The 57,671-nt window shown below is 43.1% G+C and carries 50 protein-coding genes and 2 pseudogenes (2 of these 52 running past the window's edge); 38 read left to right on the top strand and 14 right to left on the bottom strand.

Going from position 1 to position 57,671, the window contains the following annotated elements; genetic code table 11:
* Positions 1 to 1,182, top strand: partial view of an S-layer homology domain-containing protein gene (locus MKY19_RS17215; protein WP_339265229.1) — the 3' portion only. 2,928 nt of this gene lie to the left of the window's left edge; the window shows 1,182 of its 4,110 coding nt (coding positions 2,929-4,110); its start codon lies beyond the left edge, outside the window; it ends in the stop codon at positions 1,180 to 1,182.
* A 112-nt stretch (positions 1,183 to 1,294) separates the two neighbouring features.
* Here the strand turns inward: MKY19_RS17215 and MKY19_RS17210 are convergent, their stop codons facing one another.
* Positions 1,295 to 1,780, bottom strand: coding sequence for a DUF2975 domain-containing protein (locus tag MKY19_RS17210; protein ID WP_339265228.1), 486 nt, complete (start codon positions 1,778 to 1,780; stop codon positions 1,295 to 1,297).
* 221 nt (positions 1,781 to 2,001) lie between these two features.
* On the opposite strand from MKY19_RS17210, the gene MKY19_RS17205 reads away from it, so the two are divergent.
* The 3 genes from MKY19_RS17205 to MKY19_RS17195 are packed head-to-tail and all read left to right on the top strand — an operon-like array spanning position 2,002 to position 3,293.
* Positions 2,002 to 2,520, top strand: a complete 519-nt coding sequence (locus MKY19_RS17205; protein WP_339265227.1) for an ankyrin repeat domain-containing protein — start codon at positions 2,002 to 2,004, stop codon at positions 2,518 to 2,520.
* 1 nt (position 2,521) lies between these two features.
* Positions 2,522 to 2,884, top strand: a complete 363-nt coding sequence (locus tag MKY19_RS17200) for a DUF4180 domain-containing protein (RefSeq protein WP_076283444.1) — start codon at positions 2,522 to 2,524, stop codon at positions 2,882 to 2,884.
* A gap of 31 nt (positions 2,885 to 2,915) precedes the next feature.
* Positions 2,916 to 3,293 carry a DUF1801 domain-containing protein gene (locus MKY19_RS17195; protein WP_339796307.1) on the top strand — a complete coding sequence of 126 codons (378 nt, stop codon included), beginning with the start codon at positions 2,916 to 2,918 and terminating at the stop codon, positions 3,291 to 3,293.
* 84 nt (positions 3,294 to 3,377) lie between these two features.
* On the opposite strand, the gene MKY19_RS17190 is transcribed toward MKY19_RS17195, so the two are convergent.
* Positions 3,378 to 4,316, bottom strand: a complete 939-nt coding sequence (locus MKY19_RS17190) for a helix-turn-helix domain-containing protein (RefSeq protein ID WP_339796304.1) — start codon at positions 4,314 to 4,316, stop codon at positions 3,378 to 3,380.
* Positions 4,317 to 4,461: 145 nt separating this feature from the next.
* Between MKY19_RS17190 and MKY19_RS17185 the strand changes: the two genes are divergently transcribed.
* Complete coding sequence (locus MKY19_RS17185) at positions 4,462 to 7,215, top strand: sugar-binding domain-containing protein (protein ID WP_339796300.1); 2,754 nt, start codon at positions 4,462 to 4,464, stop codon at positions 7,213 to 7,215.
* A 96-nt stretch (positions 7,216 to 7,311) separates the two neighbouring features.
* Here the strand turns inward: MKY19_RS17185 and MKY19_RS17180 are convergent, their stop codons facing one another.
* Entirely contained in the window at positions 7,312 to 9,006 is a 1,695-nt protein-coding gene (locus MKY19_RS17180; protein ID WP_339265217.1) for a M3 family oligoendopeptidase, read from the bottom strand.
* Positions 9,007 to 9,225: 219 nt separating this feature from the next.
* On the opposite strand from MKY19_RS17180, the pseudogene MKY19_RS17175 reads away from it, so the two are divergent.
* From MKY19_RS17175 to MKY19_RS17140, 8 genes and pseudogenes are all read left to right on the top strand, one after another.
* Positions 9,226 to 9,438 (top strand): annotated as a pseudogene (locus tag MKY19_RS17175) (VOC family protein); the annotation flags it as partial.
* A 226-nt stretch (positions 9,439 to 9,664) separates the two neighbouring features.
* A complete protein-coding gene (locus tag MKY19_RS17170; RefSeq protein WP_339796296.1) occupies positions 9,665 to 10,849 on the top strand; it encodes a GntR family transcriptional regulator in 1,185 nt (394 codons plus the stop codon).
* A gap of 234 nt (positions 10,850 to 11,083) precedes the next feature.
* Complete coding sequence (locus MKY19_RS17165) at positions 11,084 to 12,349, top strand: glycoside hydrolase family 125 protein (RefSeq protein WP_339796293.1); 1,266 nt, start codon at positions 11,084 to 11,086, stop codon at positions 12,347 to 12,349.
* Between the two features lie 42 nt (positions 12,350 to 12,391).
* Entirely contained in the window at positions 12,392 to 13,696 is a 1,305-nt protein-coding gene (locus tag MKY19_RS17160) for an ABC transporter substrate-binding protein (RefSeq protein ID WP_339796291.1), read from the top strand.
* Between the two features lie 65 nt (positions 13,697 to 13,761).
* Positions 13,762 to 14,649, top strand: a complete 888-nt coding sequence (locus tag MKY19_RS17155) for a sugar ABC transporter permease (protein WP_042188999.1) — start codon at positions 13,762 to 13,764, stop codon at positions 14,647 to 14,649.
* 33 nt (positions 14,650 to 14,682) lie between these two features.
* Positions 14,683 to 15,570, top strand: a complete 888-nt coding sequence (locus tag MKY19_RS17150; RefSeq protein ID WP_076118832.1) for a carbohydrate ABC transporter permease — start codon at positions 14,683 to 14,685, stop codon at positions 15,568 to 15,570.
* 33 nt (positions 15,571 to 15,603) lie between these two features.
* Positions 15,604 to 16,659 (top strand): glycoside hydrolase family 76 protein, encoded by a 1,056-nt coding sequence (locus MKY19_RS17145; protein ID WP_339265205.1) that lies wholly within the window; start codon positions 15,604 to 15,606, stop codon positions 16,657 to 16,659.
* 12 nt (positions 16,660 to 16,671) lie between these two features.
* Positions 16,672 to 17,733, top strand: coding sequence for a glycoside hydrolase family 76 protein (locus MKY19_RS17140; RefSeq protein WP_339265203.1), 1,062 nt, complete (start codon positions 16,672 to 16,674; stop codon positions 17,731 to 17,733).
* A gap of 102 nt (positions 17,734 to 17,835) precedes the next feature.
* On the opposite strand, the gene MKY19_RS17135 is transcribed toward MKY19_RS17140, so the two are convergent.
* The 5 genes and pseudogenes from MKY19_RS17135 to MKY19_RS17115 all read right to left on the bottom strand — a co-directional run bounded on the left by MKY19_RS17135 (position 17,836) and on the right by MKY19_RS17115 (position 20,225).
* Positions 17,836 to 18,216, bottom strand: coding sequence for a hypothetical protein (locus tag MKY19_RS17135; RefSeq protein ID WP_339265201.1), 381 nt, complete (start codon positions 18,214 to 18,216; stop codon positions 17,836 to 17,838).
* On the bottom strand, positions 18,213 to 18,491 hold the full coding sequence (locus MKY19_RS17130) for a hypothetical protein (RefSeq protein ID WP_339265199.1): 279 nt from the start codon (positions 18,489 to 18,491) through the stop codon (positions 18,213 to 18,215). The genes MKY19_RS17135 and MKY19_RS17130 overlap by 4 nt, the downstream gene beginning before the upstream one ends.
* Positions 18,492 to 18,547: 56 nt before the next feature.
* Entirely contained in the window at positions 18,548 to 19,072 is a 525-nt protein-coding gene (locus MKY19_RS17125) for an AraC family ligand binding domain-containing protein (protein WP_339265197.1), read from the bottom strand.
* 484 nt (positions 19,073 to 19,556) lie between these two features.
* Positions 19,557 to 20,021: pseudogene (locus tag MKY19_RS17120) on the bottom strand (hypothetical protein); the annotation flags it as partial.
* Positions 20,022 to 20,042: 21 nt separating this feature from the next.
* Positions 20,043 to 20,225 (bottom strand): hypothetical protein, encoded by a 183-nt coding sequence (locus MKY19_RS17115; protein ID WP_339265195.1) that lies wholly within the window; start codon positions 20,223 to 20,225, stop codon positions 20,043 to 20,045.
* A 296-nt stretch (positions 20,226 to 20,521) separates the two neighbouring features.
* Here MKY19_RS17115 and MKY19_RS17110 point away from each other — a divergent pair, with 296 nt between their 5' ends.
* On the top strand, positions 20,522 to 20,884 hold the full coding sequence (locus tag MKY19_RS17110) for a DUF1304 domain-containing protein (RefSeq protein ID WP_339796284.1): 363 nt from the start codon (positions 20,522 to 20,524) through the stop codon (positions 20,882 to 20,884).
* A gap of 272 nt (positions 20,885 to 21,156) precedes the next feature.
* Here the strand turns inward: MKY19_RS17110 and MKY19_RS17105 are convergent, their stop codons facing one another.
* Positions 21,157 to 22,044: a fructose bisphosphate aldolase gene (locus tag MKY19_RS17105; RefSeq protein ID WP_339265193.1), complete on the bottom strand. Its 888-nt coding sequence runs from the start codon at positions 22,042 to 22,044 to the stop codon at positions 21,157 to 21,159.
* A 772-nt stretch (positions 22,045 to 22,816) separates the two neighbouring features.
* Between MKY19_RS17105 and zwf the strand changes: the two genes are divergently transcribed.
* The 3 genes from zwf (at position 22,817) to MKY19_RS17090 (ending at position 26,129) form a co-directional block, all read left to right on the top strand.
* Positions 22,817 to 24,352, top strand: a complete 1,536-nt coding sequence (gene zwf / locus MKY19_RS17100; protein WP_339796281.1) for a glucose-6-phosphate dehydrogenase — start codon at positions 22,817 to 22,819, stop codon at positions 24,350 to 24,352.
* A 72-nt stretch (positions 24,353 to 24,424) separates the two neighbouring features.
* Positions 24,425 to 25,318, top strand: coding sequence for a phosphogluconate dehydrogenase (NAD(+)-dependent, decarboxylating) (gene gnd, locus MKY19_RS17095; protein ID WP_042188983.1), 894 nt, complete (start codon positions 24,425 to 24,427; stop codon positions 25,316 to 25,318).
* A 166-nt stretch (positions 25,319 to 25,484) separates the two neighbouring features.
* Positions 25,485 to 26,129, top strand: a complete 645-nt coding sequence (locus MKY19_RS17090) for a phospholipid methyltransferase (protein WP_231573286.1) — start codon at positions 25,485 to 25,487, stop codon at positions 26,127 to 26,129.
* An 86-nt stretch (positions 26,130 to 26,215) separates the two neighbouring features.
* On the opposite strand, the gene MKY19_RS17085 is transcribed toward MKY19_RS17090, so the two are convergent.
* Entirely contained in the window at positions 26,216 to 26,971 is a 756-nt protein-coding gene (locus MKY19_RS17085) for a DeoR/GlpR family DNA-binding transcription regulator (RefSeq protein WP_042194054.1), read from the bottom strand.
* 318 nt (positions 26,972 to 27,289) lie between these two features.
* Here MKY19_RS17085 and MKY19_RS17080 point away from each other — a divergent pair, with 318 nt between their 5' ends.
* The 16 genes from MKY19_RS17080 to MKY19_RS17005 all read left to right on the top strand — a co-directional run bounded on the left by MKY19_RS17080 (position 27,290) and on the right by MKY19_RS17005 (position 47,790).
* Complete coding sequence (locus tag MKY19_RS17080) at positions 27,290 to 28,441, top strand: iron-containing alcohol dehydrogenase (protein WP_339265185.1); 1,152 nt, start codon at positions 27,290 to 27,292, stop codon at positions 28,439 to 28,441.
* A gap of 27 nt (positions 28,442 to 28,468) precedes the next feature.
* Positions 28,469 to 29,935, top strand: a complete 1,467-nt coding sequence (rhaB, locus tag MKY19_RS17075; protein WP_339796276.1) for a rhamnulokinase — start codon at positions 28,469 to 28,471, stop codon at positions 29,933 to 29,935.
* A 38-nt stretch (positions 29,936 to 29,973) separates the two neighbouring features.
* A complete protein-coding gene (gene rhaA, locus MKY19_RS17070) occupies positions 29,974 to 31,230 on the top strand; it encodes an L-rhamnose isomerase (protein ID WP_339265181.1) in 1,257 nt (418 codons plus the stop codon).
* A gap of 49 nt (positions 31,231 to 31,279) precedes the next feature.
* Positions 31,280 to 32,125 carry a rhamnulose-1-phosphate aldolase gene (gene rhaD, locus MKY19_RS17065; protein WP_339265179.1) on the top strand — a complete coding sequence of 282 codons (846 nt, stop codon included), beginning with the start codon at positions 31,280 to 31,282 and terminating at the stop codon, positions 32,123 to 32,125.
* Positions 32,126 to 32,291: 166 nt separating this feature from the next.
* Complete coding sequence (locus tag MKY19_RS17060) at positions 32,292 to 33,386, top strand: NADH:flavin oxidoreductase (protein WP_042188971.1); 1,095 nt, start codon at positions 32,292 to 32,294, stop codon at positions 33,384 to 33,386.
* A 107-nt stretch (positions 33,387 to 33,493) separates the two neighbouring features.
* Complete coding sequence (locus MKY19_RS17055) at positions 33,494 to 34,933, top strand: SWIM zinc finger family protein (protein WP_339265177.1); 1,440 nt, start codon at positions 33,494 to 33,496, stop codon at positions 34,931 to 34,933.
* A 48-nt stretch (positions 34,934 to 34,981) separates the two neighbouring features.
* Entirely contained in the window at positions 34,982 to 36,859 is a 1,878-nt protein-coding gene (locus MKY19_RS17050) for a HEAT repeat domain-containing protein (RefSeq protein WP_339265175.1), read from the top strand.
* Between the two features lie 6 nt (positions 36,860 to 36,865).
* Complete coding sequence (locus MKY19_RS17045) at positions 36,866 to 37,960, top strand: AAA family ATPase (protein ID WP_339265173.1); 1,095 nt, start codon at positions 36,866 to 36,868, stop codon at positions 37,958 to 37,960.
* Positions 37,960 to 40,299: a DUF5682 family protein gene (locus tag MKY19_RS17040; protein WP_339265171.1), complete on the top strand. Its 2,340-nt coding sequence runs from the start codon at positions 37,960 to 37,962 to the stop codon at positions 40,297 to 40,299. The genes MKY19_RS17045 and MKY19_RS17040 overlap by 1 nt, the downstream gene beginning before the upstream one ends.
* Before the next feature lie 2 nt (positions 40,300 to 40,301).
* Positions 40,302 to 41,522: a VWA domain-containing protein gene (locus MKY19_RS17035; protein WP_076283474.1), complete on the top strand. Its 1,221-nt coding sequence runs from the start codon at positions 40,302 to 40,304 to the stop codon at positions 41,520 to 41,522.
* 403 nt (positions 41,523 to 41,925) lie between these two features.
* Positions 41,926 to 43,512 carry a tRNA (N6-isopentenyl adenosine(37)-C2)-methylthiotransferase MiaB gene (miaB, locus tag MKY19_RS17030; protein WP_042188958.1) on the top strand — a complete coding sequence of 529 codons (1,587 nt, stop codon included), beginning with the start codon at positions 41,926 to 41,928 and terminating at the stop codon, positions 43,510 to 43,512.
* Positions 43,513 to 43,540: 28 nt separating this feature from the next.
* Positions 43,541 to 43,990 carry a YlbF family regulator gene (locus tag MKY19_RS17025; RefSeq protein ID WP_042188957.1) on the top strand — a complete coding sequence of 150 codons (450 nt, stop codon included), beginning with the start codon at positions 43,541 to 43,543 and terminating at the stop codon, positions 43,988 to 43,990.
* A gap of 165 nt (positions 43,991 to 44,155) precedes the next feature.
* Positions 44,156 to 44,926, top strand: coding sequence for an NUDIX domain-containing protein (locus MKY19_RS17020; RefSeq protein ID WP_042128449.1), 771 nt, complete (start codon positions 44,156 to 44,158; stop codon positions 44,924 to 44,926).
* 30 nt (positions 44,927 to 44,956) lie between these two features.
* Positions 44,957 to 45,496, top strand: coding sequence for an isochorismatase family cysteine hydrolase (locus MKY19_RS17015; protein ID WP_339796268.1), 540 nt, complete (start codon positions 44,957 to 44,959; stop codon positions 45,494 to 45,496).
* 52 nt (positions 45,497 to 45,548) lie between these two features.
* Positions 45,549 to 47,000 (top strand): nicotinate phosphoribosyltransferase, encoded by a 1,452-nt coding sequence (locus tag MKY19_RS17010; protein ID WP_076283476.1) that lies wholly within the window; start codon positions 45,549 to 45,551, stop codon positions 46,998 to 47,000.
* Positions 47,001 to 47,100: 100 nt separating this feature from the next.
* A complete protein-coding gene (locus tag MKY19_RS17005) occupies positions 47,101 to 47,790 on the top strand; it encodes a DUF6273 domain-containing protein (protein ID WP_339796265.1) in 690 nt (229 codons plus the stop codon).
* A gap of 226 nt (positions 47,791 to 48,016) precedes the next feature.
* Here the strand turns inward: MKY19_RS17005 and MKY19_RS17000 are convergent, their stop codons facing one another.
* Positions 48,017 to 48,472 carry a hypothetical protein gene (locus tag MKY19_RS17000; RefSeq protein WP_339796263.1) on the bottom strand — a complete coding sequence of 152 codons (456 nt, stop codon included), beginning with the start codon at positions 48,470 to 48,472 and terminating at the stop codon, positions 48,017 to 48,019.
* 317 nt (positions 48,473 to 48,789) lie between these two features.
* Positions 48,790 to 50,133, bottom strand: a complete 1,344-nt coding sequence (locus MKY19_RS16995; protein WP_076283478.1) for an amino acid permease — start codon at positions 50,131 to 50,133, stop codon at positions 48,790 to 48,792.
* A 322-nt stretch (positions 50,134 to 50,455) separates the two neighbouring features.
* Here MKY19_RS16995 and MKY19_RS16990 point away from each other — a divergent pair, with 322 nt between their 5' ends.
* The 3 genes from MKY19_RS16990 (at position 50,456) to MKY19_RS16980 (ending at position 54,874) form a co-directional block, all read left to right on the top strand.
* Entirely contained in the window at positions 50,456 to 51,466 is a 1,011-nt protein-coding gene (locus MKY19_RS16990; protein WP_076283479.1) for a 2-oxoacid:acceptor oxidoreductase family protein, read from the top strand.
* A 25-nt stretch (positions 51,467 to 51,491) separates the two neighbouring features.
* Complete coding sequence (locus MKY19_RS16985) at positions 51,492 to 53,798, top strand: thiamine pyrophosphate-dependent enzyme (RefSeq protein ID WP_339796259.1); 2,307 nt, start codon at positions 51,492 to 51,494, stop codon at positions 53,796 to 53,798.
* A 371-nt stretch (positions 53,799 to 54,169) separates the two neighbouring features.
* Positions 54,170 to 54,874: a hypothetical protein gene (locus tag MKY19_RS16980; RefSeq protein ID WP_339796256.1), complete on the top strand. Its 705-nt coding sequence runs from the start codon at positions 54,170 to 54,172 to the stop codon at positions 54,872 to 54,874.
* 415 nt (positions 54,875 to 55,289) lie between these two features.
* On the opposite strand, the gene MKY19_RS16975 is transcribed toward MKY19_RS16980, so the two are convergent.
* Complete coding sequence (locus tag MKY19_RS16975) at positions 55,290 to 55,502, bottom strand: hypothetical protein (RefSeq protein WP_076283489.1); 213 nt, start codon at positions 55,500 to 55,502, stop codon at positions 55,290 to 55,292.
* Between the two features lie 99 nt (positions 55,503 to 55,601).
* Complete coding sequence (locus MKY19_RS16970; RefSeq protein ID WP_081393012.1) at positions 55,602 to 56,114, bottom strand: MogA/MoaB family molybdenum cofactor biosynthesis protein; 513 nt, start codon at positions 56,112 to 56,114, stop codon at positions 55,602 to 55,604.
* A gap of 172 nt (positions 56,115 to 56,286) precedes the next feature.
* Here MKY19_RS16970 and MKY19_RS16965 point away from each other — a divergent pair, with 172 nt between their 5' ends.
* Entirely contained in the window at positions 56,287 to 57,312 is a 1,026-nt protein-coding gene (locus tag MKY19_RS16965; protein WP_339796252.1) for a GTP-binding protein, read from the top strand.
* 94 nt (positions 57,313 to 57,406) lie between these two features.
* Positions 57,407 to 57,671, top strand: partial view of a four-helix bundle copper-binding protein gene (locus tag MKY19_RS16960; protein ID WP_042128424.1) — the 5' portion only. Its footprint extends 83 nt past the window's final position; 265 of the gene's 348 nt are visible here — the first part of the coding sequence; the start codon lies at positions 57,407 to 57,409; the stop codon falls past the right edge of the window.

Below are 57,671 nucleotides of genomic sequence, written 5' to 3'. Positions count from 1 at the left end.
GATCAAACGCTAACCACCATTGCTTTAGACCAGAAGAAGCTGGAAGACAAGCTCGCCGCTGAAGGTAAAGGTGCGGTGGTTTCTATCACTGCCACTAGTAAATCTGATGTTATCGTTGGCGAACTAAACGGACAAATGGTTAAAAATATGCAGGGAAATCAAGCTGTACTTGAAATCAGAACGGGAAATGCGACATTTACACTGCCTGCTGGGCAGATTGATATTGAGGCCTTATCCGCGCAGATTGGTAAGTCTGTAGCTTTACAAGATATTAAAATTCAGATTGAAATCAGCGCACCAACTGCCGATCAAGTTAAGGCATTAGGAGCTGCTGCACAAAACGGATCATTTTCATTAGTCGGCGCACCAGTAAACTTTACTGCTAGAGGCATGTACGGAGATAAGAGTATTGAACTTTCTCAATTCAATACGTATGTGAAACGTACTATTGCTATTCCGGAGGGGATGGACCCGAAGAAGATTACAACCGGTGTGTATATTGATGCTGATGGCTCAGTGCATCATGTACCTACTAAAGTGATAGTCATTGAAGGCAAATATTTTGCTACAATCAACAGCCTTAGTGGCGGCACTTACTCTGTAATCTGGCATCCACTTGAATTCAGTGATGTTGCTAATCACTGGGCAAAAGATGCAGTGAATGATATGGGTTCCCGTTTAGTTATCGAAGGGACTGGCAATGGTCAATTTACACCTGATCAAGCGATTACCCGCGCAGAGTTTGCGGCGATTGTCGTTCGCGGTCTCGGACTAGGATTGAGTCAAACAGCAACAACATTTTCGGATGTTAAAACTACGGATTGGTATAACAGTGCGATCAATACTGCATATGCATATCAATTAATCAATGGTTTTGAAGATGGCATGTTCCGCCCTGATGACCAAGTTACCCGTGAACAAGCGATGTTGATTATCGCCAAAGCGATGAAAATTACAGCGCTAAAGGCTAACCTTCCTAATCAATCCGCTGAAGGATTCTTGAACCCATATACCGATGCCGGCAAAGCATCTGACTGGGCGATTAGCGCAATTGCTGACTGCTTGCAGGCAGGCGTAATCATGGGACGAAGCAGCAATGTACTTGCTCCCAAGGATGATATGACCAGAGCTGAGGTTGCAGCGATCGTTAAGCGGCTTCTTCAAAAGTCTGATTTAATTTAAAAATTGGCTCACAATATACATTGAAAAGAAAGAGTATTCATTCGATAACCTTCGAATGAATACTCTTTTCTTTTGGCTATATTAAATTCTAATGTTGATATTTGACTGTTAATCATACATTTTTTGGCTTTATATCTGGGGCATTTTTTAATGGCTTCTGAAGTGCGTCCACAATGGCTGCGATGATACTTGTTGCTAAAAGAGCCATTAGACATAATGATGTAGGACCCGCTGGATCATCACTATCTGTAACTTTAGCAAGCACCCTTAAGCTTACTAGTCCTAACAAAATGAGGAAAATGACTGCAAAAGCACATTTCTTTATAATCTTCAAAGAGTTAAGGGATAATTCAGAGAAAGCATTGTTCTTTTCGATGTTGTTTAATAGTTTATATGCTTGGTAAAGCGCAACAGAAAACGCAATACAGAATCCGTAAGCACATACTAAAAAGGGAATCAGGAAGTAAGCCGTATCTGGATGTACTCGTGCATCTCTTACCGCTATCTCAGGCAACCAGATACACAAAGCAAGCACTGCAATTCCAACCAGAAAAATAATTACTTTTAAGAAAGTGGTTGAACCTCGTTTAACATTCATTTAAAACACCTCACTTATTTAATGACTTCATGATTTTAGCATTTAATTTATTGATTTACAATAAATTTGTATTGTTTTTTGTGTTTGTTATTTTACGAGAAATGGTTATCGTCTTTAAAAGACGACAACATCATTTCTTCTTGTTAGCAGGAGAAAGGCTTCACTATCCAGAAAAAATAAGCTAAATCATTTCTTCATCAATTGAAAAGAGGCGAAATCTAATGGAACTACGGCAAAGTATTAATGAAGTTTTTCAGTCGGCACAACATGGCGATGCTGCACGGCTAACAGAAATTTTAGAATTCCATCCGGCTCTTGCAAATACGGAAAATAACGAGGGCCTTACACCTTTGGGATATGCAGCACATTTCGGTAAAGAAGCAGCGGTGCAGGTATTGATAGACCATGGTGCTGAGGTTGATGCAGTATCCCATTCCAAGATTAATTTCATTCCTTCTAATACTGCACTTCATGCTGCAATTGCTGGGGAGCGGAATATGGGTGTTATCCAACTGCTATTGAACAAGGGTGCTCAGACACATATTTTTGATAGCGATGGGCACACTGCCTTGCATTCTGCAGCTTTTCATTCGGATAATGTGGAGCTGATACGCTTGTTAATCGAACACGGAGCTGACATCCATGCTAAAATTGAAGGTGGTGAATCAGTATTTGCTATAGCTATCCAACAAGGAAACCACAACGTAAAAGAATTTCTTATTGAAAAAGGAGCAATTTAGAATGCAAATCACATTAAACCGTAAAGACAATTCAACAGTAGCTTTGATTTCCAGCGAAGGTATTGTAATTAATAATGTAAATGATGCACTCGATCTAATGGCAAACGTGAGATATCAAGAATGCGATAAAATGATTCTAAGAAAAGAGCAAATCACAGATGATTTTTTTGAGTTAAAGACGGGGCTTGCCGGAGAGATTCTTCAAAAGTATACAAACTATCAGATGCGAGTTGCTATTGTGGGAGAATTTACTGGCTATAATAGTAAAAGTCTGAATGATTTTATTTACGAATGTAATCAGGGGAATAAAATATTGTTCAAGAGTACAGAAGACGAAGCATTGGCAGCACTTCATCAAAGTTAAATATGAACTTAAAACAGAGAGGGGACTTACCATGGAGGCTAAAATCACGTATGAATCGATCGATGACTATATTTCAAAGTTTCCATCTGAGATTCAGGAAATCCTTAGTACAATAAGAAAAGTAATAAAAGAAGCGGCACCTGAAGCGATTGAAAAGATTAGCTATCAGATGCCTACTTTTACACTGCACGGAAATCTAGTGCATTTTGCGGCTTTCAAAAACCATATTGGATTTTATCCAACGCCTAATGGTATTGACGCTTTCAAAGAAGAATTATCAGTCTATAAAGGAGCAAAAGGATCCATTCAATTCCCTCTTAATCAGCCGATGCCCTATGAATTAATTAGTAAGATCGTGAAATTTAGAGTGGCTGAGAATATCAAAAAAGCTGAAGATAAGCGTAAGTAATTGGTGTGTAAGAAAACATTGTCCACTGGCACATCTGAAGCTTTCGATCTACTCTGGTTTCAGGTGTGCGATTCTTACGTGTTATCATGTACCCGATACTGAACGACGCACAAACGACAGGATAATATCCTGTGAGTAGTCTCCGAAACCACTTCCGAATAGATTAAGTCCTCGTCTATTGAGGGCATCCTCGCGAATCTCAAATCGTACTCGAATGGGCTCATTAAATGCCAGCTTCAGTGAGCTAATTGTAGTAGGGGAAGAAGCAGTTCCATTTATTTTGCTACCCTGTTCTGAGATACTCCACTCTGTCAGCATTCCATATTCTGTACCACCCTTCCATCGGTCGGGTGTTAACTTTCCTTTCCGGTTACCGAAATCTGATGGACAAGTCCAAGTGCCGACATGCAGGTCATTTATAGTTAATGTGATGTCACTTGCCCAATCTTCTCGAAATGCAGGTGCTTCAGAACAAACCTCAGCCGAAATCCGAATCTCATCAAGCTCGACACCAGGGGGTAGTGGATTGGCAAAATAGTATTCGACATAGCCAGAGTCAGCGAACCATAAGAGAGATGCATCAACTCGTTCCGGCATGTAGAATACCCTTGGATCATCCTGAGAACCGATGACTCCGCCGTCTTTACCAGTCATACCACAAGAGGGTTGAATAGAACAGTGGGAGAACATCCCAATGGGCATATGTATTTCTTCCGTTTGATGCAGACCATCGCCTAGCTTCGAAGGAAGATCGAGATGGATGGATCGGCAGGTGACCGCACATATTTTCTCGCGATTTGCACCCTGTGTAGATGAGATTAAGTTAACTTGCTCAAGGGTCTGTACATTGATTGAAATTGTTGGTTGAGCTACGCCAAGTGTCTCGGCCAATTGACTGACACTCATGGGCTTGTCACCAAGGGCTTCAAGAATGCGGACTCTGACATCTCCAGAAAGTGCTTTAGCAACATCTAAGATGCGTGATGCGGGGTATCGTATCGTTTCTTGCGAAATATCATTCATTGGTTGTATTCCTTTTCGTTAGGATAGGTTGAGGATATTGTACACTGAAGATTATATATTGTAAAATTATAATATACATTGCGAATTTTATATACTGGTGCTAAAATGAGCTCAACTTCTTATTTTGAAAGGCTGTGCTCATATCATGACAACTTCCGTACTGAATGTTGAGAGTCTTCCGATTCCTCGTCCCGAACATCCGCATCCACATTGGCAGCGCAACGAATGGATGAATTTGAATGGGGAATGGTCATTTAGCTTTGATCCGAGCAATGAAGGAATTAGCGAACATTGGTATTCCAATTCCGAAATCGCTTACAGTTCGAGGATTACTGTTCCTTTTTCTTGGGTAAGTCCATTATCAGGTATTGGCAGTGATCATAAAGGGATAGGATGGTATCGGCGGACTTTGAAATGGCAGACTACCGACTCACAGACACGACTATTTTTGCGATTCGGGGCAGTAGATTATTCATGTGACGTTTGGATTAACGGAGTGCATGTTGGTTCACACCAAGGTGGATATGATTCATTTGAGTTCGAAGTTACTCAGTACTGGGTTGAAGATTTAGACAATACAATTGTCGTTAGAGTAGAGGACTTCGATCATGATTACCAAGCACGTGGCAAACAAGGTTATGGAGAAATTCGCGGAATCTGGCAGCCCGTATGGCTAGAATCTCGGCCTCAGACTTATATGAAAGATGCTAAGTTTGTGACCACTATTGATGGGCAAGTGAAAGTGACCACAAGAATCTTTGCACAAGAAAATGGATCGGCAGATTTCACGCTGAAATTCGCAGAGAATTCTATATTGCATACTGAGAAAATAGATCTTATCGCAGGGCAGAATGAATTTAAGCTCTCTATTCATATAACAGATCCAAAATTGTGGAGTCCAGATACACCTTATTTGTACGAAGGCGAACTACAACTTAGCGGATCTTTTGGCACAGACACAGTCAGTACCTATTTCGGAGTTCGAGAAATCGAAACTGTGCGTTTTGATGAGCGTGGTTATCGCTGGATTACCCTCAATGGTAAGCCGATTTATTTAAACGGTACCCTTGACCAGTCTTATCACAAAACGGGCTATTTCACTTATCCGTCTGATGAAGATATGCGGGATGAAATCTATCTAATGAAACGTCTGGGACTGAACTTTGTGCGTATTCATATCAAGCCAGAAGAACCACGCAAACTATATTGGGCGGATAAACTGGGTATTTTGGTGATGGAAGACATGCCTTGCTTTTGGGGGAATCCCGATGAAAAAGCACGTAACGCGTATGAACGTGAAGCACTTGGGATTATTGAACGAGACTATAATCATCCATCGATTTTCTCTTGGGTAATGTTTAACGAGACATGGGGTTTGAAGACGAACGCTCAGGACACTAGTCTGACGAGTGATTTACAGCAGCAGACTAGTTATCTCAAAGAAACACAGGAATGGGTTCGGGAACAATATCGCTGGGCAAAACGACTAGATCCATCTAGAATCGTTGAAGATAACTCACCTTGTAACTATGATCATGTGGAATCTGATATCAATACTTGGCATTTCTACATTAATGGTTATGATCAGCTTAGATCTCATTTGAATGAGGTTGTAGACAAAACTTTTCCTGGTTCAGACTTTAACTGTATCGGAGGTAATGTACAATCTGATGCCCCGCTGATGAACAGTGAATGTGGAAACGTATGGGGTATCGAAGGCGGGGCAGGGGATAGTGATTTAGCATGGCATTACCGCTATATGATGAATGAATTCCGGCGGCATGATAAGCTATGTGGTTTCGTATTTACCGAATTTCGCGATGTTACGAACGAGTTCAATGGTTATTATCGGTTAGACGGCAGCGATAAAGATTTTGGTTATGATGCCTTTGTTCCCGGGATGACGATTTCTGATCTGCATTCTCCGGACTTCATCGTGATCGATGCACCGCCATGCCAGACAGTAAACGCAAAGGATGAAGTTAAAGTTCCGCTTCTTCGTTCCAGCTTCTCAGATAAATATCATGGACAGCATGTGCAGATGAAGTGGGAACTTTGGTACGACAATTTGGGAACACGAGTTGTTACAAAAAGTGAGCATATGTCAGTGAAGTGGGACGGATATGGAGTGTCAGATTTATCTCCTCTTTATGTCCTTATGCCTGATCAGGACGCAGTTGCAGTGCTGGCAGTTTCCTTGATAAATAATAGGGAAGAGGTAATCACACGCAACTTCATTACGTTTGATGTTAGAAGCGGTAATCAGAGTGTAAGGTTTGAAGGGGATGGAGATTGTATTAGTATCCCTGTTGCTGCGTATAAAGAACACAACTTTGAACAACAATGGGAAGCTATTCAATGCGCAAAAATCAATGGGGCTGGGCAAGGCCGTTATGCATATGATGTAACTCTTCCAGATGGTATGGAGAAAAAGATGATTGGCGAGATCGAAATCATGTTCGAAGCCAGCGCAAAGCGAGTATTGGCTCGAAATGTTGAAGGCGCAAAGCAAAATGAAATGGGACTTGATCTCATGCATGGTGCAGATGCTAGGGTGGAGTATAATCCGAATACGTATTATATGACCGACGAAGAACGTCATCCTTCACGTGTGAATGTTCTGATAGAAGGTCAACGGATTGGCTCCTTCTATTTGCCAGATGATCCGGCCGACAGCCGAGGTGTATTATCTTGGCATTATCAGCCATTAGCGAATAAGTTGGATGAGGCGGGCTCTTACGGCTATCTGTGTAAAGTAAGTGTACCGGGGCAGTTAGCAGCTAAACTAGATCGCAATCGTACTTTCCGTTTGGAGCTTCAAGCACAGGGTGGAGGCTTAGCCTTATATGGTCGCAATGCGGGTCGATACCCAATAGATTTATTGATTCGTTATCGATAACATACATGGGTAAAGTTGGATCATTCAATTTTAAAAAGCAATCCAAGCCATAAGGCAAGGATTGCTTTTTTTGTGTTGAGCTTACCAGAGAATGGATTAAAGCTCTTTGTCATTAATGCTGTTCAGCCAACCTTCAATATCCCCAATAACGGAGCTAATGCAGCCATCTTCAAATGGTGAAGTCAGACCCGCTAGTTCAACCAGTTTAATAAAGGACTTGCTTCCACCAGCTTGGCATAGCTCCAAATAATCGCTCCAAGCAGATTTGAAATCTTCGTTCGAACGTTTCCAGAATTGGAAGGCACATAGCTGTGCTAGTGTGTAGTCAATGTAGTAGAACGGTGAGGCAAAGATGTGGCCTTGTTTATGCCAGAAGCCCCCTTGTTCCAGATAAGTGTTACCTTCATAATTACGATGTGGTAAGTATTTCTTCTCGATGTCTCTCCAAGCTTGCTTGCGTTCAGTAGGAGTTGCTTCAGGGTTGCTATAAACAAAGTGTTGGAATTCATCGACAGATACCCCGTAAGGAATAAACTGAAGGCTGTCAGATAAGTGATTAAAGCGGTATTTATCTGCATCTTCTTCAAAGAACAAATTCATCCAAGGCCAAGCGAAAAATTCCATACTCATGGAATGAATCTCACATGCTTCATAGGTTGGAAAAGCATATTCTGGCACATTAATATTGCGGCTTTCATAAACCTGGAACGCATGACCCACTTCGTGAGTTAAGACATCAATATCCCCAGAGGTTCCGTTGAAATTTGAGAAAATAAAAGGGGCTTGGTATTGGCTGAAATAGGTGCAATATCCGCCGCCTTGTTTTCCTTTTTTGCTTACTAAATCCACCAGATTATTGTCCAGCATGAAGGTGAAAAATTCATCCGTTTCAGGGGAGAGTTCTTTGTACATCTTCTTACCGTTAGCTACAATCCAGTTTGGATCTCCTTTAGGGGTAGCGTTCCCGGTCTTAAAGCTAAAGTTCTCGTCGTAATATTTCAATTCATCTAGACCCAGTCGTTCAGTTTGACGCTTCTTTAATTGCTGGGAGACAGGTACGATATATTCAAAAACTTGTTTGCGGAAATTAGCAACCATATCAGCATTATAGTCGGTACGCATCATACGGTCATAACCTAGCTGAACAAAGTTGCTGTACCCAAGCTTTTTAGCTATGCGGTCACGGACCTTGACGAGCTCGTCATAGATGCGGTCAAATTCAGCCTCATGTTCGGACATAAAACCAAATCGAGCTTCAGAAGCGCTTTTACGCATATCACGGTCTGTAGACAATTCGAAAGGTGCGAGTTGAGGCAGTGTACGCTCTTCACCTTCAAAAAGAATCTTGGCAGATGCGATAAGCTGGGAGTATTCAGTTGATAGTTTGTTCTCCAATTGTAAATCTTCAATGATTTCCGGACTAAACGTCCGCAGCGATACTTCAGCAAGCTGGAGTAACTGCGCACCCCATTCCTTTTCAAACTCGGCTCTATATTTGGAATGTACGAGTGCTTTGTAGTAGTCAGTTATGTATTCCTGAACGACAGGCCCGATTTCGTCCATGAATTCTTGTTCGGCTTTGTAAAATTCATCTGTCGTGTTGATAGAATGACGAACGCTAACCAATGTCTGCATCGTGTCAAACTCATTGCGAAGCTTGTTAATGGCAGTGACGGAAGCTTTTTGCACCTCTAGTGGTGATGTGTCGTTGAGATCTTTCAGCAGGGCGTTAAAGTCTTGCTTGAATTTCTCTACATCCGGTCGCTCATAGCGGTAATCATCAAATTTCATAAAAAAATCAACTTCCTTTCTATACCAGATAGTCTCTATTATATAATCTGAACAGCCATTTACGATAGACCTGTGTAAGCTTTTTATGGTCGAAAAAAGAACAAATGTACAAAAGTGTAAAAACTTGTTAAGCGGAATGTGGTTTGATATTATCTATGAATATAGTAGATCTCATCAAGAAAAAATGGGCCATCCAGTTATGCGAGAGCAGATGGAGAATCGCCAGCCAGTTCAACAGAAATAACGATTGGCCACAATGTAGAAAGTAAAAAGGAAACAGATCAGGTTATGGAGCTAGCTCAAAAGGCTGGTGCGAAGATCGTTGACCCTTTACATGATACCTTTTGGGGAGGGTATTCCGGTCACTTTATGGACCCCGATGGGCATTTGTGGGAAGTCGCATGGAATCCAGACTGGGAGCTCGAGAATTAAAGGAGTCTATTCAGAGCTTTGTTACTTAGCCTCTCTTAAACCGTATTCTCAGAATACGGTTTATCTCTGTTTCTATACGAATCTTAGAATTTTTTCGCTTTACACTCTGAACCCTTCCTCCCTCTTTTTTCAACTGCTTCAGTACAAATGTCGACAAACTTAATATATCATGATATATTATTATGTATAAAGATGAAAAAATTAGAGTCAGGAGATAACGAAAGTTATGAATGAGACAACGTCATCCAAACCGATGTATGAAAAAATATTTGATGAAGTGAAGCAGCTTATTGTAAATAAATCCTATGGACAAGGGGAGCGAGTTCCTTCAGAAAAAGAACTGGCCGAAACTTATAATGTAAGTCGGATTACGAGTAAAAAAGCTCTGGAAATGCTAGCCGCCGAGCATTTGATTGTGAGAAAACCGGGAAGAGGTTCGTTTGTGGCTGATCCGGCAGTTGACTACATAGATTCAGTTATGTCTCCTGAGACGACCTCCGACGGGACTGTTGTTAATTCCTTTAACCATGAGGAAAAGACGATTGGTCTGATTATTACCGACTTTGGCAACAGTTATGGAACAGGCTTGATTTATGGGATGGAACAGGCTTCCCGTGATAATGATTGTTTCCTCGTTCTACGAAGAACATTTGGCGTACCAGAGAACGAAGAACAGTCTATTCAGAAGTTGCTTAGCTTGGGTGTAGATGGTCTGATTGTTTTTCCGGCTCAAGGCGAATTTTTTAATGCTGAGATTCTAAAATTGGTGATCGGGCGTTTCCCTTTAGTTCTGGTAGATCGCCATCTGAAAGGAGTAGCGGCTGCTTCGATCAGTACTGATAATATGCAGGCTGCACTCAAAGGTACGGAGTATTTATTTGATCTCGGGCATACTCATATCTCTTTCCTCTCTCCACCTCCAGCGGATACGACCGCTCTTGAGGAGCGGGTGGAGGGGTTTATACAAGCACATGCGGAGCGGGGGATAGCTGTAGATAAGGGGTTGTGGGTTAGTGATTTAACCTCAACATTACCAAATTCCTTTAATGATGAGAATATTGAACACGATATCTCACGGCTAGTTTCTCATTTACAAGAGAATCCAACAATAACGGCGCTTTTTGCCGTGGAATATAATATTGCCCTGCTGGCTAGAACTGCGGTTGAACGACTTGGGTTGCGGATTCCAGAGGATATTTCGATCATTTGCTTTGATAGTCCACCTACTCCACTCGGATCGGGTTATGCGTTCACTCATTTGCGGCAGAATGAAGAAGAAATGGGGCGACTGGCAGTTGAGAATGTCCTGCAAATTATGAACGGCCAGACTGTATCGAATAAGATAATGCTGGAAGCTGAGTTGATTTCTGGTGAATCTACGGGTTCTGCTAAACCATCTAATTCTAATTAATTTTATGCGATTATCCATAAATTAGTTGTTATAAAAACCTATCTCTTTGGATGGGTTTTTTTGTTTGTTTTAGATAGATGTTTAACATTATAGAAGTATTGATATATCATTATCAATAAATAAACATATTGACATACTAACCACATGACAATATACTAATTTGTGAAAGCGCTTCAAAGGAAAAAGAAAAAGGGGGTATTATAACTGAAAGCAACCAGAGAAATCCCTGAATCGATGAAGAAACTGGCATCTAATGTAAAAGCGCAGCTGAGTGATCGTCCAAAATTAGCCGAAATGTTCGAGAAATGTATGGCTAACACCTGGAATACAACCTTAAAAAGAATGGCAAATGGCACCACTTTTGTCATTACCGGAGATATTCCAGCGATGTGGCTGCGGGACTCGGCCGCTCAGGTTAGACCCTTTCTGATCCTTGCCTCCGAGGATGAAGAAATTGCGGACATGATTGAGGGAATTGTACAAAGACAATTCGCCTGCATCCAGCTTGACCCTTATGCGAATGCTTTCAATGAAGAAGTTAATGGAAATGGCCATCAGGAGGATCTTACAGCGATGAGCCCAGGAGTGTGGGAAAGAAAATATGAGATTGATTCATTATGCTATCCGATCCAACTGGGTTATCTGCTCTGGAAGAATTCGGGCCGAACTAGTCAGTTTAATGATTCATTTGTTAAGGGTGTAGAAAGAATTATTGCATTATGGACTACTGAACAGAAACATGAGAGCGATTCCAATTATCTTTTTCAACGGATGAACTGTCCACCTACGGATACATTAGCGCGTGAAGGCAAAGGAACGTTGACAGCATATACAGGAATGACTTGGTCTGGATTTCGTCCTAGCGATGATGCCTGTGACTACGGGTATTTGGTTCCTGCAAATATGTTCGCTGTGGTTGTTTTAGAGTATGTGTGTGAAATTGCCCGAGAGATCCTAAGGGATCAGGAACTGGAATTGAAAGCTAGAAGACTTTCTGAACAGATTAATGAGGGAATACGCCAGTATGGAATCGTAGACCACCCAGAGTTTGGGACAGTCTATGCATATGAAGTAGATGGCCGTGGACAGGTGAATTTGATGGATGATGCAAATGTGCCGAGTCTGCTCTCAATCCCTTATTTGTCTTATGTGAGTGCCGATGATCCTATCTACAAAAATACCCGAAAGCTTATTCTAAGTAGCAATAATCCTTATTTCTTCGCTGGAAAGGAGGCTTCAGGTATTGGAAGTCCACATACGCCTAGTCGTTATATCTGGCCTATAGCTTTAGCGATTCAGGGAATGACATCTACCAGCGATGAGGAACAGGAATCCTTACTTAATCTGCTGGAGAAGACGGATGCGGGCACCGGATTTATGCATGAAGGGTTTCATGTGGATAATCCCGACGAATTTACACGTCCATGGTTCTCATGGGCAAATATGATATTCTGCGAGCTGGTGCTTATGCGCTGCGGGTTACAAGTTAAGCGGGGTTAATGTCTACAAGTTTTTCAATCGACTCTAAAGGGGATAGAGAACATGAAAAAATGGCTGGTTACCACACTTGCTTTGGTTATGACAGCTTCACTTGCTACGGGCTGCGGTGGCAGTAATGTGTCTACCGGTAAAGAGTCCGGAACTGCAAGTAAATCAGGGAGCGGTGATGGAAAAAAGACGGAGCTTACCTTCTGGGGGGATTGGGGCGGTGAGGGGCAGAAGCAATTTGAGACCATGGTTGATGCCTTTAATAAATCGCAGGATAAGATTCATGTAAAGTATGTGCTGCAGCAAGATATGATCACGAAGTTCCTGACTTCCGCAACCAATGGCGGCACTCCTGATGTGCTGTTTTGGGATCGCTGGAGAACTTCATTGTATGCTCCAAAAAACGTCCTGCATCCGGTTGACGAATACTTAACGCGTGACGGGATCTCCAAAGATGACTTCTACAGCGAATCCCTTCGTGAGCTTTCATACGATGACAAATTATATGGGCTGCCGCTTACCGTAGATGCCCGCGCTCTTTTCTATAATAAGAAGCTGCTCGCAGATGCAGGACTTCAGCCTCCAACAACATGGGATGAGCTAGAGACGGCTGCTGCGAAGCTCACCAAATGGAACGGCAATAAATTGGAAATTGCAGGTTTTTCAATGGGGGATTTGGGGCTTTTTAATATGTATCTTCAACAGGCTGGCGGTACCATGCTTACGGAGGATGGAAAGACCAATTTTAATAATGATAAAGGAAAACAGGTGCTAGAGTTCTGGGATCGCCTGATGAACAAAGATAAGGTGTATAAAGTAGGGTTTGAGCTTGGACTTGGGGAAGGGCAAGATGCTTTTGTCACAGGCAAAGTTGCTATGTTGTATTCCGGTCCGTGGATGCTCAGCACTTATAACAAATACGGTAAAGATCTAGATTATGGAATCGTTCCCCCTCCAGCTGGACCAAACGGGGATAAAGGCAGTGTTATGGGCGGATTTGGTCTGGTGATTCCAGAAGGCTCCAAACATAAGGAAGAGGCGTGGGAGTTCATTAAATGGTGGACAGCGAACAAGGATAACGCATTGCTCTGGGCCAAGACCAGTCTGAATCTGCCTGGCTATAAGCCGTCTATGGAAGATCCATTCTTCAGAGATGATCCCAAGTGGCAGCCGTTTCTAGAAACACTGGAGTTCGCTAAGGTTCGTCCAAACCACCCTGGTTATTCCGTGATGGAAACCGACGCGTTGGCACCTAATTTGCAGCTAAACCAGCAGAACAAGCTGAGTATTGACGAAACCTTGAAGAAATCACAAGAAGAAGGCGACAAAATGCTAAAGGATAATGAGGTAGTGAAGTAATAAGTAAGACATTTGAAGTAAGGGGGAGGTCTTGCCTCCCTTTTGCTTAGGAGGGGGTAGCTGAAATGGCTTCCATCAGAAAGCTAGAGAAACATCAGGCGCGGACGGCTTATTTGTTTATCACACCGACGGTGTTGCTGTTTACAGTATTCACGGTCATCCCCGTGGTAATGGCGCTGTATTTAAGCTTTACCAATTACGATGTACTTAGTAGAAATGATTGGATCGGTTTTGATAACTATCGCCGTTTGATAGAGGACAGTTTGTTATGGAAAACATTCCGAAATGTATTTTTTTATTCGATCATTTTCGTTCCGCTAAATATCCTGATTTCGCTGCTCCTCGCGATTCTACTTAGTCGAAGCTGGCGTGGGGTGAAGCTGTTCCGCACTCTGAATTATCTGCCAACTCTTACATCCGCCGTTGCTGCTGCTACCGTTTGGATCTGGCTTTTGCATCCTGAATTTGGTTTGGTTAACGGATTGTTGTCCTATGTTGGGATTACAGGTCCAGCTTGGTTATCCGAGACCCGAACGGCGATGTTGTCCATTATTATGCTTACCCTCTGGCAGTCGGTAGGTTCTAATATGATTATCTACTTGGCAGGTCTGCAAGGTGTGCCTGACTATTTGTATGAATCCGCAAGGCTGGACGGTGCCAATAAACTGGATTGTTTCCGGTATATTACTTGGCCGCAGTTACGTCCTACGACCTTTCTAGTCAGCACGATGGCAATCATTGGTGCGTTACAGTTGTTCGACCAAGCTTTTGTACTGACGCAGGGTGGTCCAGCGAATATGACGAAGACTCCGGTTTATCTGATCTATCAACAGGGCTTTAATCAATTGCAAATGGGGTATGCGTCTGCACAAGCTTTTGTGCTTGCTGTGGCGATTCTCATATTCTCACTTATAAACATGCGGATCACAAAGGCGGAGGAGTCCATTGTATAAGCCGGGCTTGTCATGCAGAAAGGGGATAGAGGTATGGATACTAGTGGAAGTTCGTTATTAAAAAGAAGCTTAAGTAAATCTATTTATTATATAGTGTGCATTGTTATTGCAATCGTAATGTTTCTACCTTTCTATTGGAGTGTTCTTACATCTTTGAAGCCTGACGAAGAGATATTCGCCATGCCCATTCGGTGGTTTCCTTCACATTTGACCTTAGAGCATTATCGTAAGGCGTTTACAACGGTTCCATTTGCCCTCTTTTTCTGGAATTCACTTGTGCTTGCTGTAGCGGGTGTACTGGCGAATCTGTTTTTTGGTTCGATCAGCGGCTACGCATTCGCAAAGTTGAATTTTAAGCTCAATAAGCCAATATTCCGCGTGCTGCTAGCGGCGATGATGATACCGGGCATAGTGACGATGATCCCTACAGTTTATGTCATGCGTCATATTCCATTTTTCGGAGGTAACGATATTTTTGGCAGTGGGGGGAACGGGTTGATGAACTCCTTCTGGGGGATTATTCTTCCGGGAGCTTCTGGAACTTTTGCTGTGTTCTTTATGCGGCAATTCTTTCTTACCCTGCCTAGTGACATGATGGAAATGGCCCGGATCGAAGGCTGTGGAGAGTTTAAGATATTTTGGCGCATTTATTTGCCGCTGACCAAACCAGCGCTGGCGACTTTAAGCATCTTTACTTTTCAAGCGGGCTGGAACAGCTTCCTATGGCCCATGATTGTACTAAATGACCCGGATAAAGCAACGATCCAGATGGGACTTCAAGCCTTCTCCTATAATTTCCAAACGGATTACGGTCCAATGATGGCTGGTGCGCTTGTTGCGATTCTGCCGATATTGGTGCTCTTTCTGGCACTTCAACGTTATTTTGTGCAGGGGATTGCATTCAGTGGCATAAAAGGTTAATTCAATAAAAATCGAATCAGGGAGAGAGTTTATATGAACCAATTGGAGATCGGGATTTGGGAGGAACGGGCGAATCAAGCACAAGCTGCGCTGGATTCATTATTCTGGAATGACGCGATCAAAATGTACAATATAGAAACGCCTTGTCCAAACGGAGAATGTAATACCATTTTTCATTATTGGTGGATGGCTCATGCTGTGGATGTATTGGTAGATGGATTACAGCGAACTAGAGAGGAATGGTATGCCGAACGGCTTTCCGCGCTTCATGAAGGTCTTTTGCGACGAAATGGGGGAGTGTGGCCCAACGAGTTGTATGATGATATGGAATGGATGGCTCTCGCGTGGCTCCGTGCCTATCAAGCAACAGGAGAGGAAGTTTATAAAGATACAGCCCTTCTTTTATGGGAAGACATTCAGACAGGCTGGAACGAGCATATGGGTGGTGGGATCGCTTGGCAGAAGTCACAGTTGGATTATAAAAATACACCTGCCAATGCCCCAGCAGCTATACTGGCGGCTCGTTTGTATCAAGCCTTCGGTGAAGCTGAGAATCTAGAATGGGCGCTAAAAATTTATAGATGGCAAAAAGAGCATCTGGTAGACCCGACGACGGGTTTTGTATGGGATGGCATGAATCGCACGGGCAATGGCCAGATCGATAAGGATTGGAGATACTCCTATAACCAAGGTATCTATATTGGCGCAGCTGTAGAACTCTATCGTATCACTAAGGACCCATCCTATTTGGAGGATGCTCGATTAACTTTTTCCGCTGCTGCTCATGAGCTTGCTGAGGCTAAGGGCGGTGTACTTCCAGACGAAGGAAATGGAGATGCTGGATTGTTCAAAGGAATCCTGATTCGGTATACGGCAGAATGGGTCAAAGCTGATGTCGCAGCTGTTGAAGCTGTCGATTTTCTACGTAGGAATGCTGAATCTCTCTGGGAGCAAGGAAAGTCAGAGGACGAAGCTTTGTTTGGCACAGATTGGACTTTGTCATCTACTGGTGTAATTCAGCTCAGCTCCCAACTTAGTGCAATGAAGTTATTGGAGAAGATGGCTGAATTAACTAAGGATCAGATTTGAGGTGAACTTTTTATGACACAAGCTAAAGAAGCCCTAGAAGCGCTTAACTGGCAGGAAAGGTCGGAGTGGTTCCAACAATGTCTAGAACGTAATTATTATAATGCGGAGACGGGGATCATGAATCAATGGTATCCCAGAGAGTATAACGTTCCAGGTGAGAATTTTTATTACTGGTGGCAGGCTCATGTCATTGATATTCTAGTGGATGGCTACGAGCGTAGCGGAGATCCTGCATATTCACTGAGAATCAAGGAATTGAGTGAACATCTCCAAGCTTATAACGGTGGGACTTTCAGGCATAATTACTATGATGATATGGAATGGACGGCATTGGCGCTGCTACGAGCTTATCGGGCAACTGGTTATGAAGCCTACTTAGACGCTGTGCTAGATCTATGGGAGGATATAAAATCAGCTTGGAATGAACATTTTGGAGGCGGTTTGGCCTGGAAGAAGGATCAGCTAGATTATAAAAACACACCTGCCAATGCACCAGCCGTCATTCTAGCAGCTAGGTTATATGAACTTTTTCAAAAGCAGGAGGATCTGGAGTGGGCACTCCGTATCTATGAATGGAACAAAACATATTTAGTGGATCCTGCGACTGGTTTTGTGTGGGATGGAATGAACAGACTCGGGGATGGCCAGATTGATTTCGATTGGGAATTTACTTATTGTCAGGGAGTGTTTCTAGGTGCGGGCTTAGAGCTGTATAAGAATACGGGGGATGTCCATTACTTAGAAGATGCGAATCGAACTGCTAATACATGTATTGATCGTCTATGCGATCCGATGAATATGATGTTGCCTGATGAAGGCATCGATGATACTGGATTATTCAAAGGGATTCTGATTCGTTATCTGGTTCAACTTTGTGGAGAGGTTCCTGAGGCTAGCAGGATTCGTGAGGTAATCATGGCCAATGCTCAGCAGTTATGTGAACGAGGTCTGGATAAACAGCTGGGTCTTTGTAGTCCATCGTGGGAATTGAAACCGGAGCTTCCGGTTCAACTGAGCATTCAACTCAGTGGCTTGATGTTGCTGGAAGGGGCCGCTGTACTCATGGAGAAGTAACTTAAAGGCGTATAAAGAAGCTTCTCTTTTTAAATGGTGCATTGATTTTCCGTTTAAAAAAGAGAGGCTTCTTTTTGTTATTTTAAATTAATCGTTTATCTGTTAGAAAATCCTATGTTTCCAACCGTTCAATTTAGCTACAGCTTCAATATAATAGTAGTCTCCATAGATTAGCGATACATCGATAAAGGAAGTGCCGCTGCCCGTTCCATGCAATAAAATCGCTTCATGCTCTGGCTGCTCCCATGTCGCGTAATTTTCGGTCAGTGAGCGGAGAATTCGCTCCGCTGCATTAGCGTAGAGACTTTTTTCGCCTACAGGTACGATCGCTGCAAGCTCTAACAAACCTGAAGCGGCGATAGATGCCGCAGAGCTATCTTTGAACATCCGTTCGTCATCCGCTAGACGGAAATCCCAATAAGGAACTTGATCCTCAGGTAAAGCCGAGATGAAATAATGGGCAATCCGCTTAGCGGTGTTCAAGAACCGTTCATCTCCACTGTGGCGATAGGTATTGATGAAGCCGTACAGCCCCCAGCCGTTCCACGGCTCCATGAGGATTCAGCTGAATAACCTTGACCGCCAAAATTCTCAATATATGCCCCGGTCTCCGCATCGAAAGATAGAATATGTTTGGTTGATCCATCCTCGCGAATACCATATTGCATCGTCGTCTCTGCATGGCTAATAGCAATATGCTTATACCGTGGATCACCAGTTACTTTGCTCGCCCAGAACAGTAGAGAGATATTCAACATGCAGTCGATAATTGCCCAGCCATATTTATCTTCATTCCATGCGCGGATGAATTTGCCTACAGGATTATAGCGGGCAGCGAGGAAATTCGCCGCTTCAATCCCCCTACGCTGGGCATCTTCGTCACCCGTAAGCTCATGATTTTTTCAGAATAGCTCAAGGTCCGCCGTTCTCCTGATTGGAATATCTGCTGATCTCCAGTCTTGATACTGCTCAATAATTGAAGGATTAACATCGAAATGTCTTCGGTATTTTCGCTTGGATTGCTTTTTTTATTGTGATCATATTGCTCCAGAGTCCACTCCACAATCTCAACACGATCTTCAAGATTAATAGCGCAATGCGTATTTTCCCCTCGCCAAAGTGTTGTGAATAAAGCTTTTCTTTTCGAAAAGCCCACTAGCAGGTTCTCCGCAACATGTGGATCAATATAGAAGATGGATCTTTCAAAAGGACAAGCGGGAGAGACCTCAGAATAGATCCGGTGCAGCTGATAGGGCTGGAAAAAGAATAACATGCCCCTGCGGATATCGTACATCAGCTGATTGACAACAACATTTCCTTGACCGCCATGCACGAACATGATTTCACATCATTGATGCCAGTGATAATAACCTTTGTAATAGTCGTCTGTATATATTTTGTAATCCCAAACTAAGGTCTTATGTTCTTCAAAAACAACGGGTTCGAATAGCTGCTTCATAGGCCCTCCAAGATGACAAAATACAAACATTTTTTATTCCATTATTACTTTAAGGGTTATGAAAGCGATACAATAAAAATGAATTGAGTAATTCTATCGGGAGGCAGGTCGCCATGTTAGATTACATAAACAGAAGCCCAGAATCCAGAATTCAAAATCTTAAAGCTGAACTCGACTTAAAAACTGCAAAAGTGCAGTATTTATCAGTTAATTAGGTGTTGGTTAAGGATATTGCTGCAAATATACAGGAATATGACTCTAAATTAACCTTGGTTATCTTAAAATTAGTGAAAAACTATATTTATGCAGGAAAACTCCTCCGTGGATGAATAAAGGACTTAAAAGATGTAAAATTGCAGGATTTCTACAAGCGGTTCATCGCGTTGGGCTGGAGTTCATACTTTACAACATATTTCCCTTCTGGTCCGGTTACAGGTGAGAGCACCCCTTTGGTGCAGAGGGAATGCAGCATTCGAACGGCTGATCGATGATTGATATTTAAATGAATCTCTACATCAATTGGGCGTAATGGGCGAGCAAGCGTATAGGCAAGTCGGATGATTTCCCGTTCCGCCACACTCTCCAGACTAACTGGAGAAGATTCTGACTGATATCGGCTAAGCAGCATTCGCAACAGTGTCATGCAAATCTCGGGACGACTAGCGACGTCGTCGTATGCAAATGAAATAACTTGAAATCCCATTGCAGATAAGAAGGTTTCTCTGTTCAATTCATTACAGTATTTATTTCTATCCATATCTCGAACATGTGGACCAAACCCTTTGATTTCGATGACTAGCTTCACATACCGAGTGATGTATGCAAAGTCACAGAAATAGGATTGACCCCGCTAATCGAGCACTTCGAATTCTGGATGTAGATCGTCAAAATTCAATCGAAGAGACCACCAAACGTTACGGCAAAATAGCTTCTCCGCTTCCCGATGTCCACGTTCCAAGCGAACTTTGCGTTCCCCTGATCTTTTTTGTAAATGGTATTGAATAAATGAAGCATGCGCCGTTTCGAAGTTCATCTTTAATCATTCCCCCTTAATCAACAAAAGAACGTCCCGATCCATTCAAAAAGGAATGAATCGGGACGTTCTTCGTCTCGTACATTTAATTATAGTTAAGATTCTATTAGTGAACCAAACGAATAGGACTATAAAAACTTAATAAATCAGTAGCTTGATTTCCGCATTCTTTTGTTGATTACTAAGAAGGGGATTTGAGCGGCTTTAATATGAAAATGATGATGGAATGTACAACTTTTAATCAATATGTGATACAATTAAATTGTACACAAATTAAAATAAGAGGAGTTAATCAAATGATCATAGCAGGTAATATCATGGTCGGTCTCGTTGCGTTAATACATATTTATATTGTCTATCTGGAAATGTTCGCTTGGTCAAAGCCCAAAGGGCTTCGAGTTTTTGGAATGACGCAGGAAGTTGCGGATGCTTCTAAAACTCTAGCAGCGAATCAAGGGTTGTATAATGGATTTTTAGCTGCTGGTTTAATTTGGGGACTGGTTCATCCAAATGTGAATATCGGCCACCAAGTTGAAATCTTTTTCCTCTGCACTGTTATAGTGGCGGCGATTTATGGTGCACTAACAGTGAAAAAATCTATTTTGTTTATGCAAGGTCTTCCAGCTTTCATCGCTTTAATACTAGTAGTTTCGACTTAAGATGACCTAAAAGTTAGTGAATGTAGGGCTTTACCTCGGGTGTAGGCGTGGTGAGCCCTTTTTTTGCGTGAGATAAAATAATGTAATCAGTAATTAGGCGGTTCATTTTATTTTCCTGTGACTTAAGCAGAAGCGGCAACTAACTGTTTGCGAGCAATACCCTTAAAAAAAGTTAATCCAAATTAAAAAAAAGGGCTGTTTCCCGGCAGGTAATAACCTGTCAGGGAAACAGCCCTTTTTATGTCTTACGTCTTCACGAGGGGAAGAGCTGCTTATTGAATAGAGGCAGCATAAATCGCTTCTACGGATTTGGAGAGGAGTGCGTTAAACTCTTCGTCTGACTGCCCTGAACTTAATCCTTGAGATAAAGCACGTGAGAAGCTGGCGATTAATCCTTGATTATGGGCGAGTTTATCGTTGGCCTCAGCTTGAGTGTAACCGCCGGACAAAGCGACAATTCTTAAAACATGAGGATCGTCCATTAACTCGCGGTAGAAGTTATTCTCCGTGGGTATGGAGAGCTTAAGCATGACCTTTACGTCTTGGCCCAGCTTAGACAATTGAGCTGAAAGTTCTTCTTTTAACAGCTTTTCCGACGCTGTTTTATCAGCAGAATGGATATCAACCTCAGGCTCGATAATCGGAACCAGTCCCGCTTCTAAAATTTGCTTGCCGACTTCAAACTGCTGTTCAACCACTTTTTTGATGCCGGAAGGATTGGCTTCTTTAATCACCGAGCGCATTTTCGTTCCAAAGATATTCCGTTCGTTGGCCCGCTTCAGAAGATCATTTAAGCCGGGAATTGGCTTCATGAGCTGTACCCCGTTTTCTGGCTCGGCAAGTCCTTTATCTATTTTCAGAAATGGGACAATGCCTTTTTCCTCCCACAGATAATCAGCAGTATATTTTCCGTCGATGAGACGGTCCATTGTGTTCTCAAATAAGATTGCACCCAGTATATACTTCGAATCAAATGCAGGGCTCTTGATAATGCGCGTTCGCATCTCGTGAACCATTGCATACATTTGATCTTCATTGGAGTAGCTGTCCTCTTTAATGCCATATTGCAGCAGCGCTTTAGGTGTACTTCCACCACTCTGGTCCAAGGCAGCTATAAATCCCTGTCCCGTCCGAATTCGATCCCATTGCTTCATATTCATGAAAAAATCTCCTTCCTTTCGTAAACTGAATGGAAATTCATGCGTTCTTTAATTATAACACTTAAAATACAGGCCTTAAACAAGAGGCAGGGTGAACAAGGAGGTAACCGTCCAACATGAGTTGGTAGCAACCAAAGAATTAAGGACTTCTGAGTCCGATTCAACCAAGGAGATCAGCGCGAGTTGACGTAAAGGACTGTATTGCAGCTATTGGATATAGTCGGCGGATTTTTGAGAGAAATCGGACTGTATAGCTCTTATCATTTCTCCGAAGCGTACTCTGATAATCTTCCTCGAAGATGACCTTTTTTATGCTTAAAAATCTAAGTTGAGATTAAAAGCAAGATCGATTTGTAATATTTTATGAACGTAGTCCTTTTCAAAATGATCAATTACTTGAAGTTAGTTTGAAGATACGAGCGAGCACGAGTAAAGGTGGCGACTGGAAATTTTATTCTTGTTACAAAGTGGCTGGTGTGATGATTTTCTAATCGGAGGGGGTGGATCGAAATTGGCTAAAGCCGCACTGGGATTGAGATTTTTCTTTAATCAACGTGAATATCCGAGTAATTTAATGCGAATGATCCAATACTATTTTCTTTGTGACATTAATCATAATTACCAATTCATAGCTTTGTGAAAATAATAACTTTTCGTAAATGTCGAAATGAGGTTGACGTATGAAAATATCAGTCGTATGATTGATTCTACTGAGTATGTTAGTAATTAAAAGTAAGTATATAAATAATATATAACAACAGGAGGAATGAAAGTGGAATCATCAACATTTGTGCTATTCGGCGCTACAGGAGATTTGGCAAAACGTAAAATCTATCCTGCACTATATAACCTCTTTTTAGATGGTCAAATTTCAGGTCCTCTTTCTGTGATTGGATTAGGAAGAAGAGAAGTTTCGAACGAAGCCTTCCGTAAGCAAGTACTGCAATCCTTACAGACTTTTTCTAGACAACCAGCCGTTGACTCACCGCAATTGCAGGTGTTCTTGGAGGCTTTTGAATATAGCGTACTAGACGTAGGGAATACCGAAGATTACTCCAAGCTGTTGGAGCATGTTAAACGTCGCGAGCAGTTGTTCAATATTCCGGAGAATCGGATGTTCTATTTGTCTGTGGGTCCTGAGTTCTTCAAGGAAATCGCAGCTAATATTCACTCAAGTGGTCTGGGTTCCACGAAAGGCTGGAAGCGTCTGATTATTGAGAAGCCTTTTGGCACAGATTTGAAATCAGCAAGAGAGCTGAATGATAGCTTGAATGCCGTATTTACTGAAGAAGAAATCTTCCGGATTGACCACTTCCTAGGTAAACCGATGGTGCAGAATTTGGAAGTTCTGAAGTATTCTAATCCAGTGCTAAGAGCGCTGTGGAAAAATAGATATATCGCGAATGTTCAAATTACAGCGAGTGAGACTGTAGGCGTTGAAGAACGGGCAGGCTATTACGATAAAGCTGGCGCACTTCGTGATATGTTCCAGAACCATATGCTGCAGTTGATGATGATGATGGCGATGCAGCTTCCTAAAGGCAGTACACCTGAAGAAATCCGTGGGAAGAAAATATACGTCATGGAGCATCTCATTCCAATTAGCAAAGATGAGGTTAATAAACATGTTGTCCGTGGACAATATACAGAAGGTGAAATCAAAGGGAACCCTGTTGCAGGTTATTTGAATGAGCCAGGAATTAACCAATCCTCGCAAAATGAGACGTTTATCGCAGCGCGTTTATTTATAGATGATCCGCTCTGGAATGATGTACCTTTCTATGTTCGTACAGGTAAGAGAATGAAGGAGAAATCCACACGTATTGTCATTGAGTTTAAAGAACCGTTTAATGATAGTAATAACTTGAACAAAGGAAATGACGTACCGAATTTACTGATTATCGAGATTGGACCGAATGAAGCTATAACGCTACAACTTAACACGAAAGATCAGCTGCAAAAAGGAAAGCTTGAGCCTGTCCGCGCTACTTATGAAGCGGGTACCTCAGATGTTCCAGAAGCCTACGAGAATCTAATCTTCGATGCACTTCGTGGAGATGCTACCTTCTTCGCTCACTGGAGAGAAGTAGAACTGTCATGGCAGTGGGTTACACCTATCCAGGAAGCGATGGAAGAGGGGCTTATGCCACTTCACACTTATGCTTCAGGTTCATATGGTCCAGATGCGGCTATGGAGCTATTGGGTGAAGATCGCTGGTGGTTCGATGAGGCAGATCAGGAGACAGAAGTTCTCTCTGCTCAGGCAGAAGTTGCAGCAACAGAGGAATCTATACGGCCAGGGGCGTAAGCCCCTGCCTGTTTTTTTTACCAATTTTGGAGAAATTACATCATAAGAATCTATATATCGGAGGGGAATTACATGAAAGTAGGATTAGTTGGATTAGGAAAAATGGGCTTCAATTTGGGCCAGAATTTGCTGGATCATGGACATGAGGTTGTTGCATTTGATTTGAATGCACCTGCTGTAGAGGAAATGAAAGCTAAAGGTGCCAGTGGAGCAGTAACGCTCCCTGAGTTGGTACAACAATTGGAAACGCCTAGAATCATTTGGATTATGGTTCCACATCAGGTTGTGGACTCTGTCATTGCTGAGATCACACCTTTGTTATCAAAAGGAGATATCGTTATTGAAGCGGGCAATTCACATTATAAGGAATCCATTCGCCGATATGAGCAATTGAAGGAACATGGAATCAGCTTTATGGACGCAGGTACATCCGGAGGGATGGAAGGAGCGCGTAACGGCGCTTGTTACATGGTTGGTGGAGATCCTGAAGCTTGGGAGGTTGTTGAGCCCATCTTCCGTGATACAGCTGTGGAAAGCGGCTTTTTATATGCCGGCAAAGCTGGTAGTGGCCATTTTCTAAAAATGGTGCATAACGGTATCGAATACGGCATGATGGCTGCCATCGGTGAAGGCTTTGAGGTGCTCGAAAAGAGTGAGTTTGATTATAACTTTGAGGAAGTCGCTCGGGTGTGGAACCATGGTTCTGTCATCCGTTCTTGGCTGATGGAACTGGTTGAACGTGCGTTCTCGAAAGATGCTAAATTGGATGAGATCAAAGGGATTATGCACTCCTCCGGAGAAGGCAGATGGACGCTCGAAACTGCATTTGATCTGCAAGCTGCAACACCAGTGATCGCGATGGCGTTATTAATGCGCTACCGTTCACTAGAGACCGATACCTTCACGGGTAAAGTAGTGGCTGCACTTCGGAATGAATTTGGTGGACATGCCGTTGAAACAAAGTAATTAATGTTAATCATTAGCCCGAATTTCCTCGCAATTCGTTCTGCGGTGAAATTTGGGCTTTTGTTTTGCAAAAATTAATAAATGGAGAGAATAGATCGAGTACGACTTTAATCTTTTCAACATATTTTAGAGTTAGATGGGGAAATTACGATAAGGGGGAGTTGACATGCGAAGCGGAATTCGAGAAAGACTTCATTTTCTGTATAAATTTCTGCATGCGCCCCGACAACTAGGAAGCGTTACTCCCAGTTCGCGCTGGCTGGCAAAAACGATGCTCGACATCATTCCGTGGCAACAAATGCATAATATAGCTGAGCTGGGTGCTGGTACTGGAGCCATCACAAGATTTATTCCAAGCGGGGAAGAGACCGGGATGAATGTGCTCCTGTTTGAGACGGATCCTGATTTTCGTCATCAACTAAGACTTAAATTCCCTGACCGTATTTTTTTTAACGATTGCCTGCGGCTAAGGCTTGCGCTTCATAATAGAAGGTTGGAGAAGTTAGATTGCATTGTAAGCAGTTTGTCTTTTAGGAATTTCTCAGCCTCAGATCGGACGCTTTACATTGAGCAAATCATATCTTCTTTAAAAGAGGGCGGCTGGTTCATCACTTTTGAATATTTTCCTCAAATGAAGAAGGAATTAATGCAGCATTTTGATATTGTGAGCGTTAAATGGGTGCTGTTAAATTTCCCGCCAGCGCTTGTTTATATTTGTAGGAAGAAGGCTTCTACACAAGTAAAGCAATCAGATCATATTCATTCTTCCATAGATGTAATATCAATTTCTCAGGTTTCTACGGAAAGATAAGGATGAAAAATACAACAAATGCCGTCACCTATACTTACTGGGGAACGGCATTTTTTTAAATTAGGCTCAGTATGTTATTACCACTGTTAATAGAGAACCTCAATATTGTCCTCGTTCAGACGTTTTAGCCAAGCTTCAGATGGCTTACGGTCAGTGATCAAGAAATCAATATGGCCAAGCTCAACCAGCTTTGTAAAAGCAGTTTTATCGAATTTGGTGTGATCCGCCAGGAGTATGACCTTATTGGCTTGTCGTAGCATGTACTTCTTGAGCTCACACTCCGGTTCGTTGGAATCTGTGATGCCTCGTTCCATATCCATTCCTTTGCAACTGATTACCGCTGTATCCACATTGTATCTTTGAATGGTGTCATGGGCTACCGGTCCCACCAGCGACAACGATCGGTAACGAAGTGAACCGCCAGTAGAGATGATATCCATCCCTGAATTCGAGAACTCATGCAAAATATTAATAGAATTTGTGATGATGGTTAGATTGTTTTTGTTTCCCAGCAATTTTAGAAACTCAAAGGCTGTAGAGCTTGGATCTACCATTAATGTATCTCCATCATTGATTAAATCGAGCGCCTTCAAGGCGATTCCCCGTTTAATATCTGTATTCAAGGCATTACGTGTAACAAAAGGCAGATCCTCATTCGTATGGCGATTCAGCATAGCACCGCCATAGGTACGACTAAGGATGCCATCCTTCTCTAGCTTTTCCAAATCTCTGCGTATCGTCTCTTCAGTGACCTCAAACATTTTACTTAGATCGGAGACTAGAACTCGTTTATCTTGATGGACGAGATCTATTATTTTTTTGCGTCTTTCGGCTGCAAGCATAGGAATCACCTTTCCAAAGCTATATTTTACAATCATAGCGCTTAATATCTGTGTTTTGCAATAAAAACAACTTAAAAACCTCTGTACTTTCCAATAATATTCACAAAACAGATATAAAACAAACAAAAACAACATTAATAATATTTAAAATGTTGACAACAAAGATTTAGGAGCATACGATGAAGAAGGAAATAATTCCCTTGAGATTAATCTAGTTAGTGTGATGTAAGGCCGGCCTAGCTGCTATTCAGAGGCCAGCCTGAGGCGCAGCAGACGGAATACAACGATTATTGAACTCATTAGGAGGCTGGTCAAGCAATGAGCACGCATGTGTATTATGTTCCATCGATCAATATTATGGGCAAGGGATGCTTACAGGAGATTGGTCCTTACATTCAAGAACTTAGTTTGAAGAAGGCACTTGTAGTTACAGACAAATTTCTTATGAAGAGCGGTATTGCTGGTAAATTGTTGGCGGTATTGGACGATGCGGGAATTGAATATGCCATTTATGATGAAGTGAAGCCCAATCCGACCTGTAAAAATGTCCACGATGGCGTAGATTATCTCAAAGCGCAGAATTGTGATTCTCTGATTTCCATCGGTGGTGGGTCGCCTCAGGATACTGCTAAAGCCATTGGTATCATTGCTACGAATGGCGGACATATCAAAGAATATGAGGGCGTACACAAGTCGAGGCATAAATCGCTACCGATCGTTGCTGTGAATACCACCGCAGGCACTTCAGCTGAAGTCACCATTAACTATGTAATCACAGACGAAGAACGTAAAGTGAAGATGGTGATGGTGGATAAGAACAGCATTGCTACCATCTCGGTTAACGATCCAGAGCTTATGGTAGATAAACCATCTGCGCTTACGGCAGCAACAGGAATGGATGCTTTGACCCATGCGATTGAGGCACTGGTGACGCCTGGAGCTTATCCGGTAACTGATGCTACCGCGCTTGCAGCTGTGGAGCTTATTTTCGCAAACTTGACTCGTACTGTTAAGGATGGCCATGATATTGAGGCTCGTGAGCAAATGGTGTATGCGATTTTCCTAGGCGGACTTGCTTTCAATAATGCAGGGCTTGGTTATGTGCACGCGATGGCGCATCAGCTTGGCGGTGTATATGATCTGCCACATGGCGTATGTAACGCAATGCTACTCCCATATGTGGAAGAACAGAATGCCAAATATGTGCCTGAGAAATTCAGGGCTATTGCTAAAGCGATGGGGTTAAACGTTGAGAGTCAAACTGATAAGGAATGCGCGGACTTCGTAATTGAGTCGATCAAGGCGTTGTCTAAAGAAGTAGGCATTCCATCTAAACTATCCGAACTTGGAGTAGATGAGGTCGATCTTGATCTTTTAGCAGAGAACTCCATGAAGGACGCTTGTGCACCGGGTAACCCTTTTATTCCAACGAAGGAAGAAGTCATTACTCTTTTCAAAAAAATACTATAAATCATCCCTTACTTTAGGAGATTCTTTATGAATAATCATATCGCCGTTGATATTGGTGCCTCTAGTGGGCGGTTAGTACGCGGAATATTGCGAGAGGGCGTCCTCATTTTAGAGGAGCTTCATCGGTTTAGCAATCGTTTTATAGCACAAGAGGATTCTTGTTTTTGGGACATAGATTATTTATTCGATCAGATCATTATAGGGCTTCAGAAAGCCAAGGCTCAAGGAATTACAGAGTGTACGCTGGGTATAGATACATGGGCTGTAGATTATGTACTCGTGGATGCGGAAGGGCATCGTATCCAGGAAGTTTACGCTTATCGTGATCGTAGAACTGATAAGGCTATGGATGAGGTAGCTAAGCATATTTCTCCTCTAACTATATATGAAAAGACTGGTATTCAACAGTTGTCATTTAATACGTTGTATCAGCTTTATGTTCACAGTGAAGAAGAAATAGCCCAAGCGGATCAAATCTTACTCGTACCTGATTATCTGTATTACAGATTAACAGGTCGCAAGATCAATGAGGTTACTAACGCATCTTCAACTCAGCTATTGAATCTAGAGAGTCGAGATTTCGACAATGACCTGTTGGATTTTCTGAATATTAAAAGAGATCAATTCGCTACATTGACTGAACCTGGAGTAATTATTGGCCCCCTCGATGAAGCACTAATTCAGGTATATGATCTTCCAGATTGCCAACTGATCTGTGTAGCCACACATGATACAGCTTCTGCAGTGCTGGGTGCTCCTCTTCAAAGAGACTCCGCGTATATCAGCAGTGGAACATGGTCATTGCTCGGCGTTGAACGAACTCAGCCACTCAATTCTATGATGGCCATGAAGGCCAATTACACCAATGAATGGGGCGCATATGGAACCTATAGATTCCTCAAAAATGTTATGGGCCTTTGGCTCATCCAAGAGGTTCGCAGGCTAATGGACGATCGTTATAGCTTTGCGGAACTAGCAGAGCTTGCACATGGAGAAGAAGGCTTCCGGAGCCTGATCTCCTGTAATGATCCGAGATTTCTCAATCCTTCATATATGATAGAAGAGATTCGCAGTGCCTGCGCAGAGAGCGGGCAGCCTGTTCCTGAGACGCCAGGTCAGTTGGCTCGCTGTATTTTTGACAGCTTGGCATTATCGTACCTTACTTACTTGGAAGAACTAGAAGAACTAATAGAAAGCCGAATCGAGGTTCTGCAGATTGTGGGTGGAGGTGCTAACAACAGCCTGTTATGCCAACTGACTGCTGATGTTATAGGCAGAGAAGTTAAGGCTGGCCCAACGGAATCCACAGCACTTGGTAATATAGTGGTGCAGATGATTAGCACGGGAAGTATAACTGATATTAATGAAGCGAGAGATATTATCGCTGAATCATTTGAGATAAAGGCCTATACACCGCGCCCGACCGCTCATCTTGAAGACATTCTAATTCGCTGGAAAGAGCTTCAGTTGTCCAAAATACAACATCAAATCTAATTAAACTTACGCTATATGATTTTAGGAGGAACTACAGCATGGATCAGAGTATTATCACTAGCTATAATGAAGCCAAAAAATTATACGCAGCCCATGGGATTGATGTGGAGAAAGTGCTGGAGCGGCTCGCGCAAATTAAGATTTCCATCCATTGCTGGCAGGGCGATGATGTACAAGGGTTTCTTTTTAAAGATAAAGAACTAAGCGGGGGAATAGCAGTAACAGGAAGTTATCCCGGTCGAGCTGGCACGCCAGATCAATTGCGCCAAGATTTAGAAAAGGCACTATCCCTCATTCCAGGCAAGCATAAAGTAAATTTACATGCGATCTATGCAGATACAGATGAAAAAGTTGATTTAGATGAATTGGAGCCACGCCATTTCCAATCTTGGGTAGACTGGGCGAAGGAGCAGGGGCTGGGTCTTGATTTTAATCCTACTTGCTTCTCACATCCTAAAGCTACAGACGGTTTTACGCTAAGTCACTCGGACGATGAGATTCGTAACTTCTGGATTAAGCATTGTAAGGCTTCTCGGACGATTGCCGAGCATTTTGGTAAAGAACTGGGTCAACCGTGCGTGACTAACTTTTGGGTACCAGACGGATATAAAGATACACCAGTCGATCGTTTAGGTCCAAGAGTGCGGTTAAAGGAGTCACTGGATGAGATTTTTAGTGTGGAAATAAATCCTCTTTATAATATTGATGCTGTAGAAAGTAAATTGTTCGGAATCGGTTCTGAGAGTTATGTGGTTGGTTCACATGAGTTCTATATGGGCTATGGTTTAACTCGCGGCAAAGCCATCTGTTTGGATGCCGGACATTTCCATCCTACTGAGATGATCTCAAATAAGCTATCTTCGATTCTTATGTTTAGTGAGCAGCTGCTGCTGCATGTAAGCAGACCCGTCCGTTGGGACAGTGACCACGTTGTAACTATGGATGACGAGCTGCTAGAAATCGCCCGTGAATTGGTACGTGGGGATTTACTCTCCCGAACGAATGTCGGACTTGATTTCTTTGATGGCAGTATTAATCATATCGCTGCTTGGGTGATTGGTACACGTAATACCATTAAGGCGTTACTTCGCGCAATGCTCGAACCGGTGGAAGAATTGAAGCGAATCGAGCGGCTTGGTGATTACACTTCACGACTAGCGTTGGTGGAAGAATTCAAATCGTATCCGTTTGGAGCCGTGTGGGATTACTATTGTGCTTCGCAAGATACACCCGTTCGGGAGCAATGGCTGGCTGAAGTGAAGCGTTATGAGCAGGAAGTTCTGTCTGCAAGATAGAGTGTTAGAGTGGATGTGGAGAGCAACATATACAAAGGAGAGATTGACAATGAGTACATCTGTTTTAGAATCCAAAGGGTATATTGCCAGTAGTGAGGCTCCATTTATTCAGGAAATGTCTGAGATTACCCGTCATATGTGGGAGCTTGGCTGGGATGAGCTGAATGGCGGTAATGTCAGCTATCTGCTGGATGAGAATGAGGTTGCTAAATATATTAACGTTCTAGAACCACTACGCACCATTAAACTTACCTTCCCTGTAAAAGAATTAGCCGGCAAATACTTCATCGTGACAGGCTCTGGCAAGTATTTTAGAAATGTGATCAAAGACCCGGAAGCCAATCTCGGTGTGCTTCGTGTAAGTGCGAATGGTGAAAGCGTGGAAGTGTTATGGGGATTACGGAACGGCGCTGTACCTACTAGTGAATTGGCTTCCCATTTCATGAGCCATATTGAGCGACTGAAGGTGGACCCTACGCACCGTATCGTACTGCATACACATGCTACGAATGTTATCGCGATGACCTTCACGCATGATCTGGATGAATTGAAGTTTACGAAGACGCTTTGGGAAATGTGCACAGAGTGCCTTGTTGTTTTCCCGGATGGTGTTAGTGTCATTCCATGGATTGTTCCTGGCAGCAGTGAAATCGGCCGTGAAACCGCAAAGAAAATGAAGGATCACCGCCTAGTGATCTGGCCGCAGCACGGGATTTTCGGCACTGGCTCCACTATGGATGCCACCTTTGGTCTAGTAGAGACTGTAGAAAAGGCTGCTACGATCTACAACCTGATTGGTGGAAGAGAAATTAAGCAAAAGATCAAAGATCAGCAACTGTGGGATTTAGCTAAGGCGTTCGGAGTAACTCCAAAAGCTGGTATTCTTGAGGTTTAGGAAGTTCGTACTGGGATGAAAACCGGGCGTTCGCAGATTTTGCGAGGTCCGGTTTTTTTTATGATTTTTTCTTACACAAAGAACTTAAAAATTTGCATTTTCCATCTTCTGGGGAGATAATTAGCCTTACTTAAAGTAATCAAATAATCAATTGGAGGTAATATGTATGAACACTGAGCTATTATTTTCACCTATTCAAGTGGGGAATCTTTCGCTGTCAAACCGAATCGTCATGGCGCCGATGACTCGGGTATACTCACCGGATGGTGTACCAGGAAGTAATGTTGCCGCATATTACCGTAGACGGGCAGAAGGTGGAGTAGGATTGATCGTTACCGAGGGTACAGCTATTAATCATCCTTCGGCAGTCAGCCACGCCAATATTCCCAATATACATGAAGAAGCAGCTTTAGAGGGCTGGAAGCAGGTAGTAGAAGAAGTTCACGCAGCTGGAGGTAAGATCATCCCCCAATTATGGCATGTGGGTATGGCGCGAACTATAGGGGAAGGCCCTAATGTTGAAGCCCTTCCTATTGGCCCTTCTGGTCTAAATTTAGCAGGAGAACCTGTGACAGAGCCACTTACTACAGCTGAAGTTGAAAGCTTAGTTTCAGCATTTGCTCAAGCAGCAGCGAACGCGAAAAAAGTAGGTTTTGATGGTATCGAGATTCATGGTGCACATGGTTATCTGATAGACCAGTTCTTCTGGGAAGGAACGAACAAACGTACCGATCGTTACGGTGGCGATTTGGTTGGTAGAACTACATTTGCAGTAGAGGTTATTGAAGCTTGCCGTAAAGCGGTTGGGCCAGATTTTCCGATCGTGCTACGCTTCTCTCAATGGAAATTGGGTGCCTATGATGAGAAGCTGGCAAAAAATGCAGATGAGCTCGAAAGATTCCTTACTCCACTTAGCGATGCTGGCGTTGATATTTTCCACTGCTCCACTCGTCGCTTCAGCCAACCTGAATTTGAGGGATCTGAGCTTAATCTCGCAGGGTGGACCAAGAAAATCACGGGGAAACCATCAATTACGGTGGGTTCTATCGGTCTTCACAGTGATTTTTTTGCAGAAGACTCAGCTCAGAAGACAGAAGATAACATTAATGAATTACTAGAAAGAATGGACCGTGAGGAATTTGATTTGGTTGCTGTGGGTAGAGCATTAATAAGCGATCCGGCTTGGCCTGCCAAAGTTCAAAGTGGAGCAATAGACGAGATCATTCCATTCACGGCTGAATCGACAAAAACTCTATACTAAAGGGAAAGAACAGCGGGTTATGGACAGCTCTGTTTTTAGAATAATTTTCATTAAGGGCTAATATTATCATAGATATTAAAAAGCGTAATAGGTAAGGAGGATATGGGTTGATAGATATCACAGAAGTCTTCATAGATACTCTAGCACCGAACAGTGCAGCAATTAAGAACGGGCAAGGACTAGTTAAGAAGAGACGATTCGTCCAATTGAATCAGTCGGAAGACGGCGTGGTTCTGTTTGGTGAATGTGGTGGTAGCGGTAGCAGCAACTATTATCCTTCTGCTGATTTTGTTGTTTCTGACAAACCGGTGATGCGTTGTACTTGTCCAAGTAGGCAGATTCCTTGCAAGCATGTCCTCGGATTGCTATATGCCTATGTAGGCAAGGAGACTTTCGTATCTGCAACGATACCTGAAGATCTTGCTGTTAAACGAGAAAAGACGAGTAAGCGTGAAGAACGAAAATCGGAGCTTGCTGCGGAAGGGGCTAATGTTAAGCCCAAGAAAGTGAACAAGTCCGCACTTAAGAAAAAGATTGGAGCTCAACTGGAGGGCTTGGCTGTACTGGAGAAATTGACCCAATCGCTTATACGTGCAGGACTTGGAACAATAGACGCCAAAGGTGTAAAGGATATTCAGGTGCACGTGAAGATGATGGGCAATTATTATTTAACTGGTGCACAAATTGAATTAAGACGATTAGCTTTATTGCTCTCTTCTTCTGACAATCGTGAGAAAACTTATTCATTAGCAATAGAGCAGCTAACCCGAATTCATGCGTTCATTAAGAGAGGGCGCGCTCATCTAACAATGAAGCTGGAAGATCCGGATATGTCTTTGAATCATGAATCTACGATTGAAGAATGGCTTGGTCATGCTTGGCAGCTAACGGAGCTTAAGGAATGCGGTCTGATGAGTTCGGATGTAGAGCTGATCCAGCTTTCATTCCTCAGCTATGATGATGAAGCCAGACAGGAATATGTAGACCTCGGCTACTGGATAGAAAAATCTACAGGTGATATACATCGTACGCTCCAATATCGTCCTTATAAAGCAGCTAAATATATTCATGAAGAAGATAGCTTCACTGATGTTGCACTTATTCCTTCCTTCTATCGTTATCCTGGTGACCGGAACCGGAGAGTTCGTTTCGAGAATATGTCAACACGGCCTCTGACTAATCAGGATGTAGAGTGGATCGTTTCTAAGGCAGTTCATTCTTATTCCGACTGCTTCAAGCAGATAAAAAATCAGTTGAAGAATCCGCTAGCGGACAAGAATCCTGTGTTGCTGCTGCATGTGAATAAGATTAGCAAATCGCAGCAAGATCAGTTCGTCATTACGGACGAATCGGGCCAGCATTTGGTGTTAGACCAAATAGTAGCACTCGAGCAGGATACACTTGCACTGTTACAATACTTTACACTCGAAGAATTATCGGATACTACGATGCTGCTTATGTTTGAACATCAACTCGATACAGGACGATTGAAAGCACAACCGTTAACCCTTATCAAAGGGATGGAGATGATCCGTCTCTTATATTAAAAAAATTAAGAAAGCATAAGTTTCACATAAACTTTGGGAGGAATATCCATGAGTACAGCTTTACTACAAGAGCTTCATCAAGAAGTAAACCGGCTGTATATAGCTGGAAGTGAGCTCGCTGCTGAGGATTTCCGCTTAAAGCGGCTATTGCCACAGTTTCAACAGTTAGGCGAACGTGCTCCCATATTCAAAAGGTTAGGAGAGGGAATCGTTGCGGTCATTGAACCAGATCATTCCGAGGGATCTTCCTCTGCTCAGAACCTACAGGAGCTCAGTGTGCTGCTTAGCTCGGTGCTATATACACAGGGGGCGACTTCGCCTGATGGTGAACTGCTTGAGGTGGAAGTCCATCCGGTGAGATTGCCTACTCGGTTCTCATATCGTAAGCTGTCAGCGGTACAGACGGCATTAAAGACTCGCGGGGGAGGACGATATGAGATTATCAAGGAAGCTTTTGAGACAGGACTGTTTCAAGATCTTCGAATGATTCATCCCGCGTTAGCAGCCCTCCAAGATCCATATGTTGAGATCGCCGAGCTTGTAATGAAGCAGATCCTGCCAGCTTATGGGCCTCAGATTATTCCGATCCTTATCGATCAATTTGATCCTGCTGGAGGAATAGTAGAGACGAGAAAGCTGTACGTGATCGCAGTATTAGGTGGTGATAGCGTTCAGGATCTGATCTATCAAGCTGCAGATTCAGGATCAGAAGATGTTCGAGCCATGGCTATTTCTCTGCTCGCAGGTCAGGGACAATATGAAATCGAATTACTGGCTTGGAGTACAGATAAGAAGAAAAAGATTCGCGAAGCTGCCTATAATGCGCTGGCTAAGAGCGACTCGGTAAATGTGGTGAACCGGCTGCATGAGGCATTTACGGGAAAAGATAGTGAACTTGTAGTTCCTGCATTGAGACAATGTCAAGCCCAAGAGCTCACAAAACGACTTGTTGTAGAGTTATCAGATATGCTTCAAACTGTCTCAGAGATTATGGGCGATACGAAGAAGAAAGACGGATTATGGAATAAGGTAGTCCAGTATCTTCGGGTTTTATCTTACAAACGCAGTCCTGAACTAGAGAAACTATATTTTAATGTTCTCGAGCAGTATCCATTATATATGAATCAGCTAAAGTGGAATTCATTGATCGAGGAAGCAAACTCCTATTTTAGACAGATAGATTCTATCGAAGCGAGACGTATATTACAGCAAACACTTGAGCGTGATCTTGTCTACTATAGAAACAATAGAAGATATGTGAATGATGTTTTTAAAGATGCGTATCTCTACTTGTCACCAGAGCGTGTGTATGAACAATATGTTGAAGTTCTAAAGCATTATGCGCCATCTTCAACTAGCAATGCTTCTTCAATGGCGCAGCAACTGCTGCGCACCATATCTGAAGTTGTAGTTCAACGATCTCATGGAACTTATGATGCAGTTTGGAATTCACCTGTAGACCAGATTCAATATATGTATAAGGTCGTAATGCAGCCGCCCGAGGTACTGGCTATTCAATGGGATTCACGGTGGCTTGACGCTTTTATAGAACTGGATCAATACGAACTGGTAAGTGCCTTTGCAAGGCCGGGACATGCCGAAGCAATGCAGTATTTGCTTCGTAAATTGACCGATAATCCTGAATTCCGCCATCGGTTTTCCAATATTCTCTTGATGGGCTTAGCACGTACAGGGATAAATAAACAACATTTGCAAGAAGCTCTCCTAGTGGCTTTGGAAGATGATAGAAATACAGAATGTCGATTAATTGAACCGTATACATTTGAACAGCTATGTCAGCTTCCAGCGAGTTTTGCGAGTCGAATAATAACTGTTCTACCTCGATTTAGTGAGGTTGCAGAAGAACAACTTGAGTATGTCATTCGTCTCATGCAAGGACCATCAAACCCAAATGAAGAGGTGTAGCTAACGATGAGTCAAGAACTATTACAAGATATTATGAGGCTTCCAGCAGAAAGACTGTATGAGCATGAGTTGGAAGCGCTTCGTAAAGCGGACACTGGTAAGGTTCCAGCAGGATGGCAGATGTCGCCCCAATCAGTACTGAAGTTTATCGTTGGTGGTAAAGCAGGGAGTACCGAGATTACACCTAAGTACATTGGTAATAAACGATTAATAGAGATGGCGATAGCCACACTGGTAACTGATCGTGCACTGCTATTAATCGGTGAGCCGGGTACAGCAAAGTCATGGTTATCTGAGAATTTATCAGCTGCTATATATGGACAATCAGGACTTGTCGTACAAGGTACTGCGGGTACGAGTGAAGAGCAGGTGCGCTATTCGTGGAACTACGCAATGCTGCTTGCACAAGGCCCTACGCCGGAAGCGCTAGTGAAGAGCCCTATTATGCGAGCGATGGAGGATGGGGGCATTGCACGTTTTGAGGAGATATCTCGTTGTGCATCTGAGGTACAGGATGCGTTGATATCCATCTTATCGGAGAAGACGATATCCGTTCCTGAGCTAGGTAAGGAGATGAGTGCGCGCAAAGGCTTCTCGATCATTGCAACAGCTAATACGAGAGACCGTGGAGTAAATGACATGTCAACTGCCTTGAAGAGACGATTTAATATTATCGTCCTTCCAGCCCCTGCGGATTTGTATACTGAAGTTGAGATAGTGAAGAAACGAGTTCGTGAAATTGCATCTTCCTACGATTTGCAAGCGTCGCTCCCTGCAGACGAAGCTTTACATAAGGTCGTGACCATCTTCCGTGAGTTGCGTAGCGGGATGACATTGGATAAGAAGGAGAAGGTGAAGTCTCCAGCAGGTGTGATTTCCACAGCTGAAGCGATCTCGCTCTTAACGAATAGTATGGCGCTGGCTGCAAGCTTCGGTAATGGAGAACTGACGGACGAAGATCTGGCCGCAGGGTTGCAAGGTGCCATTGTGAAAGATGATGATAAGGATCAACTTGTCTGGAGAGAGTATCTCGACAATATTATGAAAAAACGTGGCGCAGATTGGCGGGGGTTATATACGGCTTGTAAGGAGATGAACTAGTGGAGAGCGAAACTACTGGAGCTGGCGTGCATATTTTTGGGGTGCGGCATTTGTCTCCTGGTGGTGCGCAGCATCTATTGAGCTTCCTTCATGAAATAGAGCCCACAGCTGTGTTAATTGAGGGTCCATCGGATGCCACACCTGAGATTCGCCATGTCATCAACATGACAACCAAACCTCCTATTGCCATTCTAGCTTTTACGGAGGAAGTTCCTGTGCGTACAGCCCTTTGGCCGCTTGCGCTATATTCCCCCGAATATCAAGCGATGAGATGGGCGGAGCAGCAAGGGGCTTATACAGCTTTTATAGATTTACCTTCATCAGTGGTCATCGCGTTACAGGATATACGAACCAAAAGTAGAGATTCTGTTGAACAGAGCGAGGAATCTGAAGTTAACAATACAGTTGAGAAGGCTCCTGAAGAAGCATCTCTATATGATAGAGTAGCTGAGCTGGCTGGTGAGCTTGATTATGATATGTATTGGGAGCGCAATTTCGAACACAACACTAACAAAGGTGCATATCAGGAAGCAATTATTTCTTTCTCATCCCAAATGCGTCAGATTTCTGAAGAAAATGAGAGACATAACAACGTAATAGAATATGCACACAATACTATACGTGAAGCTTATATGCGTCGTCAGATTCAGGATACAATCGCTGCTGGCCATCAACCAAATAAGATCGTTGTTGTATGTGGAGCATACCATGCAGCGGCGCTTGCTGATCTGGCATCTGGTATGTCAGATGAGGAAATAGATGCTCTTCCTTCTCTAAATTCGAAGCTAACACTTATGCCCTACACGTACTATAAGTTATCTTCTTTGTCTGGCTACGGAGCAGGTAACCTCGCTCCTCATTATTATCAAATGATGTGGGAACGTATGATGAATGGCTCACTTGAAGACTTGCCGAATCATTATCTGTCTACCGTAGCCAGATACTTGCGTAATACAGGGACACACCGTTCCACAGCGGAAATTATCGAAGCCGTTCGCTTAGCTGAATCATTAGCTGCCCTTCACGGTGGAAGTGCTCCGACGTTAAGAGATCTAAGAGATGCTGCGCTGACTTTACTGGGGCGTGGAGAGCTAAGTGTGATCGCAGAAGCACTTGCTCGTACAGATATCGGTACTGCTATTGGTGAGTTGGCAGAGGGGATTAGTCAGACGCCGATTCAAGATGATCTGAATCGGCAATTAAAGCGCTTGAAGCTTGAGAAATATAAAACCCCAGTGGCAAATGATCTTGAACTAGATCTCCGAGAGAACCGAAGAGTGTCTTCTGAGGAAGCAGCTTATTTAGACTTAAATCGTTCCTTTCTTTTTCATAGGCTCAGATTACTTGGGATCGATCTAGTGAACATAAGAGCAAGTGGTCAGACTGGCGCAACGTGGGCAGAGCATTGGGTAATGAAGTGGTCTCCTGAAGTTGAGATCCAGGTCGTTGAATCTACGCTACTTGGGGAAACAATTGAGATTGCTTCAGCTTATGTATTGCAACAAAAATTAGATGGCAGCAGTACCATTGCGGAAGCGTCAGCACTTATTCGAACGGCTTATGAGTGTGGAATGATACACCAGATGGAAGCCGGACGGCAGACGCTTCAGCGTCTAGCTGTTGATACTCGAGATGTGGTGCAGATTGCTGCTTCCATTCATGAGTTATCTCTTCTGATTCAATATGGCGATGTTCGACGGATTGATACCAAGCCGCTCATTCCTTTGCTTGAACAACTGTTCAGACGAGCCTGTCTGTTCTTGCTGGATGCGAGCCAATGTAACGATGAGGCTTCAGGTGAGATGCTTAAAGCTATGAACATACTGAATCAGGTAGCTATTGCGCATAGTGAGGAATTAGATGAGCTGTTGTGGATACAAGAGCTGAAGCACTTGTCAGAGAGGGATGACTGCAATCCGCGTTTATCTGGAGTGGCGTGTTCCATTTTATTGGAGCGTAATGCGATGACTGCACAGCAATGTTCAGAAGAAGTATCGAGGCGCCTGTCGCCAGGTATACCCGCAGAACTTGGAGCAGGCTGGTTCGAAGGGATGTCTATGCGTAATCGATATGTACTGTTGTCTCGATTAAGTCTGTGGGAACAATTGAATGAGTATATTAATTCATTAGATGATGTAGAATTTGTACGTGCATTAGTATTTTTACGGCGTGCTTTCAGCACCTTTGAACGAAGAGAAAAGACGATGATTGCCGAACTTCTAGGGGAGTTGTGGGGTGTGAACACCGAGCAGGCTGCTGAGATTCTGACGGGTGAGCTGAAGGAGGCCGAAGCGAAGATGATTGAGGATTTGAATGAATTTGACTTTGGAGATATATGACGATGAGTACATCCGTGGATTCAAGTGTTGTAGCTCGGTGGCGCCTTATTCTTGGTCAGTCTGCAGAAGAGCAATTGACGGTTTCTAGCGGAAACGCAAGTATTCACCTGTCTGAAGATGAACTCATCATGGACCAAGCACTGGCTGCTATCTATGATGAGACGAGCGATATCGTAAATAGTGGTGCTGCTAACTCTTCGGCTACAGGACAAAGAGGAGCGGGATCAGGTAAATCTGCACCCCGGTTGGCAAAATGGTTAGGAGATGTTCGCAATTTCTTCCCAGAGGATATCGTATCGGTTATTCAACATGATGCGATGGAGCGGAAGGGCTGGAAGCAATTATTGTTTGAGCCGGAAGTTCTGGCAACAGTGAAGCCTGATATACAGCTAGTAGGTACACTACTTTCGCTAAAAGGGAAAATTCCTGAGAAGACAAAAGATACGGCTCGCCTGTTAGTGAAGGCGGTTGTGGATGATCTTGTAAAGCGTATGGAGGAAGATCTGCGTCGGGCGGTGACGGGTGCACTGAATCGCAGAGAGCATTCTCCATTACCGTCACTTAGTGGTATAGACTGGACACGGACGATAAAACGCAATCTGAAGCATTATGATGCAGAGCGACAACAGATTATCCCTGAGAGATTCTACTTTTATGATCGGGCAAGACGAAGTAAGGAATGGACAGTCATTGTGGATATCGATCAGAGTGGTTCTATGGCAGAATCAATTATTTGGGCTTCAGTAGTTGGTTCTATTTTTGCAAGCATCCCATCGCTAAGTACCCGAGTAGTTGTATTTGATACAGAGGTCGTTGATCTGACAGAGCAATGTGCGAACGATCCTGTTGACATGTTATTCGGGATTCAGTTAGGTGGCGGTACAGATATACAAAAGTCTGTTGCTTATTGCGAACAGTTTATCGATCAACCGAAGAAGACATTATTTATCGTTATTTCGGATCTTTATGAAGGTGGGAACCAGGCAGGCTTAATCCGTCGTATGCGTCATCTGAAGGAATCTGGAGTTAGAACGATGTGCTTGCTGGCTTTATCTGATGAAGGCAAACCTTTCTATGATGAGCATGTGGCGAGATCTTTGACTCGCGATGGAACGCCTTGTTTTGCGTGTACACCTGCACTGCTGCCACAGTTAGTAGAAGGTGCACTAAAAGGACAAGATCTTACTGAATTAGCAAAAAAACTTGGGACAAAAGGGATATAACAAGAGTCGTCCTATTACAAGTTCCATAAAAAGTGATATTCAGACAAGAACTGTGATTCATTAAAGTTTTTGTGGCGTATATAAATATCATACCCCCCTTTATAGAGTATATTTTGGCCCTGTCGCTCGTCGGCAGGGTATTTTTTTTATGGAAGTCTTTAGAAGCGCTATTATCCTGACCTATTAAAATTTTCTTTGAGAGTATGCTCTGCTCTCACGCTGTGGTAAAATAGACCTGATTTTTTAAAATAATACGCAAGTTAAGTTTTTACTTGATAAACCTAAATCACTGCATATTGGGATGGACATCTAAGATGGATGTAATGTTATAGAATGTGCTATAATTTTATATTAGGTTAAAACATCAATAAGCTACATTTGAGATAGAGGACGTGAAAACAGCATGACTAAGGGGAACCATAACTCACCGGACTTAAAATCCGGCAAGGGTTCGAAAGATTATTCGAAATATTTTGATTTTAGCGATGCGAAGGTAATTAGTGAAGAAGAAGGTAAGATTACTTATCGGATTAAAGGAAGAAACGTTCAAATTAATAGCCAGCCTGATTATAAAGAAGGAAAACGGCGTGGCAAGGAAGAAATAGAAGTGCATTATGATTTCGAGATTCCTGAAGAGATGCAGAATTTCGGAGTAGACAAATATTATCATATAACGACTTATGGCTGCCAAATGAATGAGCATGACACGGAAACGATGAAGGGCCTGTTGGAACAGATGGGCTACAAAAGCGTCGATGATCGGAATCATGCGGATCTCATTCTGCTCAATACTTGTGCGATTCGGGAGAATGCCGAGGATAAGGTGTTTGGAGAGCTTGGTCACCTTAAGAATTTGAAGATTGAGAAGCCAGGTCTTTTGCTGGGCGTGTGTGGCTGCATGTCGCAGGAGGAAGGCGTAGTTAATCGAATTATGTCTAAGCATGGATTCGTGGATATGATCTTCGGTACGCATAATATTCACCGTCTGCCACACCTCATTAAAGAAGCTGTATTCAGTAAAGAGCTTGTGGTGGAGGTATGGTCTAAAGAGGGCGATATTATTGAGAACTTACCGAAAAAACGTGAAGGCATGCGGGCTTGGGTAAACATTATGTATGGCTGTGATAAGTTCTGTACGTACTGTATCGTACCTTTTACACGAGGAAAAGAACGCAGCCGCCGTCCGGAGGACGTCATTGCTGAAGTAAGAGAGCTCGCGCGTCAAGGATTCAAGGAAGTGACTTTGCTGGGGCAGAACGTAAACGCATACGGTAAGGATTTTACAGACATCGATTACACCTTTGGTGACCTAATGGATGATATGCGTTTAATTGATATCCCGCGCATCCGCTTCATGACATCGCATCCACGTGATTTTGACGATAAATTGATTGAAGTACTCGGCAAAGGCGGCAACCTGGTGGAGCATATCCATCTACCGGTTCAATCGGGAAGTACTGCCGTACTTAAGAAAATGAGTCGCAAATATACTCGTGAAGCTTATCTGGAGTTAGTTCGTAAGATCAAGATAAGTGTGCCTAATGCGGTATTAAGTACCGATATTATCGTTGGTTTCCCTGGTGAGACGGATGAGCAATTCGAAGATACTCTTTCGCTAGTGCGCGAGGTTGGGTATGATATGGCATATACGTTCATTTATTCACCTCGTGAAGGTACCCCTGCAGCTGCTATGGAGGACAATGTACCGATGTCAGTGAAGAGCGAACGTCTGCAAAGACTCAATGATCTCATTAAAGAGAATAGCCGGATCATTAATGACCGTATGCTAGGTGAAGTCGTCGAGGTACTGGTAGAAGGCGAGAGTAAGAATAACTCGGAAGTCCTTTCTGGCCGTTCCCGTGCGAACAAGCTGGTCCATTTTGAAGGTTCGAAGGAGCTTATTGGCACATTTGTAAAAGTGAGAATTACAGATACCAAAACATGGTACATCAAAGGGGATATTGTGGCAGAAGCTGCTGCTGTTCATTAATCATCACATACGAATGGGGAGATGGCTTGTGAGTACAGAGGAACAACGTTTGAATAAATATGGAATGAAGACTTATAATACCCGTGACTTGATCGTACGCGAGGATATTATGGGGAAAGCCAAAGAACTGGCTACATTGATCTCGACAAGTGAAGAAGTAAAGCATTTTCAGCAGGCTGAGCAAAAAATCCTGAACCACGAGCGTGTACAAGGCCTGATTGCAACGATTAAGAAAAAGCAGAAGGAGATTGTTGCCTTCGAAAGCTTTAAAAATAAAGATATGGTAGCCAAGATCGAGCGTGAAATTGAAGTGTTGCAGGATGAAATTGACGGCATTCCAGTCGTGAACGAATTTCAGCAGAGCCAGAGTGACATCAATTATCTACTCCAGCTTGTCATTTCCGTGATTAGAGATACCGTTTCGGAAAAAATAAATGTGGAAGCCGGCACCGAGGCGCCTCCGACCACATGCGGATAACCCACACTCAGTTTAGGGGGCGGATGCAGATCCGCCCCTTTAAGTTTCACACTATACATAATCCTAATCTTTCTATGTCCAGTTGTTGATTTTAGAAGTTAAGGTTTGGTACATTTAAAGATACGAATTAGTAAAATTATAGCTTCGGAAAAGGATGGGGCAAATATGAGCGAAAATGGGGAACAAACCTATAACGCCAAAAAATATCGTACACCGGACGGAGTTCCGGCCGACATCGTAATGTTTACACTGACCAAACGCGAACGTAAGACGGTCACGAAGACGCTTCCCTTACGTGAGCTTAAAGTAATGTTAATTAGACGAAAGAAATGGCCATGTGCTGGAATGTGGGCTCTCCCAGGCGGGTTCTGTCAGGAGGATGAGTCCATTTATGCTGCGGCTACACGTGAACTCAAAGAAGAGACTGGTGTAGATGGTGGTCATTTGGAATATCTGGGCGTTTACAGTACACCAGGCCGCGACCCTCGCGGATGGATTATCAGTCATGCTTTTTTTGCTCTTGTAGAAGAATGGATGTTGGAGCAAAGACAAGCTTCGGATGATGCTGGCGAGGTAGGTTTATTTACATTGCAGGAAGCACTTGAAGAGCTGGAGCTCGCTTTTGACCACCATGATATTATCAAGGATGCATACTTGCGTATTCAACAACAAATGCTTCAGACTACGATCGCAAGACAGTTTTTACCTAGACATTTTACCCTTAGTGAGCTCTATCAAGTCATTCAAACGGTAGTGCCGGAATTTAAGGAACCGAATTTTATTCGTAAAATCACTTCAACACGTAGTCGTCAGGGTATATTAAAAGAAGTAAGAGATGAAGAGGGAAATGCGCTTAGTTCAAATCAATACTCCCAGCGTCCCGCACAGCTCTATATGTTCACAGATCATGAGCCTTTGTTATCCATCTACACGTAGTGGCTTAAATCAGGAGAGGGGATTAATCTCATGAAAGCACTAATAGTGATCGACTTTACGAATGATTTTGTTAACGGAAATCTGCCGGTTGGTCAGCCAGCCGTAGATATCGAGCCTAGAATCAGCCAATTAACGTCGGAGTTTGTCCAAAGTGGCGATTATGTCGTTATGGCCGTGGATTTACATGAAGAGAATGACCCTTACCATCCGGAGAGCAAACTTTTTCCTCCTCATAATCTACGCGGGAGTGAAGGTCGTGAGTTGTTCGGAGGTTTGAAATCTGTGTATGAACACAACCGCGATTCCATCTATTGGATGGACAAAACGCGTTATAGCGCTTTTAGTGGAACTGATCTGGAAATCAAGCTGCGGGAGCGTGGCATTACTGAACTTCATTTAATTGGGGTCTGCACAGATATTTGTGTACTGCACACAGCAGTGGATGCATATAACAAAGGGTTTGCAATTATTGTGCACGAAGATGCAGTTGCCAGCTTTAATCCAAAGGGACATACTTGGGCGTTAGAACATTTCCGGGGAAGTTTAGGAGCAGACGTTGTTAAGGCATAATACTATAACAGAACATACACATATAGCAGCGTAGATATTAGGAGATGAGGACTTGAGAAGAGAACTTGCGCTACATACGGATAAATATCAGATTAATATGATGTACGCTCACTGGGTGAATGGAACTCATAAACGGAAGGCTGTATTTGAGGCTTATTTCCGTAAGCTACCTTTCGGTAACGGCTATGCTGTGTTCGCAGGTTTAGAGCGTATTGTTGGTTATATCGGCGGTTTGCGGTTTACCGAAGATGATATCCGTTATTTGTCTGAGCAAGAAGAAAACTATGCTCCCGCTTTTTTGGAGGAACTGTTGCAGTTTCATTTTCAGGGAACCGTTCATTCGATGAAAGAAGGCGCTTTGATTTTTCCAGATGAGCCATTAATCCGTGTGGAAGGGACAATTATGGAGGCTCAGCTGGTGGAGACAGCCATTCTGAACTTCATGAACTACCAGACGTTGATCGCTACTAAGGCTTCACGAATTAAGCAGGTGGCTCCGAATGACATCTTGCTGGAGTTTGGTACCCGGCGTGCGCAAGAAGCAGATGCAGCGGTGTGGGGGGCTAGAGCAGCGTATATTGGCGGCTTTGATGCTACTTCTAACATGCTCGCAGGCAAAATGTTTAGTATTCCGACCAAGGGAACACATGCACATTCCTGGGTTCAGAGCTTTGGCAGCGAGCAGGAGGCTTTTGATGCCTATGCTAAGGTGATGCCGGACGAAGTTACGCTATTGGTCGACACCTTCGATACACTCCGTAGTGGGGTGCCTAATGCAATCAATACAGCCAAGAAGCTTGAGGCACAAGGTAAAAAAATGGTCGGTATCCGTTTGGATAGCGGTGACTTGGCTTATCTATCTCGTCAAGCGCGTAAGATGTTGGATGATGCTGGCCTGGATTATGTGAAGATAGTCGCTTCCAACGATTTGGATGAGAACACGATCATGGATCTGAAGCTGCAAGGCGCAGCAATTGATACTTGGGGTGTGGGTACACAACTAATCACCGCCTCTGACCAGCCCTCTCTGGGTGGCGTCTATAAGCTGGTGGAAATTGAGTCCGCTACTGGAGAAATGATCCCGACGATCAAGATTTCCTCCAATCCTGAAAAAGTATCCACGCCTGGCAAGAAGGACGTATTCCGGATCATCGGTAAAAATGGCAAAGCGCTTGCGGATTATATCTGCTTTCCAGAAGAGGAAGCTCCACGTAACGGTGCGCGGTTGAAGCTGTTTAATCCGCTGCATCCATACATGCATAAGTATGTCGAGCGTTATGAGGCATTGCCTATGCTAGAACCGATATACGTTAACGGATTTCAAGTGTATACTTTGCCGGATTTGAATGAGGTTCGCCGTTATCATCGGGAGCAAAAGGACCTATTCTGGCCGGAGTATCAACGTAAGCTGAATCCCGAAGTATATCGAGTGAATTTAAGTGAAAAGGTCTGGACTAGCAAGCAGCAGTTAATCGCTGAGCATATACGACCGGATATTGAATAGATTTTGCAGGATTAATTCTGTCAACAGTGTTAACGCGGGAGAGTGATATACCCGCGTTTTTTTGTTTTTTCGGAGGCTTGTAAATAAGGAGGAGAACTTAATGGAAAAGGGGAAGCTTGCTTTAGCGCCGAACAGGAACGTTAAGCCAGGCGAAATCATTACTTTCGGCACGTATTCACAATCGAAGGATGGTAAAGCGCTGCCGATTGAATGGCGTGTTCTCCATAACTCAGGTAGCGAACTGTTCGTTTTGAGCGAGGACATTTTGGAATGCAAGAGGTATCACGGCAAGAGCGCAGATATTAAATGGCGTGATTGCGTGGATATTACGTGGCACGACTGTGATTTGCGTGAGTGGCTGAACGATGAATTCTATAACAGTGCATTCAATGCTGCCGAGAAGGAATTAATAAAGACAACCCGTTGCTCAGATAACGGAGAGGGTACCCCAGATACAGAGGACAATGTTTTTTTGCTTAGCGTTGATGAAATAAAGGCATTCTCAGAGCTACACGGCAAAGAACTACGGCGTGCGGTTGGCACGGAATTTGCTAAAATGAAAAAGTATGATGGATGCAGCTTATACGTATATGATAAAACGGATAAAGATAACTATATAATCAAAGACGGCGAAGAGGTTGGCTGCTCTTGGTGGTGGCTGCGAACACAGGGAAACAAACCTTCGCGTGCGTTTTTTGTCGGACCGAGTTACAGTATTCGCAGCTATGCGAATGTCAGTGTAGCCCGTGACGGCGTCCGTCCGGCTATGGTAATTAATCTTCCAGGATAAAGACAAGCGGTTTAGAGTGGCAATAATTAAAAAGAGGCGTGTCCCTCTCTTCGCTAATGTGAAGAACAAGGGATACACCTCTTTTTATTAAGTATTATTAATACACACTGGAAGATCTTGTATCTCAATTATTTAAACATCTAAAGCTTGCAATTTAAAAAGAGATTCTCGATTTCCAAAGATCGACTTCTTGGTGCCTGCAAAATTACACATCCCATTATTATAACTACAGTCCGATAAACATATTTCTACTAAACGGCCCCCAGTTTGCCCCTGTGTACCCTGATCTCCCCTCTAAATTAACAAAACAAGGGAGCAAGATATACAGAACACCCATAGTAGCATTTGTATTGAAGGTCATAACAAATCTCGTTTTTGAATTATCAATTGCAGCTATCATACCCTTATCAGCACGAATTGTATTCTCTCTAGTAAGGGCCTCTCCCATTCCCACACTAGCTATGTCATTTGGATTTGGCATATTACTTCTTATCCAATAATTCGAAATATTTGTTGCAGATGCTAAATCCGCAGGTTGATCGTAAGTAACTAAAATTTGATTCAAAGCAATTTGTCTTGCCTCCACTACGACAGGATGAGGCATCACCATTTCTCTATCGTCAACAGTTGTATTCCTCATCCTATTGGGATAAATCATAGTAGAATTATTATACATAGACATTCTGTTCCCTCCATTATTAATTACAATAGTCATTTGTCACGAGACATTGTATGTAAAGGAGTCATGATTAGTGTTAGAAAAACGAATATACAAAAAAAAGCGCGGGAGAGTGATGTTCCTGCTTTTTTTTGTTTTTTGTCAAAACGAAAAAGTCCGATGGATTCATAACCAAAGACGGCGAAGAAGTTGGCCGCTCATGGTGGTGGCTGCAAACACGTTTTGAACGGCAACAATTAAAAGAGGCGTATCCCTCACTTCACGAATGTGAAGAACAAGGGATACACCTCTTTTTGATACATGGGTCCGAGCTAGAACCTTTAATTCTTTTTCTTGAATTTTACGAACGACCAAATCGTAAGCATCAACAGAACTGCTAGGCATGTTCCTATACTGATACGATTCTGAACATCGAAGAGAAAAGAAACCGCGATAACAGTTAAACAAACCAGTGTAACAACGGTTATATAAGGGAATCCCCATACCTTAAAGGTTGGTTCTTTCGGATAAGATTTTCTCAGTTTAAGTTGTGACATACAAATGCTGATCCATACGAGAATAACCACAAAGCCTGGAACCGCCATTAGCAAACGGAACAATCCATCCTGGGCGAAGTACGCTAATAAGGAACCAATAACAAGAACAACGGCACAGAGCTTCAGACTGTTGATGGGTACACCTTTTGCAGAGGTTTTTGCCAAGCTACGTGGTGCTTCGCCCTGTGACGCCATAGAGTGCAGCATCCGAGTGGCGCCATAAATACCAGAATTGGCAGCAGAGAGCACCGCTGTAATCAGAATAAAGTTCATGATGTGATCGGCACCCTTAAGTCCTGTTGCGGCTAATACCTGAACAAACGGGCTTGTATGCTCATTCAGTTGATTCCAGGGTATTAATCCACAGATGATTAGGATCGGCAAGGTATAGAACAGAATAACGCGCAGTATGAAGCTTTTGACAACCTTTGGTAAGACCTTCTCTGCATCCTGTGTCTCCGTCAAGGTTAGCCCAATCAACTCTGACCCACCGTAGGAGAACATGACGACAAGAAGGGCAGAGAAAATGGGGGCCCAGCCTCTCGGGAGAAATCCACCATAGTCTGTAAAGTTGTGTAAGTAAGGCGTAGCCTCAGACATAGGCAACAGTCCAAAAATTAATGAGCTTCCTAAGATAATGAAGATGATGATCATTGCGATTTTGATCCCGGCTAACCAAAACTCCGTTTCTCCATAACCACCTACACTCATCATGTTGATGCCGATAATTAGAGCTCCACTTGCAAGACTAAGCAGCCATAAAGGAACATCCGGTAACCAGTATTGCAAGAAGCTGCCCGCTGCCAGCACTTCAATCACACAAACGGTCAACCACATGAAGCAATACAACCAGCCCACGATAAAGGAGAGTCGTTCTCCAAAAGCCTCACGGATGAAGTCCTTCATATTCCTATTCGGGTACACCGTAGCCATTTCGGCTATTGCCCCCATGACCACTAAGAGTAGCAGGCCTGCTAATACATAAGTAAGAATTACCGCAGGTCCGGCAATGCTTATGGTCTCAGAACTTCCTTTAAAAATCCCCGTACCGATTACTCCGCCCATCGCCATAAAGCTGATATGCCGAGGAAGCAATTTCTTCTGTAATGATGCTTCGTTTGACTTCACAATTAATGCCTCCTAAGCTGTCTTCGAAAAATTACACCAAGCATCAGTTTATCCTGAAACGGACTAGTTGAAAAGTAAAAATAACACACTTTTTTATGAAGAGGCGCGACTTTTCACTGGAGTGTGATATTTATCATGCAGAATGTGATGAATTTAACATCTTAATTTTTAATTTTATTGCTAAATAAAAGTAGCTAAATAAGCTTAGGTAACACATGGAAAATGCAAGATTTGTCACTTCGCGACTTGCAAAATCAAGATACAATCGTTGAAAAAGTCAAAAGGATATTATACGGATGACATTCTGAAAGGGGCTATGTCGGTGGTACAGTTACCAAAAGTGAACGAACTCGGATTTTTTGAGATTCGTCTGGAATCAATTGGAGGGCTAGGCGCGAACTTAGCTGGTAAAATGCTTGCAGAAGCAGGCGTTGTCGGTGCTGGAATGAATGGAGTGAGCTTTTCATCCTATGGTTCTGAGAAAAAGGGATCAGCGGTAAAGGCACATATCCGTTTTTGTGATTTGAACACACATATTCGTGACACTTCACCGGTAGAACGACCTCACGTCGTAGGCATATTCCATGAAGCGTTGGCAAAGACCGTCAACGTGACTAGCGGAATTTATGATCATAGCACGGTGCTAGTGAACTCGGCTAAGTCGCCAGAAGAATTGAAGTCCTCCCTGAACATGATGGCAGGAACTATAGCTGTCGTTGATGCTACATCGATCGCATTAGATGAGAAGAACCGCGTAAACATGGCAATGTTAGGTGCGTTGTTCCGGATGTGTGATTTCTTGGATCCTGAAATTATGAAGGGTGTTATCGAGAAATCACTTGGCAAAAAATATCCGCAGGCTGTTCAATCCGCACTAACTACTTTCGAACGTGGATTTAATGAAGTTACTTTCATGCATTTCCCTTTGCCTGAAGGTGCGATTATGCCTGAGTTCGTTCGGTCTGATATTTCGGCCTTAGGTTATGAAACTCAGCCTATTGGTGGTACCATTACGAATCCTGGCAGCAGCTTTTTAAAGAATCTAAGCATTTCAAGATCCGGTTTATTGCCTCATTTTAAATTAGAGGATTGTATTCATTGTGCGCAGTGCGATACGGTTTGTCCTGATTTATGTTTTGTTTGGGATGAGCAGCCTGATAAGAAGGGACGTCCGCAAATGTTCCTGCAAGGTATTGATTATCAATACTGCAAAGGCTGTTTAAAATGCGTAGAAGCTTGTCCTACAACGGCTTTGTCTGGCGAACGCGAGGAAGATGGCTACGCTGAGAGCCATACAGTCCGGCATATTTTTGATCTTGTTACTGAGGCTTAATTAACGGAGGAAAGGTGGAACACATGTGGCTATTGATTATGAAAAAGAAGTAGGCTCTACGAAGGTAGAGCAGAAATTCCTATATGAATCCGGTAATGAAATGGCGGCTTATGCTGCCCATCAAATAAATTATCATGTCATGGGTTATTTTCCGATCTCCCCATCGACAGAAGTCGCTCAATTTCTTGATACCATGAAAGCGAACGGTCAGCATGATATTATGCTTATTCCATCAGATGGCGAACACAGTTCTGCAGGAATCTGTTATGGAGCTTCGACGGCTGGTGGACGTGTATTTAATGCTACCAGTGCTCAAGGTTATATGTTCATGCTAGAGCAATTGCCGGTACAAGCTGGTACACGGATGCCTATGGTAATGAATTTGATCTGCCGCTCGATTTCCGGTCCGCTTAATATTCATGGTGACCATTCTGATTTGTATTTTGCGCTTAATACGGGCTGGCCGATTCTGATGTGCCGTGATCCACAATCCGTTTATGATATGAATCTGATGGCACTTAAGCTTGCTGAGCACGCCAAAGTGCGTCTTCCAGTAATGGTAGCATCAGATGGGTATTTTACTTCTCACCAGAAACGTCGCGTACAGGCATTTACTCACCGTGAGGATGTTCATAAATTCGTTGGCCCACAACCACCGGTAGGCTTCACAGATACATTAGACCGCAATAATCCAGTTACCGTAGGTCCTTATATGAACGAACCTGATTATATCAACAACCGTTATCAGCAGTCGGTAGCGATGTATAATGCGGGTGAAGTCTTCGAAGAAATTGCTAAGGAATTCGCTGAATTGACTGGACGCCACTATCCAATGATCGAAGAGTATCGGATGGAAGATGCGGAAGTAGCCGTATTCTTGATGAACTCTGCGTCAGAGATCATTAAAGATGTTGTGGATCAGCTTCGTTTGCAAGGGATCAAAGCCGGTGCAATTTCGCCGAATATGATTCGTCCTTTCCCACAGAAGCAAATGGCTGAAGCGCTGAAGAATGTTAAGGCTATCACCGTAGGCGACCGTGCGGATTCGGTTGGTGGTCACGGCGGTAATATGGTAAATGAGATCAAGGCAGCCTTGTTCACCTATGGTAACACTACTACAAAGGTAATTAGCCGTATTTACGGGTTGGGCGGTAAGGACTTCTACGCAGAAGATGGTCATGCATTCTTCCAATTAGCATTGGATGCCGTTGCTGCAGACCGTGTTGATGTTCCATTTGACTACTATGGTCACAATCCAGGTGCACCGGACAAAGCGCCACAGCGTTTATTGAAGCCGATGGACTTTGATTCGCTGAAGACAGGATTAATTACGGTTAAACAGGATGAAGCAACAGGGAAACTAAGTGTGCGGATACCCCCACTGCGCAGCTTGACGAAGAAACCTAAACGGCTTGCACCAGGTCATGGCGCTTGTCCAGGCTGTGGAATTTTCTCAGGACTGGAGACGTTCTTCAAAGGCATCGAAGGGGATATCGTAGCGCTTTATCACACGGGTTGTGCGATGGTAACAACTACGGGCTATCCATATTCTTCTCATAAATCTACGTTTATTCATAACCTGTTCCAAAATGGTGCAGCTACCTTATCCGGTGTCGTAGAAATGTTCTGGGAACGCAAACGCCGTGGTGAATTGGACGGACTTGGGCTTCAAGACGACTTCACATTTGTAATGGTAACTGGTGATGGCGGTATGGACATCGGAATGGGACCTGCAATTGGGGCTGCACTACGCGGTCACAAAATGATTATCGTAGAGTACGATAACGAAGGTTACATGAACACAGGTGCTCAGCAGTCCTATTCCACACCACTGGGTCATCGTACATCTACATCCAGCATTGGTAAGAATCAGCAAGGTAAAGTTACACAGCATAAGGATACTGCGCAAATCATGGCAGCTACTAACATTCCATATGTCTTCACAGGTTCCGAAGCTTACCCGCAGGATCTTGTGAAGAAAGCGGCAAAAGCACAATGGTACGCTCAGAACGAAGGACTTGTGTACGGTAAAATCCTGATCGCATGCCCACTGAACTGGATGTCTGAGGATAAAGAGGGTACCAATATCGTTTCGCTGGCTGTTGAATCTTGCTTTTTCCCTCTATATGAAGTGGAGCACGGTTCTACGAATATTACGTACAATCCAGAGGATAAGGGCAAACGAGTTGAGCTCTCCGCTTGGTTGAAGACAATGGGCAAAACCCGTCATTTACTGAAGCCTGAGAATGAGCCGGCTTTACGCAGCTTCGAGGCAGAAGTGGAGCGTCGCTGGAATCGTCTGAAAGCGAAACATGAGCATCCTGATTTGTAAAATATAATGATTCAAAACCCGGCAGATTAGTCTGTCGGGTTATTTTTTATTTAACTTTATAGAACAGATTTGTCATTGACATTAAATACGTCAAAATTATCGCTAATACTTCGTATGTGGATGCTGTACAGGAGATTCAGGGGGGGTTCAAGGGTTCGGAAGATCGGAATGCTTATGAACAGAATTCACAAAGCGTCCTTTTTTAGATGGGAGATCTCTGATGTCATGATTCAATTTGTAGCCAATTATCCAGATTCTTTTTTAAGGGCTGAGTAATCATTTGGAGTTGTAAGACATGCTGGGAGTCCTCTTGGTACCACCTTGGATGTGGTATTATATGGAGAATGTAGGAGAGAGGAGGACTGATTTTAATGAGCTGGATCTTTTGGATTTGTTTTATTGTTTCTTTACTAGTTTCCTATTGGGATCAGCGAAAAACATTGAGATTAAAGGATTGGGCGTTAATTATTGGGGCTTTTTTACTTTGTGAGTTCTACGTCAATTTCTTTGGGTTACTGATTCCTGTAGGTTTTATCATTGGATTGATTGTTATGAAAAAAAAGAAGCAGTTTCTTTTTTCTAAAGCACTTATTTTTGGGTTGATTAGTGTATGTGTTATTTTCTATGGTCCTAAGATTAGTTTAAGTGAAATCCATGAGCTAACGAAGGCTAATAAATATACTGAGCAATTTAATCAGATTAAGTCCGTTTCACAATTTTCCATCGAGTCAGATATTAATGAAGTTCTTAAGGCGGCTGCGAGTCATTTGAAAGAAAAGAATCCAAAGTCAGAAATACCTGTAGAGGATCCTCATGTAGCCTTCAGTATATGGGTTCTCCAGCATAGAAATGTAGCAATTAAGGATTTAGATTGGTTATGGTATGAGGCTCCGTTAGAATTACATTATTATTGGCAATCTAACCGCCCAGATCAGCGGGTTACATTGGAATACGTTTTTTTTAATGAGGTTGGATACATGGGTGTGTTTGAAAGAGAGAATGAGAAGGAACCCTACTATCTGCGGAAGATATATGAGTTTGATCGGTTGAAAACATTTAATCCACAGATCCCTTGATCATATAAAAAAGAGTTGATCACCAAACTACGTCTATTTAGGGATTACTTGTGCGTAAAAAGTGGCTATCGGACACAGTTGGCCTTAAACGCAGCTTTTCACACATTTCAAATATTAACGGACCCCAGTACAGCTATTAGCATGAAAAACAACAAAAAAGAGCCCTTTTCGAAGGAGTAGGGACACTAAAGTCCGAAACTCTTCTAAAAAGGCTGAAACTAGCGAATAATGTCAACTGGGTTCGACAGCCTCTGAGAATATAACCTAAATAAACAGAGCAGCGAATCTATGAAAATAGAATAATACACAAGCAGTCAAATGTTTTCTACAGAAAAAAGCGAGAGAAGACCCAATGCATTTAGCACGAGTCTGTCTCTCACATATAGAGGACTTTTAATAGTGTTGTGAAGTAGAGTTATCTTCCGCCTCTAGGCATCATGGAGTTATCCACAAATACATCTTTAACAGAATAGGTGTAGCAATGGCGAGGTACGGGTACACAGTGGTGACGTCTTACGATTTCAATTGGATGAATCACATTTACTACTTGTGGGTGGAAGTGATCTTGATAAACCACCTTAGGTGGGTCAGTAACCGTTTGGGCTGGGCATTTTGGACATTCAGACATTTCCTTCAGCTCCTTTTGTGTGTGGACTTACCGTATTATACGCACAGAACAAAAGCCTGCTTGGTTGTTTGTCTATTGTATTTAAAAATGGGTATTTGCTTAACGCTTGTAAATTTCACGCATTACATGCCGTAATTCCGGGATAATTAACCGTTCCATAGCCAGTTTTACGGCTCCAGTAGAGCCAGGCATAGAAAAGATAGCGGTCTTTCCCATGGTGCCGGCAATGGCTCGACTAAGAATAGCTGCCGAACCGATGTCCTCTGTAAAGCTTAGCATCCGAAAAATTTCACCGAAGCCAGGTAATGTTTTATCTAGCAAAGAGGCAACAGCTTCATACGTCGTATCCCGTGGAGAAATCCCTGTTCCACCTGTCAGGAGTACAGCTTCTATTCCGGCGTGGTCAACACATTTATACAATAGCTCACGAATATCCTGATAATTATCTTTCGTAATGGTGCTGCCTATCACTTCATACCCGGCTTCTTCGAGCATAGATTTAATCAAAGCTCCTCCGGTATCTGTTTCAATAGTTCTGGTGTCCGAGACAGTAATGATATAGCAGGAAACGGTTTGAGGCGCTTCTTTCCGATGTTCTTCAACAGATGACAAATGGCTCAACTCCTAGATTAGAGATGTTATCATGATAGGGTATGGCAGAAGTAAAGACAAGCTTACTTGTACTCACAGAATTCAGCAGGAATTTGGGGTGCCGCTTGCGTGCTTCGCGTGCATGTAGTACACTCGCTACACATAACTGTAATTTGCTGGGGAGCGATGAAACATGGAACAGGTCGTACCTGTGTATATATTGTCAGGATTTCTGGGGAGCGGCAAAACAACACTGCTGCAGCGCCTACTAGAACATTGGAAAAATCAGGGTTTACGTCCTGCAGTAGTGATGAATGAGCTGGGTGAAGTGAATTTAGATGGATTGCTAGTTGAGCAAACTGTCCCTATGGCAGAACTACTTGGTGGATGCATATGCTGTTCTATCCGAAGTGATCTTAGCACAGAACTCGCAACACTGATCAAGAAAGAGACTCCGGATGTCGTAGTGATCGAGGCAACAGGCGCTGCCAATCCGCTGGAAATTGTGGATGGCGTAACCGAGATTTCGTTGTATCAAAAAGTAGAACTAAAAAGCTTGATCACCGTCGTTGACGCCGCGCATCTTCTTGAACTGTATCGCGCACAACAGGGGGCAACTTATCGTTTGATGCAGGAGCAGATTCGCTGCGCTTCTGTCTTGCTGTTGAATAAAATTGACCGTGTAACCGCTGAAGAGGCGGAGGAGGTTAACGCTGTACTGCGGAAATGGAACGCTTATGCACCCATTCTGCCAACTGTGCGTTGTGAGGTGAAACCGGAGGAACTGCTGCGTGATGCAGGTGGAGTTCTTACGGATAAACAGCTGGAAGAAGTTGAGGACGCGAGCGAAAGCTTCATGCATGATGAAGATGAACACACTACTGGTGGCACACATTCTAGCCACGATCATGTGATGGCGTACACACATTATTTTAAACGTCCAGTAAACAGTGAAGAATTCGAACAGTTCGTTAAGGAATTGCCGCGTGATGTTTATAGAGCTAAAGGTATTGTGACCTTTAATGACACCTCCAGCCGGTTTCTTTTCCAATATGCCTATCGTGAAGCTGATTTTATGAAAATCACACCACAGGGCGAAGTGCCTGACGTTGCCGTATTTATCGGTGAACATTTCTCATCAAATGAACTGCGCACTAGGTTACTGGAGATGGAGGGACGTACCTTCGTTCGTCCTAGTACAGTTAAGAGAAGTCTATAATCAGATCTCCTTGTCAGAAGTTGTAATGGTTCATTCCTAATCTTGTAGGTTAATAGTATCGCATACCCTATAAAAATACAGGAGGTTTAAGGCTATGACCCGAATTCAATATCAGGAGTGCATTGACGCTTGTTTAGAAAGTATGAATGCCTGTAATTATAGCTATGTCTCAAGCCTAAAAGAATATGATCTTGCTTCTCTGCGTGAAAGCATGCGGCTAGATCGTGAATGTGCGGATATTTGTTCATATGCCGTACAAGCGATGACTCGCCAAAGTCCGTTTGTAGCCGGAATTCTCCGTCTGTGTGCCGAAATTTGTGAAGCCTGTGCAGATGAAAGCAGCAAGCATATACATACAC

The organism is Paenibacillus sp. FSL R5-0744 (assembly GCF_037972555.1).
In the GTDB taxonomy this organism is placed as follows: Bacteria; Bacillota; Bacilli; order Paenibacillales; family Paenibacillaceae; genus Paenibacillus_AQ.
The sequence above is the reverse complement of the archived record's forward strand: the minus strand, read 5'-3'. Positions and strand labels throughout refer to the sequence as shown.

Coding starts and splice junctions, on each gene's coding strand:
- MKY19_RS17210 (WP_339265228.1), bottom strand. CDS start 1,780: ATGAATGTTAAACGAGGTTCAACCACTTTCTTAAAAGTAATTATTTTT.
- MKY19_RS17205 (WP_339265227.1), top strand. CDS start 2,002: ATGGAACTACGGCAAAGTATTAATGAAGTTTTTCAGTCGGCACAACAT.
- MKY19_RS17200 (WP_076283444.1), top strand. CDS start 2,522: ATGCAAATCACATTAAACCGTAAAGACAATTCAACAGTAGCTTTGATT.
- MKY19_RS17195 (WP_339796307.1), top strand. CDS start 2,916: ATGGAGGCTAAAATCACGTATGAATCGATCGATGACTATATTTCAAAG.
- MKY19_RS17190 (WP_339796304.1), bottom strand. CDS start 4,316: ATGAATGATATTTCGCAAGAAACGATACGATACCCCGCATCACGCATC.
- MKY19_RS17185 (WP_339796300.1), top strand. CDS start 4,462: ATGACAACTTCCGTACTGAATGTTGAGAGTCTTCCGATTCCTCGTCCC.
- MKY19_RS17180 (WP_339265217.1), bottom strand. CDS start 9,006: ATGAAATTTGATGATTACCGCTATGAGCGACCGGATGTAGAGAAATTC.
- MKY19_RS17170 (WP_339796296.1), top strand. CDS start 9,665: ATGAATGAGACAACGTCATCCAAACCGATGTATGAAAAAATATTTGAT.
- MKY19_RS17165 (WP_339796293.1), top strand. CDS start 11,084: ATGAAGAAACTGGCATCTAATGTAAAAGCGCAGCTGAGTGATCGTCCA.
- MKY19_RS17160 (WP_339796291.1), top strand. CDS start 12,392: ATGAAAAAATGGCTGGTTACCACACTTGCTTTGGTTATGACAGCTTCA.
- MKY19_RS17155 (WP_042188999.1), top strand. CDS start 13,762: ATGGCTTCCATCAGAAAGCTAGAGAAACATCAGGCGCGGACGGCTTAT.
- MKY19_RS17150 (WP_076118832.1), top strand. CDS start 14,683: ATGGATACTAGTGGAAGTTCGTTATTAAAAAGAAGCTTAAGTAAATCT.
- MKY19_RS17145 (WP_339265205.1), top strand. CDS start 15,604: ATGAACCAATTGGAGATCGGGATTTGGGAGGAACGGGCGAATCAAGCA.
- MKY19_RS17140 (WP_339265203.1), top strand. CDS start 16,672: ATGACACAAGCTAAAGAAGCCCTAGAAGCGCTTAACTGGCAGGAAAGG.
- MKY19_RS17130 (WP_339265199.1), bottom strand. CDS start 18,491: ATGTTGAATATCTCTCTACTGTTCTGGGCGAGCAAAGTAACTGGTGAT.
- MKY19_RS17125 (WP_339265197.1), bottom strand. CDS start 19,072: ATGTTCGTGCATGGCGGTCAAGGAAATGTTGTTGTCAATCAGCTGATG.
- MKY19_RS17115 (WP_339265195.1), bottom strand. CDS start 20,225: ATGAACTTCGAAACGGCGCATGCTTCATTTATTCAATACCATTTACAA.
- MKY19_RS17110 (WP_339796284.1), top strand. CDS start 20,522: ATGATCATAGCAGGTAATATCATGGTCGGTCTCGTTGCGTTAATACAT.
- MKY19_RS17105 (WP_339265193.1), bottom strand. CDS start 22,044: ATGAATATGAAGCAATGGGATCGAATTCGGACGGGACAGGGATTTATA.
- gnd (WP_042188983.1), top strand. CDS start 24,425: ATGAAAGTAGGATTAGTTGGATTAGGAAAAATGGGCTTCAATTTGGGC.
- MKY19_RS17090 (WP_231573286.1), top strand. CDS start 25,485: ATGCGAAGCGGAATTCGAGAAAGACTTCATTTTCTGTATAAATTTCTG.
- MKY19_RS17085 (WP_042194054.1), bottom strand. CDS start 26,971: ATGCTTGCAGCCGAAAGACGCAAAAAAATAATAGATCTCGTCCATCAA.
- MKY19_RS17080 (WP_339265185.1), top strand. CDS start 27,290: ATGAGCACGCATGTGTATTATGTTCCATCGATCAATATTATGGGCAAG.
- rhaB (WP_339796276.1), top strand. CDS start 28,469: ATGAATAATCATATCGCCGTTGATATTGGTGCCTCTAGTGGGCGGTTA.
- rhaA (WP_339265181.1), top strand. CDS start 29,974: ATGGATCAGAGTATTATCACTAGCTATAATGAAGCCAAAAAATTATAC.
- rhaD (WP_339265179.1), top strand. CDS start 31,280: ATGAGTACATCTGTTTTAGAATCCAAAGGGTATATTGCCAGTAGTGAG.
- MKY19_RS17060 (WP_042188971.1), top strand. CDS start 32,292: ATGAACACTGAGCTATTATTTTCACCTATTCAAGTGGGGAATCTTTCG.
- MKY19_RS17050 (WP_339265175.1), top strand. CDS start 34,982: ATGAGTACAGCTTTACTACAAGAGCTTCATCAAGAAGTAAACCGGCTG.
- MKY19_RS17045 (WP_339265173.1), top strand. CDS start 36,866: ATGAGTCAAGAACTATTACAAGATATTATGAGGCTTCCAGCAGAAAGA.
- MKY19_RS17035 (WP_076283474.1), top strand. CDS start 40,302: ATGAGTACATCCGTGGATTCAAGTGTTGTAGCTCGGTGGCGCCTTATT.
- miaB (WP_042188958.1), top strand. CDS start 41,926: ATGACTAAGGGGAACCATAACTCACCGGACTTAAAATCCGGCAAGGGT.
- MKY19_RS17020 (WP_042128449.1), top strand. CDS start 44,156: ATGAGCGAAAATGGGGAACAAACCTATAACGCCAAAAAATATCGTACA.
- MKY19_RS17015 (WP_339796268.1), top strand. CDS start 44,957: ATGAAAGCACTAATAGTGATCGACTTTACGAATGATTTTGTTAACGGA.
- MKY19_RS17005 (WP_339796265.1), top strand. CDS start 47,101: ATGGAAAAGGGGAAGCTTGCTTTAGCGCCGAACAGGAACGTTAAGCCA.
- MKY19_RS17000 (WP_339796263.1), bottom strand. CDS start 48,472: ATGTCTATGTATAATAATTCTACTATGATTTATCCCAATAGGATGAGG.
- MKY19_RS16980 (WP_339796256.1), top strand. CDS start 54,170: ATGAGCTGGATCTTTTGGATTTGTTTTATTGTTTCTTTACTAGTTTCC.
- MKY19_RS16975 (WP_076283489.1), bottom strand. CDS start 55,502: ATGTCTGAATGTCCAAAATGCCCAGCCCAAACGGTTACTGACCCACCT.
- MKY19_RS16965 (WP_339796252.1), top strand. CDS start 56,287: ATGGAACAGGTCGTACCTGTGTATATATTGTCAGGATTTCTGGGGAGC.